This is a genomic window from Synechococcus sp. PCC 7335, from assembly GCF_000155595.1.
Lineage (GTDB): Bacteria > Cyanobacteriota > Cyanobacteriia > Phormidesmidales > Phormidesmidaceae > Phormidesmis.
The window spans coordinates 2,202,312-2,259,982 of sequence record NZ_DS989904.1 but is presented as its reverse complement, the minus strand read 5'-3'; the positions used below and the strand labels follow the sequence as shown (position 1 = coordinate 2,259,982).

Genomic DNA, 57,671 nt, shown 5'->3' with positions numbered 1-57,671 from the left:
TGGAATAGACGGTTCTATCATAGGCGGAGTATCATTACAACCTGAAGCGAAATTTCCTAGACCCGCAACAATAGCAGAGATACCTAAAGAACCTGATATGCGTCTTCCGTTTGGAGAGGATAACAAAGTACCGAGTCTTCTAGGTCCGAAATATTTGTTCTGCTTAAGAGTTGATATCCCTTTTACACTTATTGCAGTAGAGGCAGCACCACCAAGAAGAGATGTTCCCGCCGCAACAGCGGTACTTGATGGGTCGATAAAATCGCCTACCTCCTGTCCGATAGCTCCACCTATGCCAGAGATTGCAGAAGTAGCTAGCTTTCCTGTTATTCCGCTAGCGGCTCTTCCTAGCCCTTTCGCTATAGTTCCGCCTAATGGTCCAGCAACGCCACCAATCGCTCCTCCAATTGCGCCGCCAAGTGCCGCCCCTGCGAGCTGCCTTCCAGTTGGGATCTCTCCACAATAAAAAGAACTAGCAGCACTGAATATAGTGTTGAATACTGCACCAGATATTGCACCACCAATAATTAACGGAATAATTTCGCCAGAGGGATCTATCAACGTGTTTGGAATGTTGAAAGCATACCTGTAGAGATTAGGGTCGCCACTAGCAAAGCCAAGGGGATCTGTAGAGTTGAACCTACCATCCTTATTGTCATAGAATCTAGCTCGCATGAAGTCGAGTCCGTTGGCTTCCTCCGAGACGCCCCACTGACCGACAAACTCAAACGAATTTTCTACAGTTTCTATTTCAAATAGTTCACTACCAAAAGGTGTGTAGGTGTAACTATTAAGCTGGGTTCCTGTAGAGTCAGTCAAACCAGCAGTAGACCCGATTGCATTGAAATCATAAAAAGCATCTGTTGTTCCATCGTCTCGATTAACTAACCCAATTCCATGACTGTATTGAGCGACTAAACCTCCATCGATATATTCCGCTACCACATCTCCTAAGCCAAAGGGATCAATAAGGTACTCTGTGCGGATACCGTCATAAGTTGCTGCTGTACGATTCCCTAAAGCATCGTATTCATGTAGCGTTTCACTACCATCATCTTCAACAACTCGGACTAAGCGATTCTCGTTGTTGTACTCATATATCCAACTACTATCACCATCAGCTTTGAAGATTAGGTTCCCGTCCGCATCGTAGTCATAAACTGTTGCGCCAGTGCTCTCGTACTGATTTAGCTCATTGGCTACGTAGTTTGTTACCTCTCCATTAACGACTGTCTGAGTTCGATTTCCCGCAGCGTCGTAGGCGTAGCTTAGATCTTGGTCTGGAATATCAGGATTAGTAGAAGCAAAAACTGCTCCTGTGAGCTGACCTATTGCATCATAGCTATACGACCATTCTCCATCTAGTGTCGCAACACCAGTTTGCTGTCCTAATGCGTCATAGCTATACACATAGCTAGAGTTAACCGAATCGTTAGGAGCATAGTTAAAGATACTGGTGACCTGCCCTGCTGAATCATAGGTGTAAGTCGTGTAGGTGCCGTTTCCATTATCTTCTCTAGCTAAACGACCCACCTCATCGTAAGCATAGGAAACTATCAAATCATCATTTTCATCGGTTAGTTCTGCTAATCTTCCTGCCTCATCGTAGCCATAGTTCACCTGATTACCATCGGCTTCGGTCATGCTAGTCCGCCGTCCGCCTGCATCGTAGGTATAAGCTAGTGATCGTCCGTTCGCGTATGTAATTTTAGTCAGTCTGTCAGCCGAGTCATACTCTAATTCTGTAGTTCCTTTTTCATCTTCAGCCGAAACTAAGTTTCCTCTGTCATCGTATGCATACGCTAAGAAAGTGCCATCAGCGTTATCCTGCCGTAAGAGCTGACCGCGAGAGTTATACGTATATTCAATCGTCTGTCCTCTCCGGTTCACGGATCGAGTGACGTTGCCGTCGTCGTCATAGCCAAAGCTCTCAAAACTGCTATCGGCGTAGCCGATGCTAGTCAAATTACCCGACTCATCATAAGCATAGGAGATGGCATTTCCTCTAGCATCGGTTACGCTGGAGAGCGAATTGAAACTAGGCTCATAGATAAACTCTGTCCGCTGGCCCAACGGATCTATCTGAGTGATCAGATTTCCCTTATCGTCATAGACAAAACCAAGGTCACTACCTTCAGGTGCGTCAATACCAACAACGTTACCCGCTGTGTCATAGTTCAGTCTCAGCGTACGGCCCAAAGCATCGGTAAGCTGACTTACCTGGCCCCTATCGTTCAAGAATAGTTGCGTTTCAGCGCCGCTTGCATCTGTAACAGTGACCTCACCGTTCTCCCCATAGTCATAGGTGATAGACTCCTCACCTTCGTCAATACTTTCTCTAACTAGCCTGCCACGGTCGTCATACTCAAAATTAACTTGTGTTCCATTCCCATCGGTAACTGAGGTGACTGCAAAATCGTTGTTGTATGTATAGCTAGTTGTTCCTTCCGGGGCAGTAACACTAGCCAAAAGCTCTCCATCATACGTGTATGTAGTTGTCCTACCTAGAGAATCCGTTGCTTGCGTGATGAAGCTATCGGAATTACGGACGAAGGTAGTACTATCTCCATTCGACGCGACAAGCTCTGTCAGTTCGCCACTGTTATATTCTGCAACAATACGATTCCCGTTAGTATCCTCAAGGAAATCTAGTTGTCCATCAGCAGTGAACTGAGTAGTTGTCCCGCTCTGTTCCGTCAGCAACAACCCATCATCAGTTCTGACCAGAGAACCAAAGTCGCCAGCAGTAGAAGCGTATGTTCCATCCGATTGAAGGGTAAAAGATCGTCTAGCACCTGCGTTGATGACAGAAACATTTCCCTCCGCATCGGTTTCAGCCTGATTATCACCAATGAAAAATCGGCCTCTTCCAAAAGACCCTAAGCTATTACGTAAGGCCAACGCTTGATAATCACTAGCCTGCTGAAATTCAAAGCCCACCAATCGACCAGCATCAGCAACATACTCGCCTTGTTCAGACAGATAGCTAGCATTTTGTGCTAAGAGTGTCTCATAGTCTTTCGCTGTCGTACCTACAGATATGACAAAGTTATCATACGTTGCATCCCAAGCCTCGTCAGTCAGATAGTCAGGCTTAAGCGTCTCTCTCAGTCCGTCCCAATCAATAACTTCTTCAGGATCAACTGTGCTAGCAGAAAAATCAATCCGCTGACCAGCATCTGCCGTAGACTGAAACTCGACAACAAAGCTATTACTCGCTCCCGCAGGCAGCACACCCGCTAACCCTTCGTCATTAATTCCTAGGAACTGAATCGAGTCTTCAGAAAACTCTGTTCCACCAATAGGTACAAGCTTCGCACCAGTAGCCGACAGTTCGAGCAGAGGAGCTGTCAGGTCTGTATCACCTCTGTTCGTGTAAGTCACCGTAACAAAATCAGTTCCGCCTGCTCCAATTCTGCTAGGAGAGCTAATTGTTACTTCTAAGGGCCCAGAAGGTGGTTCAACCTCGGTATTACCAAAGTCAACGCTTTCGACAGTCTCACCCTCCGATAGATCTATCGTATAGAAATCAGGGCTTGCGACGCTTTCCGGCAATCCTCGAACGTTGACTACGTCAAAACCAGGAGATTCTCCCCTATTGTCAAGGCCCACGATCTTCACTGCTCGGACAGGCTCGATAAAGTCGATGTCTGAGAGGTCAAAGCTAGAAGTTCTGCCCCCATCGCCTACACCTAGTGAGACAAAATCTTCCAAATTTGAACTGACGAAGATTTCTGCTTGGTCTCCCGCTGCACCGCTCTCTAAGACAAAGATGTCATCTCCTGGCCCGTCTACAACCGCCTCATCTGTAAAACCAACAGTTACAAAAGAACCCCTAGGCAGAGAAAGCGCATCCGAGTCGTCACTACCTAAGACAACATCTGCACTTACTGGAACAACGACTTGACCATCTGTATCAATTCCGTATGGGCCTGCCTGTGGCCCTTCTCCGCTGTCGAAGTACTCTAGAAGAGCATCAGCGAAGCCATCTCCTGTGGGCCGATCACTACCGATAGGAAACGTCTGAGAGAACCCTTGAGGTACAACTTCTCTAACTACATAACTACCTGCTTCCAGATTTTCAAATCTGTAGCTACCTGTGTTGTCATCTGTTAGTTCTACAGATTCCTCATCGTCTAGAGCACCATTATTATTTGCGTCTATATAAACCTGTACGTTTCCTAACCCAGGTTCTCCGATAGAGGACCCATCACCATCTAGGTCGTTCCACACCTTACCAGCAATGCTTCCACTAGATGAAGGGCTGACATCGACTGTAACTGTTGCACTATCAGTCAGTTCACCGTCGCTGATCTCATAGATAAAAGTATCCCTACCACTAAATCCGGTGTTGGGCGTATAGGTGACTGTGTCATCAGAATTGAGGGTGACGCTGCCGTTACGACCCTCTGTTACGATTTCAACTCTTAACTCATCTCCGTCAGCATCGCTGTCATTGTCTAGTACATCGATTAAAACTGCTACACCTTCACTGGTAGTGGAGTCGTCGTCTCCGGCGCTAGGAGCCCGGTTTTGGTCGTCATTGAGAATGGTTATTGTTGCATCCCTTTCACTGATAGTCGATGTTCCAGGTGAGGTACCGTTGCTCAAACTAACTTCAATAGTTTCGTCGCTTTCAATATCGGTGTCGCCTGTAACATCGAGAGTGATGCTTTTTGTGGTTTCGCCCGCAGCGAAGTTGATAGTCCCAGTAATATTATTAGCACCGCTGGTTCCACCAATATTGCTGTAGTCTGACCCGTTGGCTGCCGTACCACTAATGGCATAGTCTACAGAGCTGACTTCTTGTGTCGCTCCAGAGCGAGTAACGGTAAAGACAACTTGCTGAGCGCTGCTATTACCTTCGACTAGGCTGGTAGGAGCACCAGATAAGGCGTAATCAAGATTGGGAACGTCTTCAGGCGCCCCTGAGCCAAAAATAGTATTAGTGGTGTAAATAGTTGACTCGCCTGGGTTGAGTACATATTTGTTTCGCAAAGCCAGGGTAATGTCGTAGCCAGCTCCAGCTTCTACAAACTGGTCAGCGTCGGGACCATCACCCGTAACAGTATCGTCCAGCTCTGTTCCCGTGATGATGCGTGATTGCAATCCAGGAAAAGCATCAACCTCAAAGCGGCCTGAACCACTGGCGTCACCACCTTCGCTCGTAATGCCAAAAAAGGTCGTCGAGGTATCCGGCTGACCCGCCTGATCTGTTTCAAATAAAATCTCCTGAGTACCATTGACTAGCCGACCACCACCATCGACTAGGCTGCCGTCAAATAATAAATCGCCATCTATGTAGCGAATCAACTCAAAGGAAATCGCTGTAGAACCAGAGTTGGTAATCTCGTAAGTCTGCGTAAGTAGGCTGCCGCTTCGATTACCGCCTTGAAACGTTTCGCTAACGACCTGATCTAGATCAAAATTGAGGTCGCCGAAGCTAAAACTACTTTCAGCCGTTGTTCCATCGCTACTAACGAAACTAACATCGCCTAGGTTCCCAGAGCTGCCAATACCTGAACTAGAGAGAAAGGTGCGACCCCCTGAATCTCCAATCCGAATAGCTACTGCTGATTCAAAGGTTGTTCCTGCCTCGTCGATGGTACCAATCGGATCGTATGTGGCATTCCCACCCGGTCCGAGAGATCCAAAAGCACCGTAAGAATCAAGTAGTACAGTAAGGCCGCCATCGCCACCGGAGGTAGAAAGCGTTGCTGTTGCCATCTGGTTGTCTCCTAATCTACAACTTATTAACTCAAGTAAATTTTTGTCATAAGAATCTCGCAATGCACGCTCATGAGATACGCTCCGAAATCAACTTATTTTGATATGTTTGCCAGCGTAGCTGAGTATGCTCAGTCCTACGTGTACGTAGAACTCAGAAGTTTGGATGCACTCTGAATTGGAAAAATATACTCATATAGAGAACCGCTAACGTGGTCGCCTTTGGCATCGTTAGGCGGCACGTTCGCAGATATTCATTCACCCACAGATTATCTAGCACCGACGATCAAAACCGATACTATATGCACGAAAAATGCAGGGATCTTTAAGAGATCTTTATTTATTGAAGAGATATCTACATTCGTTGAATGTTTACACACTAAGTGATACTCAAAGCTTCCTAGTTCGGCACTTCAGCCGTCTTCGGACTCTTAGGTAGCGCTGCGCCACAGCGACGACAGTATTGAGCATCTTCCTCGTGACCGAGCAGCCCGCAGTTAGTGCAGGTAATTCGGAGCGAGTTTTGCACTTTAGTGAACTGTTGAATGAAGTTGCCAACTTGAGTGGGGATCAGAGCAATGCCCGTCATGATCATCATGATGGTTAGTCCTCGGCCCAGCTCTGATGTGGGGGTGATATCACCGAAGCCAACGGTGGTCATCGTCACTACCGCAAAGTAAACCGCATCTAAGAAGGTGGCAAAGTTATCACTATTCGCCTTGTGTTCTGCCTGATAAATCGCCCCGGAATAGATAAAGATGATCGAAAATAGGGTGAACAAAATCTTGCCAAAGATCAAACCTTCGTAGCCGCTGATTCGGTTAAATAACGTCCTCTTCTCGAAAAAGCGAGCCAGCCGAAGGATTCGTAGCCATCGAATCAGTCGGAGAAAGCGGAAATCCAATGCACTTAGCAAGAATGGCAGAATAGAAACCAGGTCGATCAGGCCATACAGACTGAAGAAGAAACGGATGGGCTTTTCGGCAGACCACAGCCGCAGTAGATATTCAAGGGTGAACAGCGCCAGGATGACCTGATCGGTAATTTTGACAGCACGCTGGACAGTCGTAGGCAGAGAATAGGTTTGAATAGCGAAGAGGGCAGCAGATAAGAGAATCAAGAAGGCGATCGAGCCATTCACCGCCAGACTTGTCACCGACTCTTTGCCGTCGATGATCTGTCTTGTTTGCTCTCGTAGCTGGCTTACCTGCTCTCGTAAAGTCATGTAGCGAGCCTATCCGATTTTTTTCGCAGGCGATAAAATTACTAAGTTCACCAACATAGAAGCTTGCGCGGCACCCGAGCAAATCTACATGGCATTCATCCAAACATCTGACACGCTGACTACACAGTTTTCATCGCTATCAAATCTATCAGCAGCGGCTAAAGTTACGACCAACAGCGCTCCGGATGACTCTATTCAGCCGATTAAGCTTCCGCCACTTTCGATCCAGCGTCCCCTATTAATGGTAGGCCACGGTACCCGCAATCCTAAGGGCCGTCAAGACCTGGTTGACTTTGCCAGTATCTATCATCAGCTAGATCCATCGCGTCCGGTCATCCCCTGCTTTCTAGAACTTACCGAGCCTAATATCCAGGTGGGCGTAGACCAGTGTGTCGAACAAGGCTATACCGATATTTCCGTCTTGCCCATTTTGTTGTTCGCTGCTCGGCATAACAAATTCGATGTCACCAATGAGCTAGACCGCGCGAAGAAACGCCACCCAAACTTGACCTTTCACTACGGTCGTCACTTTGGCATCACCCCGGCCATCTTAGATCTATGGAAGGCTCGCCTCGCTCTACTAGATACTCCTGAAAACAATCCCAATCGCATCACCCGCGAAGAGACGACCTTGCTCTTCATCGGTCGAGGCTCTAGCGATCCTGACGCTAATGGCGACGTCTACAAACTTGCTCGCATGGTTTGGGAAGGTAGCGGCTATCACACCGTAGAAACCTGTTTCATCGGCATCACCCACCCTAGACTAGAAGAAGGGTTTCGGCGATCGCACTTCTACCAGCCTAAGCGCATCATCGTATTGCCCTACTTTATGTTTACCGGCGTGCTGATGGAAAAAATTGGGGCGATCGCTGCCCAGCAGCAGCGCCTTACTCCCCAGGTCGAAATTGTCACCCTGCCCGAAATGGGCATTCATCCACTGCTCTTGCAAGTTTTGCGCGATAGAGAGATTGAAACCCAACTCGGACAAGTTGCTATGAACTGCGAAGCCTGCAAGTTTCGTCTGGCCGCCAAAGGTGACACCGACCACGGCCATCACCACGGCCATCACGACCACGGCCATCACCATCACCCCAATCAGTCCAGCCCGGACCCCTACGCCCAGCCCGAGAAATACCATCAGCGCATCTGGCAAGTTCCCTAACCCTATTCCACTTCCCTATGACCTCATTTAGCGTTGGCGATCGCGTTCGCCTCCATACCCGTCCCCCCTATCTCAAAAGCGCCGAGACCATGCCAATGCTTCGCCCCCCCGATCTCGTCGAGATTGGGGAGGAAGGTACAATTTTGAGTCGAAAACCTGGCGGCTATCTAGGCGTTCGTTTCACAGGCGGCAAGTTCCTCATCGATGCCCAGTACATAGAGCACGTCCAGAAGCACGTCGAGTCACCGGCAAACGCTTCCACTGATTCTGAATCAGCAGCAGAGAAATAGCTTTGTCTCGGGCAGAAATAGCTTTTTCAAAAAACTTGCGATAGCGTTCAGTCCGTATGCTACATTTAGAACCCGTGCGGGGATGACAAAATACTGCTGCAAACACCTCACAGCAGTTACCCAGCCGTAAATGGGGGTCGCTAGCTCAGTGGTAGAGCATTCGGCTTTTAACCGACTGGTCCTGGGTTCGAATCCCAGGCGACCCATTTTTTACTGTTATAGCTTGCCTTTATAGCTTTAGTCTTAGCTTTAGTCTTTGTAGCTTGTTGTTCATACCTGTTTGCTTTTCACAAGGTATAGCGCAAAACATTGCCAGGCATACGCACTCTACAAAACGTAGAAATTACTTTGACCAGAAGAAAATCTATCCTAGTTAGGAAACGCTGTGTAGCCTTTGACCTTGCAACGTTTTTTTGATTCATGAGCCTACCCGCTCAAACTCAACCCAACGCTCTTGGCAAAACAAATCGTCAGAGGTTTATGTTTTGACTTACTATTAAATTGATAAGAACCTACACCTATCGCAACTTTAGGTAACACTTTAGATAAAGCAGGTGGGTTGACCATCTCGCAGACAAAATTAGGAGGATATGGAATGGCGCTGGTACCAATGCGGCTGCTGCTCGATCATGCGGCTGAAAACAGTTACGGAATTCCTGCATTCAACGTAAACAACTTAGAGCAGATCCTGGCAATTATGCAGGCTGCTGACGAAACAGATAGCCCAGTTATCTTGCAAGCTTCACGGGGCGCACGGAAGTACGCAGGCGAAAATTTCTTGCGCCACCTCGTAATGGCAGCGGTTGAGACTTATCCTCATATCCCTGTCGTTATGCACCAAGACCACGGTAACGGCCCAGCGACTTGCTACTCAGCAATCCGCAATGGCTTTACTAGCGTCATGATGGACGGATCGCTCAAAGAAGATGCCAAAACACCTGCAAGCTTTGATTACAACGTTAATGTCACTCGCGAAGTCGTTAAGGTAGCTCATGCTATCGGTGCGAGCGTAGAAGGTGAGCTAGGCTGTCTAGGTTCACTCGAAACCGGTCAAGGCGAAGCAGAAGACGGCCACGGCTTCGAAGGTAAGCTCGACAAGGATCAGCTATTGACTGACCCTGAAGAAGCGGCTCAATTTGTAGAAGCGACTCAGGTAGACGCGCTAGCAGTTGCTATCGGTACTAGCCACGGTGCCTACAAGTTTACTCGTAAGCCGACTGGCGAAATCCTAGCGATTGATAGGATTGCTGAGATTCACAAGCGGCTGCCAAATACTCACTTGGTCATGCATGGCTCTTCTTCTGTTCCTCAGAAGTGGCTAGAGATGATCAACGCTCATGGCGGTGCTATTCCTGAAACTTACGGCGTCCCTGTCGAAGAAATTCAGAAAGGCATCAAGAACGGCGTTCGCAAAGTGAATATCGACACCGACAACCGTTTGGCAATTACAGCAGCTATTCGCGAAGCGGCTGAAGCGGATCCAAAGAACTTCGATCCTCGTCACTTCCTCAAGCCTTCTATTAAGTACATGAAGCAGGTTTGTACTGATCGTTACGAAGCATTCGGCACTGCTGGTAATGCTTCTAAGATCAAGCAGGTCGGCGTTGAAGTCTTTGCAGCTAAGTATGAAGCTGGTGAACTAGACGCAAAAGTCAAGACTGCTGCTGCTGTGTAGTCAGCCGGGTAAACTGGTCAGTTAATGACCTATTAGCTGAATACGGAATACCTGTTAGCTAAACTAGAAAACGCCTCAAAGCCTTGTGTTTTGTAGGCGTTTTTTTCTTATCGTTTAAGCAGTTTAGCTAGCGCATACTCCCGTCTCGTAGAAACTACTGGGTGCCAAACATGCGATCGCCTGCGTCTCCTAGCCCTGGCACAATGTAGCCATGTTCATCTAGCTTATCGTCAATAGCAGCGGTGAAGATAGGCACATCAGGGTGCTCTTTGTAGAAGTTGGCGATGCCCTCGGGAGAGGCCAGCAAACAGACGAATTTGATGGACTGCGGCTGGGTTTCTTTGAGGCGATAGACGGCTGCGATCGCCGTATTTCCAGTGGCAATCATTGGATCCACAATCAGCATCTGGCGCTCTTGAACATCGTGAGGGACTTTGAAGTAATACTCTACGGGCACCAGCGTTCTAGGATCCCGGTAGAGGCCAATGTGGCCAACCCTAGCCGATGGTATTAGCTGGAGCATGCCGTCTAAGATACCTTGCCCCGCTCGCATAATTGAGATCAAGACCAGCTTTCTCCCGGTTAGCATCGGAGCATCCATCGTAGAAAAGGGGGTTTCAATAGAGACGCTCTCTAGGGGTAGATCGCGAGTAACTTCATAGGCTAGCAACATGCTGATCTCTTGCAGGAGTTCTCGAAACTTCGCGGTGCTAGTATCCTTTTGCCGCATGAGCGTCAACTTATGCTGAATCAGAGGATGCTCGATGAGGGTGGCTTGGGTGTTCATGAGGGCTGTACGCCGATGTTTAACAAGAAGACTGTTTAGCTAGAAAGCTAGCTGGCTAGAAAACTGACTAGAAGACTGGCTGGCTAGAGGACTAGCTAGAAGAGACAATTCAGCTAGAAGACGGTGCCATCGCTTTGAATTGTAATTGGGGGCGCCCCCATGGGTCTGAGCTGCTTGGCAATTTGTCGTCCGGCGGCCCAGGTACCGCCTTCTAGCACCTTGATTAAAGGTAGCTCTTCAGGGGATTTACCCAACAATCGTTGAACGCGATCACCAATTAAATCTAGCAAGACAATAGTGAGCGCTCGCCATTCTACGACCACGGGCGAGCCGGGTGCGTGCGATGTATCGGTGACGCCTGAATGCTTCGGTAAGAGGAGTCCCATATCAAGGCAAAGTCCGCCGTTGCGATATTCTGCGAGTCCAGTGAGGGCCTTTAGGTTAGTCACGGTTACACCTGCGGTTGCTAGCGGTTCGACCAGCGAATAGGTTAGCCACTGGGAAAGCTTGTGAAAGGGGACTAAGTTAGTGCCTAATGATGTGTCAGGAAGTTGGGGATGGGGCCAAACGTCGCCCAGGTTTGTTTGGGCGATCGCAATTCGACCCGGCCAGATTGCGCCAAAGCTAGTTAATACTTCGCTCAATAGTGCACCCGCATCTAGCTCAATTTTCTGTTCTTGGTCTTGATCTTCCACAGCGTGAGCTACTTGACGACCCAAGATGCAACGATCCAACAGATCACTCGGTCTAGCTAAAGCCGGGTTGGACAGATCGCTGAGGTTTTCTAAGGTTTCTCCCAATTTTTGCAAGAGGTTTAAACGACCAGAAAGGCCAATCAGCGGATTATCTTGGCTCACTTGAAAAGCTTGAGCAAGCTTCGCTTGGGTAAGGTTTTGCAGACCAGCCGCGTCGACCTGATAGGGCGCAGCCGAATCAGATGAAAAAAGACCTTGTTCAAAAGCGCAAAGACTAGCGACGGCAAGGCCCTCTGAGCGCTGCAAGGGCTGCTGAGCATCTCTTAGGTTAACTAAATCGTGAAAGCGCCACTGACTGCCGGCTCCAGCATCTAACAAAACGCTAACAACGGCCAGATCAATTTGCGATCGCGCTATTTGAAAGGAACCCGTCAATGAGTCAGATGGTGGTGTCTGCTTCTCCAGCGCCTGGTTTAGTCTCGCTAGACGAGGAACACCACCGACGTCGAAGTGCCGCCACCGGCTGTGAAAAGGAACATCGAAATCAGGATAGTTTTTTTGAGTGGTGGATACAACATAAGCGGCCACTTCGTCTAGCTTGTCTAGATTGCAGGCAAAATGCTCTAGCTGATCGCTCTGACATAGCTTAAATAACTGCTGGGCGCGCTCGCGAATTGCCTGTGGGGTCTGCAAGTAAGCGATCGCCGCCTGTTCTACACTCTGTTCTTGAGTTCGGCTGACGGTTTTTTCTACAATCGTCATGGTGTTTCCCCCGCACCGTCCTCGTATTGCCGACCGATAGTCTGGCTCAGTTTAGTCTCATCGGGCACTGCACCTTCAGTGAAATAGCCTGCCGCCATCTTCGCATTCATTTCAACCTGGGCATCTGCTGGAATTAGATCTTCAGGTATGGAAATGCGCTCAACAATCTCAATGCCCGACTGAACGATGGCATCGTACTTGAGATTACTCATAGAAACAAACCGATCGATTCGGGTCATGCCCAACCAATGCATGACATCGGGCATCAGCTCTTGGAATCGCATGTCTTGAACGCCGGCAACGCATTCAGTGCGCGTAAAGTAGGTATCAGCGCGATCGCCCCCTTCCTGACGTTTGCGCGCGTTGTACACCAAGAACTTAGTCACTTCCCCTAGCGCTCTTCCTTCTTTGCGCGCATAGATAATTACCCCTGCACCGCCTGCTTGCGCGGTTGATACAGCAACCTCGATGCCATGAACCAGATAAGGACGACAGGTACAAATATCAGAGCCAAACACATCAGAGCCGTTACACTCATCATGAATGCGTACAGCCAGCGGACGATCTGGAGCTGTAATCGCGTCAATATCACCTAAAATATAGACCGTAAGTCCACCAATAGGCGGTAAGAACACTTGCAGGTCGGGCCTAGTGACCAGTTCAGGAAACATGCCGCCAGTTTGTTCAAACAAGGTTCGTCGTAAGTCACTTTCTTCCACACCAAACCGCTGAGCAATGCCTGGCAGATACCAAACCGGCTCGATCGCAGCTTTAGTCACCACGAGTTCACCTTTTTGGTTCATGATTTTGCCATCGATCTGCACTCGCCCACTTGCTACCGCTTCTTGTAACTCAGGAATGTTGATGTGAGCTTTCGTGATTGCAATGGAGGGGCGGATGTCATAGCCTTTTTCCCTGAGTTCTGCAAACAGATTGTTATCAAGCGTTCCAAACGGGTCGAGGGAAACAATCTTGTTCGGCATGCCCCAGCTAGGGTGAGGACCGATAGAGACAGTAGGTGATGTGTTAGTAAGATCAGCGCGATGATCATGGTCTAAGGTGCCACTAGCGATCGCTAGCGCTCGATATATCGCATAGCCACCTGAATGGGTGCCGATAGCGTTGCGATGGCTGCGATTTCCTAGCGTGGCAATGATCGGCCCCCGCTCATTGGGATTAGGATGGCCCCAATTAATCGACAGTGGCTGCGCTTTTAAGTTCCCAGTATGAGAAGTTAAAACGATGTGTTTGTGACTAGGTTTATGACTAAACTGGCGGCTAGGTGGCTGCATAGATATCGTCGTAGAAAATGATTGTCACCGAATCCCCAAAGTAGCGCATTTCAGGCAACACGGATTGTAATTAAGACGTCAATCTAGTCGTGTGCCATGAAAGTGTTTAACTATTCTTTAATACCCGCTCAGCCTATTATCATTCGCTCCCTTAGGACCCTTGACATGATTAAGAAGTAACAAGCGATCTGACCATCGCGTCAAAGGTTCACCTAATGAAACAAATTTTACTCACGACAACAATTTCTCTAACAGCTACGTTCGGCTCAATACTAAGCGCAACCGCACCAGCCGCTCTGGCCCTCAAAGACACTCAATCTATAGCAACTCAACCGCTAGCAGCTCAAAAAACAGCTTCTGAAACCCCCTACGAAGCAACAGATCCTAAATACCAAACAGGAAATCAAAAGACCAAGGTCGAAGAGGTAAGTCAAAGCAAAGGACATCGCAGGTTTAGACGTCGAAGTTTCAGGCGTCGGGGGTTTGGTCGCCGAGGCTTTGGACGGCGGGGCTTCCGTCGTCGGGGGTTTGGTCGCCGGGGCTTCGGCCATCGACATTAGATAAAGCGGATTGCAACTAAGCGCGAATCACCACTGGGCTCAAGCAGAGATAGAACAGCTTACTTATCGCTTTGGATTGGCCGCTTTGAATTACGACACCACCTTCCTCTTCACTTTCCCTATGCCTACGGCTACATCTCTATGGCGCTCAACATGTCGTACCCAGCACGGGTACGCGACACGCAATACCCAACAAGCAGTGATCGATATAATGAGCAGCATGTGCGTAACTAACTCCCTAATGCTATGGCAAATGCTGTGGATAAACTAGATGTTCGGCCTACCCAGGCGAAGGTAGAAAGTCCTTCATACGATGAGTCAGCTTTGGTGAGAGACTCATCCCCCGAAGAGTCTTTTCAGTGGACACAGCAGTGGTATCCACTTGCAGTCGCTGACTATCTAGACCCGCAGCGGCCTCATGCTATGCAGCTTTTGGGCAAGGACGTTGTGCTCTGGCGTGATGGAACGGGCACCTGGCGCTGCTTTGAAAATGCCTGTCCTCATCGCCTGGCGCCTTTGTCAGAAGGGCGGATAGAAGCCGATGGCAGACTATTATGCGCGTATCATGCTTGGCGCTTTGATGGGTCAGGAAAGTGCGATCGCATTCCTCAATCTAAAGACCTAAAAACCGAAGCCAAATATTGTAACGATCCCCGCTCAGCGGTAGCCGCCTATCCTACCCAAGAACGCCAAGGACTGATCTGGGTGTGGGGAGACTCCAGCGCGGCGGCGCAACAAGCTAGCCAGCAGCGGGCTCCTCGCACGGTGCCTGAACTAGATAGCGATTCGAATAGAGTAGTTAGAGCCAGTTGGAACTTTCGCGACTTAGCTTATGGTTGGGATTTCTTCATGGAGAATGTGTCTGACCCAGCCCATGTGCCCGTATCTCATCATGGCTTGGTAGGCGATCGCTATACTGGCCCCAAGTTTTATGACATGCCGCAGCTTCGAGAAGTCACAACCCAAGGTGGCTTTGCCTATAGCGTCACGCCGACGCCGGACACCATCTCTACGGTTACTCACGATTTCCAGCCGCCTTGTCTGATGCGGATCTCAACTGAGTTCGAAGGTAGTGCCCAGCTGATTTTAGTTTTGTACGCGACTCCAACTTTGCCCGGCCAGTGCCGACATATCGGTCAGCAAATTCTAGTGAAAGATAGCACGGGTAAAACGCCGAAAGGATTAGCGTTCTTTGGGCTGCCAATGCCAACCTGGCTCAGCCATATCCTAGCCTCGCTATTTTTACATCAGGATATGGTGTTCTTGCACTATCAAGAACAGATAGTCGCCCAGCGAGAATCCCAACGAAAATCTTGGATTCGAGAGGTTTATACGCCTAATCCGCAGGACAAGATGGTGATTGCCTTTCGGCAGTGGCTAGCAAAACGAGCGGGCGGCGGAGTGCCTTGGCCAGCATCATCTACGTTGCCCCCTGTTGATGTCAACAAGGAGCGAGTCTTTGATGTATGGCATACCCACACGAAGAACTGCCAGGTGTGTCAAACAGCGCGCTCTCGAATAGGCTGGGTGCGTCGGATAGCCTATGGGGCAGCTATCTTCTTATTTGGAATAGCGCTGATGGTAGATGCAAGGACAACTGCACTCCAGGCCGCTCTAGATCCAACAGTAGCAAGCAGATGGCCGATGCCGCCTACAGAATTTTGGATTGCTCTGGTTCTAGCTGGATTACTGATGGCGCTGGGCTATGGGCTTCAGCGACTACAGCGACTGTTCTACAGATATGAGTTCGAGCACTTCAAGAATAATTAGTAAGAATAATTAGTGCCCATTTGAGTTAGGGAACGTATCAAGACACATAGCTTAAAACACATAGCCAACAACTCACTTTCTACTAAATTGAACTGTTGCAGTAGAAGGTCTATGGAGCTGAGTAGCTTGCGACTCTAACAGTTAACTCACCGTCACTGGGGTTGCGAACGAAGACAAAGGCACCTTCGGCTTCTTCGTCTCGAGAGAGAAAGTCTATAGTCTGCTCACCCCATTCAACAATCTCGTTATCGATGCGAAGTTCAGCAATGATTTGGACTGTAGCAGCAGTTGTGCCACCGAGGTTGGTAACAGTGAAAGGAACGTAGTAGCTAGCTTGGCGCTGTTCGGTGCTGCGAGTAGATATTTCTAAAATAGAGGGAGACTGGGTGCGATCACTCACCCACAGATAGCCCACACAGCTAACAATGATGAGCAGAATAGCTAGAGCTAAAAAGAAGCTAACCTGTTCAGTCAAAGATTGAGAGTCTGGCTGGCGCGAGCCTGATTTGTCTGAGTCTAACTGGCTCATACGACTAGTCTCCCGGCGGCACCGCCGATAGTGGCAGGCAGACCCAAAATCAATATTTGTTTGAAAGCGAGATCGACTGAGGCACTGATATCAATTTTCCCAAAAAAGCCTAGCATTAGCGCTGCTGCGCTCAGCGAAAGCAAATAAGAAAAGACGGTCTCGCTCACTGGCTTTTGAAAAAGGCCAGACTGGAGACGACGTTGTTCTTGTCGGGTGAAATTGGCCTGAAAAACAATGCCGTAAGACAGTAAAAGTGAGACAAAAACCATAAGCATCAGCCAAGGTCCATCGATAGCAGCCACCAGCACAGTTACTTCATCGGTTGGGGCAATGCTAAAGGCTACGATCAGCGCGCCGAGTAAGGTTGCACCAATGTCTGAAATGGTTTCGTTTAGGTTATCTTCAGGAAAAAGACGATCCATTTCACTAAGTTCTGATTGGGGAGATTCTGATTGAGCAGCAGGGGATGAGTCTGACTCTTTTGAGCTGTCGGCATTCCGTAAGAATTGATTAGCAAGCGCAACGCCAAAAGAAAAAGGAACACTCTCAAAAACAATCTGACCAATGGTTTCACTTAAGCGAGTATCGAAGGTGATTTGGCGGAAGATAACTAGCATTGACAGCGCACAAACAATGCCAAGGGCGAGTGCTTCTATCGCATCCTCAATTGCTTCTCTTTCAGTTGTTACCTGCGATTTACGAAAGCCACCCGTCCGGCTCAATAGATAAGTGCCCAACAGCGTTGTTAGCAGCACACCTGCTAGCTGAGGAGGCGATACCGATGAGCCAATCCACCAAACCTCCATCGTATAGAGCAGAGGAATACCAAATAGAAAGCCACCGCAGAGCCCACGTACCAAATCGTTGAGTTCGCCTCTAAGGGAACTTCCATGCCTTTGCTTTCTTCGGCGTTTTGACGATGCCATTCATCTTCGAATTGAACTATCCAAAGATCTTCTCATATTAGTGACGAAGAACACATTTTACCGGCAAGATATCTCTCTGTGTAGGGAAGCCCGACACTGGCTATCAAAATGGAAGATGGATATAGAAGGCAGCGAAAAAGATCAAACCCCGCGGCCAGTATAAAAAGTGAGCGGCCAGTGGGGTAAAAGCGAATAGTCAAGAGAAATTTTCACTGCCGCTTCATGCGCCTGCTTCACAGTGCCATACGGCCGCTTCAAAGTACTATTCCATCTCACAACAATCTAGCAGTGGCTGTTCGGACAGGTGCTCTAGATTTACGGATTTCAGTAAACTTTGCCAATCTCTCAAGATCTCAAGATCTGTTGCATTTTCTCTGTATCGTTCACCTAGTAATGTCAACGTTTCTTGCCAAAGGCCATTCTGTGCATAGAACATCGCTTGTTCTCTAGGAGAAGCAACCATTAGGGCCTCAGCACTATCAGTAGATAAGGGAGATTGCCGCGCTATCCGGCCTTCTACGAAATTAGGAGTATGTTGACAATAAGCTAAAAAGAACCAATGGTAGGTCGTATCTGGCTGAAGTGCTGGAGCAGAGTCAGGTAGAGTAATTTGAATGATGCCATGATTGTTACTCTCGAAAACATTAGTGGAGTTCTCGTTAGAAGTCTCCTTAGATAGAAGGTTTCGATAAAGTGTATTGTTGTCTTCATCTAGCAAAACAAACTCTAGTACCGTTGTTTCTAACGAATAGGGAACATAGAACCAGAACGATGGACGCGCCTGCGTGGTCAGACTAAAGATATCGTTCGCTGCCCTTATTTCCGTGGCCTCTTTATCTGTTGCACTTGCCCGTGAAAGTTCTGTCTCTGTCTCCATGTCAACTAGGCTACCTGTATCAAAAGAAGGAACCAGCGCGGTAAGCGGCAATTGACCTGCAATATGGCAACTACCTCTATTCGCTCCCCCTTCACGCCTACCGCCAGGGCGTCCTCGACTGGGGGGAGTAGGCATCGTGAATTCGATTGGCACGGGAGGTAGCTGTGCGAAAGCGCCCGCTGTAAAATGACGCCGAGCCCCAGTTGAGTCTCTAGCTGAGTACGGCCCAGTGATACCCATTGGTAGCAGAGCAAATATGCTCAGTAGCGAAAAAATCATCTGAGGGGCTTTCATGACGAGATCTCTATAGACTTAGGTAGACGATCAGAATAAAAAGATCGATTGAGGCTCAAAGATGGGTGGCCAAGTGCGAGTGTGGTTGTAGCCACAGCGACAGGGGCGATCGCAGCAGGTACCCAGGGCGCCCAGATAGCCGCTCTTGAAAATAGCAACCAGCAAAGGCCGAATAGTGCTAGCTCGCTGACTAGCAACCCCAATGCCAGCTTAGCAAGAAAGTGATTCCGGCTATTGCGAAGGGCAACAATTAGCAAGCTACCAATACCTGCCCAAGCCAAGATCCAAAGAAAGTCGAGCCAGCGGTTCCACGTTGTCAGAGTAGGGCGACCGTCCAAAACAGCGCTCAGCATCTGGCTAGTCATCTGGGCCTGCATAAAGACGCCTTTCGTTTCTCCAACGGCCGGGCTATAGGGCGTCAGCCACTGATCGTCGTTAAATCCGTTAGCGGTGGTGCCGATGATGATAATGCGATCGCGAATAGCCGCAGGTGCCACTGCTCCCGACAGGATTTCACTAAGGGTAATTTGCTCTGCGATCGCTTCTGGTCTTGGTAAACTGCGATAGTTCAGCAGCATCTGCCAGCCTTGAGCAGGACTCTTTACATATCCGCCTTCACTGCCTTCAAAGGGTCGGATTGAAACATCACCCATCCGCAGCACATCATCTTCGCCAAACTCAATCTCAATGCCCTCTTTGAGCAGATAGTCAAACGCCAGTAGTGTGGAAAGACCATACCTAGCGGTGCAAGGAGACACCGGATCGGGATCGAGCGATACTAGCTGCTTTCTGACCGCACCATCTGGGTCAGTCAGATAATCACTAAATCCTATTCGTTGCGTACCTGCCATCTCTGGCGGCGCCGGGATTCCCTCACTATCTGCCTGCTGATCTCGACTTTTGCAAACGCCAAAGAAATTGTTCTGCTCACTTAGGCGGGTTGCCAGCTCAGGTAAGTTTCTCCGGGCTGGATAGTCGCGATAGATATCCAATCCGATCGTGCGGGGCTGCATCTCCTGCAAGATTGTCAGCAGCCGCAATAGGTCTCCATCAGCTAGCGATCCCCGCCTATCCTCTGGATCTTGCGCGGCCACGTCGGCGTCCGTCACGGTAATCACCACTAAACGCGGATCGGGGCTTTCCATAGGCCGCAGCCGCATCAGTTGGTCAAACGCTCGTAGCTCCTCTGTCTGTAGCAGCCCCACAGAGCGAACTAGCAGCACCGCCGCCGTTGCCAATAGATAGGCTGCCCCTAAGAACCAACGATTAGATAGGCGATCGCGAGGGAGCGGGTGGTAGGCGATCGCCTCAATCGGCCTAGACGCTGACGCGAGCAAGCTTGACCAAGTAGGTGGCGCTTCGGCTGGATTTTGATAAAGAGTTGGCAGCCAGGAAGCGCAGGGAAAGTCGGACTCTAAGACCTGAAGTCTTTCTCTAGCATCGCGAACAGAAAGGGCTAGCGATTCGCCTTGGGAAAAGGCCTTTAGAAAGGCTCTTAAGAAATTGTGGGCAACTAGGTCTGGAACTGGCTCTCGCATTACCAGGACTTGTGAAATCTGAAATTCAGCTAGCGCGTAGGCCAAACCTAATCCGTCACAGGAATTAAAGATGGCGATTCTAAGTCCTTGAGCGACTGCTTTTTTCAGCGGGTTTCTAAGAGAAGAAAGAATAAGCGGTGTGGACTCGCTGATGTATAGCTCACCATCGGTGGGAGAAGCCAGATTCGTTAGTTGCGCTTCGTCCGAAGATACCTCAATAGAGTCCTTGAGAGATTTAGTAGCGCTGTGACCTGCGAAGAATAAGATATCCCAGCCTTCGGGTTCCCATAGACGCTCGCTCAAGGTTTCAAGATCGGGGGCAACTAGAAAGTGAACTTCGGCGTTGGGTAGGCGGTTGAGCAACTCTTGATCAGTTTTGAGATCAATGCCTTGGCTGGGTCCGATGATGGCGAGGATACGAATCTTGCTACGAGGGCAACGGTTAAGGGTAGGACTTTTTTCGTAGGTAGCGGCGCTGAGGGTGATTTCTAGCTTGGGATAGCGATCGCACACTTCCCACAGATGCCAAGGCAGTCGCTGCACGATACCTGGGTTGGTCTGCAAGATCAGCCGAATCACATCTGTGGCGTTGAGGTGCTCTAGCAGCTTGTTGTGAACATGACGGAATGAATCGGCTCGCAGCCACTGATTGAACTCTACACATAGCTGATTAGCGAGTTCATCGCAGTCTTCAATTAGCGAAACGTTGGTCTTATAAGCGATGGAATCAGGTTCTAGGCGACTAGGTCCTCCTAAGTTTCGATATGCTAGCTGCCACTTTTGATAGAGCGATCGCAGGTGAGGCGCGGCAGGCAGTCTACCTGAAATATCTACAGACGGCATTGCGCCCTCGTCACCGATTAGCAGAGTGACTGAAAACCCTGACGATAGGCTACCTTCATTCAGTTTTAGGGTGACCCTTTTGTCCATTAGCACGACCTTAGCAACGAGCTTGAACGCATAAATCTAGCAGCCGAGCTCTAAGTAAATGGAAGCTGAATAGATGAACTTACAAGGAGTGCTCGATCTACCTATCGGCGCAAAACTCAAAAGTTCTGCAACTCTTTTACTTTCGATTAGATTAACCATCAATCTTCAGTCATTTTCATCTCTAAGTATCTGTTTTTCACATGTCTTTTTCTATACATGACTGTACGCAGACTGCAGTCAGACGCTTAACTCGAGCGGCGAACTGTAGCGTTGGCAACAAGGTAGCGCGTTATCTATTGCTAGGTAGCTTCTGTTTAATCAACTTCTTTAAATATTTGTTTTGTTTAGATATTTGTTGGAGTGATCGCAGAAAACTACGGCGATCGACTGATAAATTGAAAACAATCGTTGAAAGACTTCATAGAGATGGATACGTCAGTCTCTATGAAGTCTCTGTACCTCTAGAAATCTATACCCCTATATTTCGTTCCTGAAAGAGCAAGAACCATGAACCTGATACCCCTGATTCTACGCCGCGTACTAGCAGTAATTCTAATCTTCATCCTCTTACTTGCAGATAGCTCCTCGGCATACGCAGGAAGGGTAAGAAGAGGAGGGACAGGAGGGACAGTTTCTTGTATTCAAGATCCGACATGCGGCTCTTTACTGATAAATGGTACTGAAACTATCAGTCAAAGGACACTAAGAATTCAAGAACCACAGTTGGCACGGCCTAATTTAGTAGAAGGAATTGAAGGTGCTTCAGTTAATCCAGACGATATTGTTGAGCTAGTCACCAGTGCGGTTATGGTATGGGAAAGTGCTTTTGATAGCTCAACAATTCCCCCATTTGAGATCACTGTGGATTGGGCTGACTTTGACGCTGACAACCAAACCCCCATTAACAGTATTCTCGCGGGTAGCCTAGTAGGTGGTATTAAGACTATCGGCGAAAACGACTTTCAAGCGCTAAGAGAGCTAGGTCGAACGCCCTCGACAGAATTTCCAGCGGTAGAAGACGAAGCACTAGCTGTGCATATATGCGGCTCATTGAGTAAGCCTGATCCTAGTGTCTGTAGCGAAGCTGACCGCACGCAATCGACCATATTGTTTAACAGTAATCTATTAAGTGTTCATCAAGTTGATGAGACTAGTCAATCAAAAAACGTTCCTGTGAAGCTATTCTTGGATTCCGATCCGCTCAACTCTGCTGTGTTTGGTCCTATCGAAGAGATATCGACCTCATCACCTAGAGTAAAGCGTAGCCCAAAATTGCTTGAAGAGTTACCCGAAGCCTACGTAATTGATTTATTCACAGTTGCGCTACACGAAGTGGGTCATGCGATGGGCTATTCTCAAGCAAACGAACGAATTGAGAACGTGCTGGCATCTCATATTGGCAAAACGGATATGCCAGATGTACTAAGCCCCTATGCGCCATTTGCTACGCGCAAGTGTCCTTCTGTTCAGGAAGTGAAAGCGCTTGCTGAAGTTGGCTCCTATGCGGTCGGCGCGCAGCCTTATCAGATATTGTCTGATAATCCTTGCTTAGTCGCTGGCGTGAATCTACCTTCTAAACCTAACGAAAATGAGTCGCGTCTCAACACAGTTTGGCAATCCATTATCAAAGCAATTCCAATTTTCTCTACCAATATCTAATACGTTAATTTGACAGAATCTGTAGATTTACAGTCAGTTTTTCACCAAATTGATGATTGGTAGGGTTTAAGCAACAGCTCTATCAGGTCATTTTCACTTTGTATAGTAGAGACATAGCTATGCTACCTCGTCAGTTTTTCTTGAGTGATGTTAGTCAACTAGCACAATATCTTAGTAGATATTATCTCTTGCCGCACTTTGCTTTCGTAGTAGCTTCAGTACTGTCCTTTGGTTTAGGTACAACTAATGCGATTGCTCAGGTCACTGAAGATGACAATATGTCTGAGAATACTACCGTGTTAGAGATCCGCGGCAATACCGGTGAGATCGAGACCTACCAGATCCAAGGTGGTACGCAGAGAGGCGAAGTGTTATTCCACAGCTTTAAGAGCTTCTCAATAAATAGGAACCAAACGGCTGAGTTTATGTCTAGCGGCGATATTAGCACTATCTTTAGCCGAGTCATAGGAGAAGCACCTTCAAACATCAATGGAACGATCAGCGCAGACGCAGTTGATATCTTTTTTATTAATCCAAACGGGATAACCTTTGGACCAACGGCTGCTATCAACATAGGCGGCTCTGTGGTGTTCAGTACTGCTGAGTCGCTTATCTTTGCAGAAGATGATAGTGAGTTTAGTAGCGTTAATCCTCAAGATGCACCTATGTTGACGGTGAGTCAGCCATTTGGACTGTTTTTAGGAGAGACGTCTGGAGAGATTATTCTCAATGGTGCGGAGCTTGATGATTTTAACGCTGATGAAACTGTTTTACTGGTCGGAAATGGGATTACGTTCGTAAATGGAGGTGGCGTTTTTGTAGAGTCTGGCCAGATCGAGTTATTGAGTCTAGCACCTGGCAGCAGAGTCGATATCTTACCCAAGAGGAATTATTTGGAGTCTTCCTTAGCTATGGAAGATATGAGTTTTTCAGATTTAAAGCTGAGCAACATCAGTTTGAAAGAGAGTTTTGTTGATGCAAGCGGGGAAGATAGCAGCACAGGCAACCCAGGGGGAGACATCCTCTTAAGGGGTAGTCAGATCAACATAGTAGACAGTGATATATGGAGCTTCAACTCAGGGGCTGCAGGAGGCGAAAGTATCTCGATCTTCGCATCGGGGGATCTCAACGTAGATAGTGCTGCAGAAATCTTGACAGAAACTTTTGGGATAGGGGAAGGCGGCGACGTCTTATTAGAGGCAAGGCAATTGAAAATCAAAGGCGGCTCAGATGTCTCTACTACAGCTCGAGGAAATGGACCAGGCGGAAATTTGATTATCAATGTGCCAAACGGAATGGTGGAGGTTTCTGGTATCACTGTGCTGGAAACAGATATTGGTCCTGTCAATAGAAGCAGCCGTCTGATTTCAAGGACAGAAGGAAAACAGTCTGCTGGAGAGATTTGGATTAATACACAGAACCTTTTAGTACAAGAAGGTGGACAAATTGATGCCGGACCCAGCGGTAGCGGTGATAGTCAGGGGATTCGGATTGAGGCGACTGAATCGGTTGAGGTGAGTGAAGTGATCAATGGTCTATATGGAATGATACCAAGCTCTATCAATACTGCTAGCAATGGTGATAGTACTGGAAACGCAGGCCCGCTTCGTATTGATACAAACCGCCTTGAAATCACAGACGGTGGTCAAGTCTTTACCACTACAAGTGGGGCAGGAAACGGAGGAAGTTTGATAGTTGACGCAGAAGAAGTTATTTTATCTGGTCGGGGGACTTCTGGTGAGAGATCCGGACTGTATGCTAGGACAAGAGGACCCGGAGATTCTGGACAATTGAACATAACAACTGGAGCGCTAGAAGTTCGAAATGGAGCGCGACTAACAGTGAGTACTCTTGATCCTGCAGAGGGAGATCTACTAGATGATGATTTCGGTAGAGTCAGAGAAGCTGTTATCAAGGCTGATAGTATCGTGCTTGATAATGGCGAAATTACAGCAGAATCTCGTTCGGGTGATGGTGGCAACCTAAATCTAGAGGTGCAAGATTCCATCCTATTGCAGAACGGCAGTCTGATTTCAGCCACGGCAGGAACGGCAGGCTTGAGTGGCGATGGCGGCAACGTTAATATTTCAGCACCGACAGGAATTATCATTGCGGTTCCCAATGAGGATAGTGACATTCTTGCTAATGCAAGCGAGGGAACAGGGGGCAATATCGATATCACTGCTCTAAGCATCATAGGGTTGGAAGTAAGGGATCTCGATCCCCAAAACGCCAGAGGCAATGGCACTAACGATATCGTCGCTAGCTCTGAAACTGGGACTAGTGGCGAAATAATCATCAACAACCTTGAGATTGACCCGGCAGAGGGCACTGTCGAACTACCCGCGCAGACGGTTACACTTGGGCAAGTCGCCCAACGCTGCCCTGCCGATAGCGAAGGGAACAACGCCTTTATCGTCACCGGACAGGGCGGCGCAACGCCTAGCCCCAGAGATGTTATTCGTAATCAGAATCTCGCATTTAGTGGTGCTGAGAATCAATCTGAAGACGAAGCGGTGATGCCTATAGTAGAAGCAGATGGATGGCATCGCGACCAAAACGGTACGGTTGTCTTTGTCGCACAAGCGCCGCTAGCAATGAATACACACGATGCTGCTTATCATTCCTGCATTAATCAAGGTGTTGCTCAAAATGCTAGTTAGGAGACACATCATAGGAGTACAAATCAAAAATAGAGAACAGAGCCGGAAGAACAATGAAGCGATCGCAATATCCAATCGGAAATAAAACACTGACGCTAATAGTTTGTTTTTGGTTATCTTTGGTGCTGAGCGCTACATATTCTCTGTCAGTACAGGCTTCAATGCCTACTGTGACACAAACACCTTTAGCTGCTTCCGACGTTGAATTTCAATCCCAGATCTCCCAGGTGCAGGAACTTCAATCACTCGGCTTCTATCGCCGCGCGCTGCTTCAGCTAAGTGATATCGACTTGTTAGAGCAACCGGACTCTCTTATCAAAGTACACGGACTCCATCTGCTCTCAGATCTTCAGCGCATAGTTGGCGATTTGACTGCGGCTCAGACGACAATTGAAAGCGCGATCGCCACCGCCCAAACCCTAGACGTCATAGAAATTGCACCGATGCTGCTGAGCCTTGGCCATATTGCAGCCGCTTCTGGAGAAACAGAACAAGCACTTGAGCAGTACGAAGAAGTCAGCGCGATCGCCTCTACACCTCAGCTAAAACTGCGATCACATCTCAGCCAGCTCCCTCTGCTGACAGAAACTAACTACTCACAAATTGCAACCCTTTATACAGACATCCAAACCCTCATAGAACGCCTTCCTGTCGATAAGACCACAGTAAATGCCAGGCTCGAACTCGCACGTTACTACCTAGAAAGCCCTATCGGAAATGACATCGCTACGCCGCAGGTGATCGCTCAAAACCTAGCCACCGCCCGAAATCAAGCTCAAACCCTATCAGATAGCTATGCCGAATCTTACGCGCTCGGCTATTTAGGTGAACTGTACCTCAAACAACAGCAGCTATCTGAAGCGGATGATGTTTTGCGTCAGGCCCTAGAAATTGCAGAAGCATTGCGCTCTTCCGAGCTTACCTACCAGTGGCAATGGGCACTTGGTAGAGTGCATGTTCAGCAAAATCGAACAGCGCTAGCGCTAAGTGACTACGAGAACGCAGTAGATAGTCTGAAGACACTCAGAGGAAATCTGATCGCGATCGCACCCGATCTAAGATTCGACTTCACAGAACGAGTAGAGCCTGTCTACCGAGAATGGGTCGCTCTGCTGTTGAGCAGTCAGTCCGCTAAAAAGTCTGCCGAAGAACCCGCCAAAGACCTTACTAACTTACAAAAAGCCCAGGGCGCGATCGAATCACTACAGCTCGCCGAACTCGAAAACTACTTTGCTGAGCCTTGTGTTCCGCTTAGCCAAGACATCAGCCAGATTATTGAGAATACGACCTCGCCTACCGCCGTTCTCTATCCCATCATTCTGAGTAATCGCCTTGAAATTCTGCTAAAGCTACCCGATCAGTCCCTACAGCAATACACCGTTGCGATCACCCAGCCAGCCCTTGAAGAATTACTCAACCAGTTTCAAATCGACCTACGCCTACCTTTTACATCCAATACGCTACGCACACTCTCAGCCCAGCTCTATGACTTACTTATCCGACCTGCGCAACCTGCCCTCGAGCAAAGCAACATCGATACCCTTGTCTTTGTTCTAGATGGCTCTTTGCGAAACGTTCCGATGTCTGCGCTTTACGACGGGCAACAATACCTAGTCGAAAACTATAGCATTGCCCTAGCGCCTGGTCTTCAGCTTGTAGCCCCTCAGCCTTTAGCTAATAGAAATTTAACAACGCTAGTTGCCGGACTAAGTGAAGCTCGCCACGGCTTCTCTAATCTCCCTTTTGTCAAAGCAGAAATCTCTCAAGTCCAACAGACAACGAGCAGTCGCGTCCTTTTAGACGAAGACTTTACCGAAGCCCAACTCACAACATTGCTCAGCAACGCTGACTACCAAGTAGTCCACCTAGCCACCCACGGACAGTTCAGCTCTGACGCCGAAGATACCTTTATTCTCGCTTGGGACAAGCCGATCCAAGTCGATGATTTTAATACCCTTTTGCGCCAGAGCGATCAGACAAACGAAAGTGCGATAGAACTCCTTATCCTTAGCGCCTGTGATACGGCTTTGGGCGATCGCCGTGCGGCCCTAGGAATAGCAGGTGTCGCCGTCCAGGCCGGAGCCCGCAGCACCCTAGCCACCCTTTGGAACCTAGATGACGAAACGGGCGCACTCTTCTCCAATTATTTCTATCAAGCGTTACAACAACCTGACACTTCAAAAGCGCAAGCACTTAGGCTCGCTCAGCTACAAATACTTAAAGGAGAAGATGCTAATAGTCAGCTCTATCAGCATCCCCGTTTTTGGGCACCGTATATTTTGCTAGGAAACTGGCTATAGTGCTCTAGCAGAAATCTACAGAAAGAATCTGCAAAAAGAGCCTATTAGAGTGACTTCACGGCAGCTAGCACTTCTGCTGGTTCGGCGCGCTGAGTATAGTCTGCATTAGCGTAGGCATAGCGAATAGTCGCAGATGTATCAATGACGTAAGTTGCTGGAACAGGCAGCTCGTAGGTGTCATCACCATTGCTTGCAGGAATATCGATGCCTAGCCCCTTGTAGAGCGGACGTAGCTCAGATGCTAACGTGAAGACCAGCCCATATTTTTGAGCAACAACGTTACCCACATCACTCAATACTGGAAAGGCAAGATCATGCTTTTCTTTCACGCTCAAAGAATTATCGGGCAGCTCAGGAGAAATCGCAATTACTTGAGCATCAGCTTGTCGAAACTCCGGTAGTAATCGCTGAAAAGCCCGCAGCTCTAGATTACAGTAAGGGCACCATTGGCCTCTATAAAAGTTGATCACGACCGGGCCATTCTTCAGCAGTTCACTAAGTTTTACCTGGGTGCCTGTTGGATCGGGTAGTTCAAAATCAGGGGCCTGGTCGCCCACTTTTAGGCTGCTGTCTACGATGCCAGACTCAGCAAGTTCCGACGTCGTTTTTACCATCACGTTGACAGCTGCTGACGGTAGCTGCTGCTCAATATCGTCACGTCGATCCTTAAGCTGAGCTGAGAGTGATTGAGTAGTCATTGTGTTTTCCTCTAGTCTGTGTACTTAACTGTAGAGAGCACAGCTGAGAAAGAGATTAGAGCCAACAAAGGATTAGCAGTGATCCCTAAACTGAACGCCTAAACTGAACGCCTAAACTGAACGCCTAAACTGAACGTTAGAGAGCAAGAGATACTTTTCTACTGAGACTCTCCTACTTGCTACCGCCTGTACTAAGCACCTGCTGTCCAAAGGGGCAAAGGTCTAGAATGACACAGCGATCGCACGTCGGATTTCGATAGTGACAGCAGTGCTGACCATGCAGCATTAATACTTCGTGATTGTCGTACACCTGTTGGGCACTCCAATCTTCTGGCAGCTGCGCTTCGAGAATGGCGTGCGAGGGACCAACTGTAACCTTCTTTGGAATTAACTCTGTTCTTACAGCTACCCGATGATGATGACTATCTACAGGAAGTGCTCTACGTCGCAACGTGCTAAAGGCCAAAACCGCAGCGCTGGTCTTAGGTCCTACGCCAGTCAAGGTTTCTAGCCACGCTCTAGCTTCTGCAACCGGAATATCTGCGAGAAAATCGATTGAAAGTGTTCCTCTTTCTTTCGTGATTTGTTGAAGAATCTGCTGAATGCGAGGTGCTTTCTGTTCTGGCCAGGTGCAGGGAGCGATCGCCGCTTGCACTGCCTCTGTCTTGGCATCACGAACTAATTTCCAATCTGGAAATGCTGCCCTTAGCTGTTTGAAAGCTCGACCGGAATCTTTATTTTTAGTCCGATGAGAGAGTAAGGAAGAAACTAACTCACTTAACGGATCGAGATTGTGGAAATAGGCGATCGGACAGCCATATTCGACACAAAGCTTCTGATGGATTGCGATCACTTTATGGGTATTATTTTCGCTTTGATCCGGGCCTTGGTTTGGGCTTTGGTCTGGGCTTTGATCTGGAGTCAGACTAAGTTGCAAAGGACGGTATAGAGTAAACGCGACTGCCTGACACAGTAGTAAACTGCGTGATTAGCTGCGTCTATCCACAGACTATCGTTGCTTAATTTTATTTATTCTTAAGCTGATCTATAGATCTACCGCTTTAGGGTGATGCCCTATCAAAAGGAATATGTCAATATCTCTAAGTAGGTAAATACAAACTAAATATTTTATGAACAGTAAGTCTAGCTCTTCAAACTTAGTCAGCAGATACTTGAAGGGAATTGGCCGGTTCCCTTTGCTGACTCATGAGCAAGAAATTACTCTTGGGAAAACTGTACAGCAGCTAATGAAGCTTGAGGCAATTCGAGACGACCTGACTGAGACAATGGACAGAGAGCCTACTTTGGCAGAATGGGCCGAGGCAACTAATCTCTCTCCAGAAGCGCTGAAAAAGACTGTCGAGATTGGTCAGCAAGCCAAAGATAAGATGATGCGCTCAAATTTGCGCTTGGTAGTGTCGATTGCCAAAAAGTATCGAGGTAGCAAGCTCGATATGATGGATTTAATTCAAGAAGGCAGTCTGGGTCTATGTCGCGGCGTTGAGAAGTTCGATCCGCTAAAGGGCTATCGATTTTCAACGTATGCGTACTGGTGGATTCGTCAGGCAATTACCCGGGCGATCGCTGATACAGGCAGAACCATTCGTCTACCTATCCACATCAATGAAAAGCTATCCAAGATTCGCAAGGCTCAGCGCGAAGTTTCTTTAGAACTGGGCCGTCCGGCTACGGTTTCTGAAGTTGCTGAGAAAGTATCCTTACCTGCTGAAAAAGTAAGAGAGCTTCAAAGACAAAGTAGATTGCCACTCTCGCTAAATATGCGAATTGGGAGTGAACAAAATACAGAGCTAGGCGCACTGTTAGAATCAGATAGCCAGTCACCAGAAGAATATGCGACCCAAAACCTACTGAAAAGGGATATTGGCCAACTACTTGCCAGGCTGACAGAACGCCAGAAAGATGTCATCAGCATGCGCTTTGGTCTAGACGATGGAAAGAAGAAAACGCTAGCGCAAATCGGTCACGATTTAGACATTAGCAGAGAGCGCGTACGTCAAATTGAACGTAAGGCTCTAAGAACCCTACGCCATACAGGTCGTGGTTTGAAAGAATACACAATGGCAAGTTAGAAGCTCGTCACCCAAGAGCCGTTAGGAGCGCCGTTCAAAAGCACAGTCGAGGCGCAGCCGAGACCCCAATCGAAAACATAGGAGTGTTGAAAAAGTAAGTTGCTCCTGAGATAGAGGCATTAAGAAAAATTTTCTAGAATAATGAGCGGATTGCTTTTTTGCTGCCGCTCATTTTTTGTGAATAAACTTTCTGTTCTAACACTAACTCGAAACCGTTCAAACCATCTCAAGAATCTGTTAGAGGGGCTTGCTCGCTCTAGCCGCCTGCCGAATGAATGCGTTGTGGTTCATATGAATGAACCGGCAGATCCTTTAGGCGACTGGCCCTTTGACTGTCATCACCATCGTTACGATAGTGGGGAGGTTGCTCTACCGCTAGCACTTGCTCGCAATTTTGCCGCGCAAATAGCGACAGGCGATTTGTTGCTGTTTTTAGATGTTGACTGTATTCCTAGCGTGGCTTTGGTAGAAGCTTACGAACAAGCCTGTAACCGAATGCCGGAAGCGATCATGATGGGCGCTGTTCAATATTTACAGAAAGTTGTAGAAATTGATTGGGAAAATCCAGTCATAGAGTCTTTCTTGCATTCTCAAAGCGCACCTAATGCTAGACGCGATATCTCTAACCTAAGTAGTTTATCTTTAGAAACGAACTATGGCCTGTTTTGGTCGCTCTCGTTTGCCCTATTTCGTCCATTGTTCAATCGGATAGGAGGCTTTAGTGACTGCTACCCAGGATATGGCGCAGAAGATACTGATTTTGCCTGGAAAGCGAGAGCACAAGACGTGCCGTTGGTTTGGGTGCCAGAAGCAATGGCCTATCACCAGTATCATCACAGCACGACCCCACCTTGGCATAATTTTGACAGCATTGTTCATAATGCCCAGGTCTTCTACCAGCGTTGGCAAGAGTGGCCGATGAGCGGCTGGCTAAAAGTGTTTGCCGACGAAGGCTATATCAAATGGTCAATAGCAGAAGATAAGCTTGAAGTGCTGCGTTCACCCTCTGGATAGTCTGACACTGCACTGTCTAAGCCACTTTAATCTGAGCCTTCTCGGCTAGACTAGCGGTCTCCAAGCAGCTTTCTGTCGATGAATATCTAGCGTCTGGATGTTTCGCGTCTGGATATCTAACACACTGTCTGGTGACATCAGCAATATGTTGTGCGGCGCGTTTGGGAGCATCTGCAGATTGCAAAGACTGCCAGCGATTAGGAGAAAGCGCAATCACCTGTTGCCATAGGCTGGGCCACTCATCTGGCTTGGGCCACTGCTTGGAAACAATGCTCAAGTCCATAGAACCCAGCACCGCTGCTTTGCATACTTGCTCGTCAAAGTATCTTTGAGCTGGGATGCAGATAGAAGGCACACCCGCCGCACCAATTTCCATCGTAGCGTTATGTCCAGCATTAGCCACCACTAAATCGGCATGGCACAGATACGGCCACACGTCTTGAACCAGACCGGGCGAGTGAACAAAAGGAGAGTGAATAGAATGAGCACCGAGAAAATGCCACTGCCACTGTGGGGTAGATTCAGCGGCTATGACAATGTCTTGCGCGGTGATCTGTGTGCCCCCAAATCCTGTCATCACTAGAATGTTTGGTTTCTCTGTAGAATAGCCAGGCGGCGCCGCCCTAGCTTTCTTCCTACCTGAAAATCGACTGAACCCGCCGCTATAGAAAGTCTTTTCTTTAATCCACTGGGGGCAATCTGATTGTTCTAATTTTTCAGAAAACGGCGCTAATAAAGAACAGGCCCAGTCGTATGCCAGGGTGTGTCCTTTATCCCAGCGCCGACCATGCTGTCTGCTATAGATTACTGGGATCCCACACATTCTAGCTAGAATAGAGGCCTCTAGCCCCACATCTGAAACGACTAGATCTGGCTGCCAAATGCTTAAGAAAGAGACCATCGCCACCGTGAACGGCGTATTGTCTCCGTGATTAACGAGAAAGTCATGATATTCGTGAGCAGTTTGTTGCTGAACGAATGGATTGGACGATTGAGGGCCATAGCTAGGCACACTCACCCGTTCTATCGGACGATCTAATACGGCAACTTGGGGTGGGCCATCCATGCCGATAGCCGCAAGTTCAAAGTCTGCAGGAAGGTGAGATGCGATCGCCTCAAATCGCCGACAGTGCCCAGCCCCTTGTAAGTTCAGATAAAAAGCAACTCTCATACGACTAACTAGCAATGCCTACCAGAAACTGCATCTGCTCAACTGTATGCTGATGGTGGCTGCTCTGATCTAGCCTTCGCTGATTGGCGACTAACCGACGATACCGCTTCTCATAGTTCTCTATCATCGAATCGATATGACAAAAAGTCGTCGCCCGTTTGCGACAGTCTTGATGCGACAGCTTTGCCGCTGCCGACACCGCATTTGCCAAGGCTGCGGCTGTTCTCTCTTCCACCATTACCCCACAAAGAGGCGTCAAAATTTCTTCAGCCGCCCCGCTACGGAAGGTGGCTACTGGTGTGCCTGAAGCCAATGCTTCAGCATAGACAAACCCATAGGGCTCTTCCCACATTGGCGTATTCACAAAAACACTTGCTCGCAAGAGCGCCTGCTTAATCTGTGCGTGGGTTAGATGACCCAGATAGGTTACCTGAGTAGCTTCAGTCTGTGTGGCTGCTAATAGGGGAGCAATCTCCTTGTTAAAATAATCTTTGTTACCGATAGGTCCCGCAATTTCAATGTTGTATCCCGCTCTGATTACGGCCTGTATAGCTAGATGAGGTGCTTTTTCTGGAACAAACCGACCATACCAAAGCGCCTGTCGTGCCCGCCTTGTAGACGACACGGGCCAGCCCTCGACATCAATGCCATTATAGACAACATCAGAATCAATCAGCGGTTCCCACGCTTTGGCTAAGCTGTTGGAAACAGAGACAGCTAATAGTCTACCAAGCGTATTTCTAGCTGAAGCATATCGAACAGCCTCTGCTAACTCTTTGTATACAGGGGTATGGAGCACAGTCAGCATTGGCATCGGTAAATCAGCAGCGCTCAATAGCAAAAACGGGTGGAGAGCATTATTGTGTACGACGTCAAACGGATGCTGACAAAGATGTCTGATTACGCTGGCGTAGGCCGACATGTTGCAGGACTGACGGCTCAAAATTGTTTGGGCATTTGGGTTATTCACAAACGCACTTTCAATACAAGGGCTAAGACCTAGTGTCGAGTCCGAATCACCGCTTGCGAATAGCGTAACATCATGACCTCTTTCAATTAACTTCTTGGCAAGCCACCATGTATGAGATTCCATTCCCCCTGCAAAAGGCTCGGCTATGGGGTGGTGCAGCAGTCCAATAATGGCAATCTTCATCAGTGCCCTTCAATATAGCTAGAAAATACGATTGGGAGAGTCGACAAGCAGGCGTAAGTAGACCATGTCGAAAACTTACACTCGTATTCGCTCGGTTGTTTATTTTGTTTATAGCGTTAGAGCCATAGTTTCAAAGGCCCTATGGCATTTTGTTTTACTAAAGGTTTGATTAGAAACAGATTTATAGAGAACTGCTTAGCAGTTTTTATGACTAGCTTCCACTGAAGCTAGATAGAAGATAAAGGATTCGTTAAAAAATCACTATCTATCTTTGGGAAAAACTTTTGTCTATCGGTGGGTATAGCTGATACTAATTGCAACGAAGCTGATAGGAAATAAGCCTGTCTGAAACAAAACTATCTATAGAAATGATCCACTCAGAGCTGACCTACTCACCCAGCTTTCCTCGCCAGCGTAAGCTGTTTTCATTGAGCCAAGTGACAGATTTAGAGTCAGTCAGCATCTGTTGGGCGATCGCAATTGCTCGTACTAGCTGTTCTTCGTTCAGTTGTTTATAAGCAGGCAGCTTTCGAGACAAAGAGTCATACCAGCATCCCTCAAACAAATTGTCTAAAACAATTCTGGCAAAACAATGATTGAAACGTACGGGCATAGAAACCTGTTTTGCCCTATTGGGTAGCTGCTCATTGATCAAAGATAAATAGTGTTCTCTTAAGTTATCGATTGTGTTATCCATACTTGGCAATGGTGAATTACGAATTGCTTGTTGTATCCATGGCAGTGATTAACTGCACCAGTCCATTCACCATGCGATCGCGCTCTAACGGCAAAATCTCGCTGCCATGTAGTACATTTTGAATTAGCAGGTAGTGAACAATTGAACCTACAAAAATCCGCGCAGTCACCATTGGGTCACTAAGCTGGAGCTGCGTTTGGGCAGCTAAATACCGAGCGAAATTCTCAATAATAGGCTTTTCAACTTCTCGTACAAACCGCTGTGCCAAGGTAGGAAAGCGCTCTGACTCACCGATGATCAGCCGCATCAAGTTCATCAGCGCCTGATCGCGGCTAAAGTCGTCCGTCACAAACATAGCCAGCTGTCGCAAAACTTGATCAGGCGGATAGTGGACTGCGGTCGCATCTAATAGCCTCTGACGCATCTGTTGATTACGCTCAGTAAGCTTTTGTACCAGGGCAAAAAATAGGCCTTCTTTGTCTTGAAAATATTTATACAGCGTCGGTTTTGAAACTTTGGCAGCTTTAGCAATTCGGTCCATGCTAGAAGCGGCATAGCCCTGTGTTGAAAATACAGACAATGCGCCACTCAAAATCACCGTTGCTTTATCAGGATTGTGACCAGACGTTCCGTTAGACAAATCAATCGGCTCAGATTCGATATTAGATTCGACAGAAAGAGGGTTTCGGGATTGGGCCGAAGAAGTCACTCAATAGCTCCATAAGACATATTCCTAGGATGCCAGACGCAACACATATTTTGATTTTAAACTAGAAAAAAGCTTTTACTTTACTAAACGGTTTAGTATTATATAAACATAACGTCACCCTAGAGTTGTGCAAACAACGTCGTCATTATGAGTTTTGACAGGTTGAATCCAGTTAGATTGCAGTTGGGCTTATGGAAGCAGCGGGCTGACCTCACAGATAGCGCTTCACTGCGGTGGCGCTTGTTACTGGGGCTACTGCTATTGGGCACAGGTGGCCTGGCTGGGTGGCAAGTTTGGCAAGCATCGATCCAGCCGAAAGAATCTGAATCGACGATAGTTGTTCCTCAAATTTCTACGGTGACTGCATTAGGCGCTCTAGAGCCAGCCGGAGAACTGATTAGCATCACGCCACCAACGTCTGTGCAGGAAAGCCGAATTGGAGATCTGCGGGTGAGTGAGGGCGATCGCATTGAGGCCGGCCAAATAATTGCCGTACTAGATAATCGTGATCGCCTAGAGGCGGCTCTTCGCAAAGCTGAACAGCAAGTTGAAATCGCTCGTGCGAAACAATCCCAAATTGAAGCTGGGGCTAAATCAGGAGAGGTCCAGGCCCAGCTTGCCGAAATTGCTCGCATCGAGGCTAGCCAAGTTGGAGATATAGCTGCACAGCGAGCGACGATTGCCCGTATAGAAGCAGAGGTCAACAACGCCCGCGCTGACTTTGAGCGCTATTACTCCCTCTATCAGCGTGGCGGTATTTCTGCCTCAGAAAGAGACACTAGACGTTTAACCCTAACGACTGCCGAGCAGAGATTGGCCGAGGCGATCGCTGTGCTATCTCGCATTCAGACGACTAGTCAGCAGCAGCTCTCTCAAGCTAGGTCAACTCTCAATAGAATTGAGGACGTGCGGCCTGTAGACGTATCTGCGGCCAGAGCTGAAGTGCAAGCGGCGATCGCAGCAGTTGCCGAAGCCCAGGCCAACTTGGATCAGGCATACGTTAAGTCGCCTGTAGCTGGTCAGATCATCGAAGTCCATGCACGCCCTGGTGAGACCGTTAGTAGCGACGGCATTGCCACCATCGGTCAGAATCAGCAGATGATGGCGATTGCTGAGGTCTATCAAGACGACATCCGCAAAGTTGAGATTGGTCAGTCGGCAGTCGTGACCTCTCCGGTCATCACCGTGCCTTTGCAAGGCACTGTCGAACAGATTGGCTTTCAAGTAGAACGTCAGGAAGTAGTGAACGAAGATCCGGCAGCGAATATCGATGCCAAAGTTGTTGAAGTTCATGTGCAGCTAAACGAGACAGCTAGTGAAAAAGTTGCCAGTCTTTCGAATTTGCAGGTAACCGTCACGATTCAAACCGAATAGTTTCTTGTTTTTTACCGCTTTGTCTCCCCTCAAAAAGGTCACTATGCTCAGTGCATTTAATCCAGCTAAATTATTGCAGGCGCTTCAAAATCGCACGCCGCTAGGATTCAAGCAGCTAAAGCACGATCGATTAAGGCTGTTGACTGCGATCGCCGGTATCACCTTTGCCGATGTCTTGATCTTCATGCAGCTCGGATTTTCAGACGCGCTCTATAAGACCAATACTCAATTTCCTAGGCAGATACAGGCAGACTTAGTCGTTATTAGCAGTGAAGCAGAGAATTTCGGCAGGCTGCGTACATTCTCTAGGAGAAGGCTTTATCAGGCGCTAGATGTGCCCGGTGTCGCCAACGCTGACGCACTGTACATTGCCACAAAAGAGTGGAAAAATCCGCAGACAAGAGAGAAAAAATCTATGCTCTTAATCGGGCAAAACCCGGCTCGACCCGCTTTCAATCTGCCAGAAGTGAATGAGAATCTAGAAGCGATTAAGCTACCCAATCGTGTGCTCTTTGACCGGGCGGCTAGGGGAGAGTATCAGGAAGCGATCGCCCAAGTTGACGCTGGCGAACTAGTTACCACAGAAGTTGGCTTGCAAACGGTAACTGTAGTAGACCTATTCGAAGTCGGCGCTTCTTTTGCCAGCGATGGCGCCCTTATCACTAGCGATCAAAATTTTCTCAGACTGTTTCCCAGCAAAGAAGCGGGTGTCGTAAGTATGGGCCTAATCCAGCTAGAAGACGGTGCTGACATAGAGCAGGTAAGGACAGAACTTTCAGCCTATCTAGCAGACGATGTGCAGGTATTTACCCAAGCGGGATATGTTGAATTTGAAGTTAATGATATTAAAAGCGATTCTCCGATTGGCTTTGTCTTTGGGCTAGGTTCGGCGATGGGATTCATCGTAGGCGTGGTGATTGTCTATCAGGTGCTTTCTACAGATGTGAACAGCCATCTGGCAGAATATGCCACGTTCAAAGCGATGGGCTATCGCAACAGCTATCTGCTAGGCGTTGTATTTGAGGAAGCTTTGATTTTATCTCTGCTAGGCTTTGTCCCAAGCTTGTTTGTCGCACTAGGAGCCTATCAGCTAACGGCTAGGGCGACTGCGCTAGCCATTTCGATGCCCGTAAGCCGAGCCGTAGTTGTGTTTATGCTAACGCTGTTGATGTGTAATGTTTCAGGTGCGATCGCCACTCGCCGTCTCCAATCCGCCGATCCTGCTGATATCTTCTAATTCTTGTCGCATTAGTCTTTATTAGCCGATCTCTATCAGCCAGTCCCTATCAGCCAGTCCCTATCAGCCAGTTTTCTTTAACTACAAGATTATGGAAGCTTCGACCGCCATCTCTGTCCAGCACCTGGATCATTTCTTTGGTTCAGGGCGACTTCGCAAGCAAGCTTTATTCGATATTAACCTAGAAATTCCAACAGGTGAAATCGTGATCATGACCGGGCCATCTGGCTCAGGAAAGACAACGCTGCTGACCCTAATCGGGGGACTGCGATCCGCTCAATCTGGCAGCTTGAACGTGGTCGGACATGAAATTACAGACGCCAGCGAGAGCGAACTAGTGCTGGCCAGAAGAGACAATGGCTATATCTTTCAGGCGCACAACCTACACCAAAGTCTAACCGCAGTAGAAAATGTACAAATGGGCCTAGAAGTACAGGGGCGGATGGCAAAAGCGGAGCGCTACCAAAAAGCAACAGAAATTCTAGAGAAAGTAGGTTTAGGCGATCGCACCACTTACTACCCAGCCGATCTATCGGGCGGCCAAAAGCAGAGAGTTGCGATCGCCCGTGCCCTGGTCAGCCAACCCAAGATTGTCCTCGCCGACGAACCCACCGCCGCCCTCGACAAGCAATCAGGCCGAGATGTCGTTGAAATCATGCACGATCTAGCCAAACAGCAGGGCTGCACTATCTTACTAGTCACCCACGACAACCGCATTCTCGACATTGCTGATCGCATTATTTACATGGAAGACGGTCGCCTAGCTACTCAGCCAGAATTTGCAGAAGCCGAATAAGATGGAAAAACCAAATACTCAGTTATGATGTATGGCAATCGCCAGTTTTTGCATCTTTTGGCCTCTTTCCACCCTTTGCTTAAAGCCCTAAGGTGATATCTCAGTAGGCTATAGATCTTACAGCGACTTGCGAAGAAACCTTTCACCTAGTTTAGATAGATCAAACCGCTGTTGCTCTGCTTTCCAATGCTGTTCTTGTAAGATCAGCGCGCCGAGGTGGAGGACAGAGAGAAAAATAGCTGCGATCGCCAATACATAGCTATGTAACGCATACATGTGCTGCAACGTGACGCTGTTGATACCGCTGCCACCAGAGAGTACCTCCCGTAGCGCCCCGCCTACAAACGGAATAGAACCCACAATGCTCAGTTCGATCTTGAAGCGCCAAAAGCTAGTTTGATCCCAGCTCAGCACAATCGCCGTCCAGCTTAAACCCATGGCAGCCAGCGTCAAACAAATACCACTAATCCATCCGGTGAACCAACTGCACAGAAACTCGCGACCTAGAAACATGACAACGAGCTGTACTAAAGAGACAACAATCAGGCCGTTACCCGCTACATGATGCAGGCTCAAAATGACTGCGCCGCTAGAGATGTCGTGTGCGATCGCACTCAGTGACTCATGCGCCTGCATCGCGGCAGGTTGATAGTAAAACGCAATCAGGATGCCCGTGGTTGCCGCCGTTCCGCAGAGTGTCAAAGCCGCGACTGCGAGCAAAGTTGCCGTGCGCTGAAGGATATAGCGGTAGTCAATAGCAGCGAGACTCTCTAGGGTTTTCCGACACCGCTTAAAGAAGACGACCACAGCGACATAACTCACAAAGTAAAATAGCCGCCAGCGAAAAATTATCGCAGCTTGCCAGTTCGGATAACGAACTGATAAAACCGAGCGCGAACCGACAATATCTCTCAGCCAACCCTGGTAGTCTTGCCATACTTCTGGGAAACGACTCGCTAGTTCACTCACTCGCCTTGCTAAGTTCATATCGTCTGCAATCATTTCATACCCCCTCTGGTGCTGGCATCCAGTGCGCCACACTCTCTAACAACTGCTGCTTAGCCGCTAGCGCCTGTTCGCCTATCCCAGTAATTCGATAGTACTTTCGTCGTGCGCCCGTATGCTCCTCAGGAGATTCATCCCCCCACTCAGCTGTCACAAATCCCTTCTGCTCTAACTTTTTCAGGTTGGGATAGAGCGAATTAAAGCTAATCTGCTTACCGCCACTCTTCTCAACTGCCGTCATGATTTCTAACCCATAACGTTTGCGAAATCGAAGCGCCGCTAATATCACCTCTTGATTAGGGGTCAGATGTAACTCTGGTGCATTCATACCTACGCCTTTTGATGCCTTGGCCGATTAGTCCCGAACGATATATCAAATTATAGTCATATATCCATAAAATAGATATACGCATTCAAAAGGTTAGTAGGGCTCTTTGTGAAGGACTGTGACCTTTGCTAGTGCAGCAGGTTATAGGCGGACTGCGGTGAGCGCGCTTGTGTCTAGCTTCTCTGTAGTATCGAAGAAGTTGAGCAGTCGCTGTTTGATCGCCTCTACGCCGCCTTTGGTGTTTGATTCTATATTGAGTGGTAATACAGGATCGTGTAGCGAAAGGCGTAGCAAGAACCAGCCTTGCTCTTTTGTACAGGTCACTCGAATGCCTTCGTAGTTGTTTGGAACGATGTGCCAGCCGGGTTGCGCTTCTACGAAGGACTGTAGGCGTTTGATTACCTTTTCGCCATGCGATTTGAAGTCTTCTGTCAATATCTTAAGCCGATATTCTTGGCTTTCAGCAGGTTCTTTGAGGTTCGAGATCAAATCGGTGATGACTTTGTTTGACTGACGGGCGATCGCCAACTCCACTAACAGCTTACTTACCAGGTAGGCACCATCATCTAAGAAATAATTCTCTCTCATCGCCCCGTGCCCAGAAGTCTCAATCGCTAGCCAAGATTCTTCTCCCTCACCGTTTAACCGCACAGCTTCGTTAATTACATTCTTATAACCGCGTTTGAATCGATGATGCACCCCGCCCAGCTCGGCAATGAATTGAGCTAACCCGTCAGAAGTGATCGAGTCGGTCACAATTGTAGAGCCCGGATGCTCTCGCAGGACCACTGCAGAAATCAGCGCAATCAGCTTGTTCCTATTCAGCTCATTTCCCTGCGGATCGACGGCGGCCGAGCGATCTACGTCGGTATCAAAAATAATGCCGAAGTCAGCTTTATTGTCCAGCACAGAACTTCGAATAGCAGACATCGCGGCTTCGTTCTCTGGATTAGGAATGTGATTTGGGAAGTTGCCATCGGGCTCTAGAAACTGACTGCCGCTAGTATCCGCGCCCAAGGGTACTAACACTTTACTGGCATAGAAGCCACCTGCCCCATTGCCAGCATCTACAACAATATGTAGTCCCTCAAGAGGCTGATCATAATTCTCCGAATGGTTTACAGATTGGCGAATCTGTTGAACTAGTCCATCTGCATAAACCGAGATAAAATCTCTTGCTTCGAGTTTCCCTTTCTTTGAGGTCTCTAAAAAGCTATTTTCTTCAGCAAGGGTAAGAATAGCTGTAATATCAGGCTTGTTCAAACCGCCATCAGCAGTAAAAAATTTAAACCCATTGCGGTTGAACGGTAGGTGGCTAGCAGTGAGCATAATTGCGCCATCGCAGCGATAACCGTCAGTAACGGTACTCATGAACATAGCTGGAGTAGAAGCGATCGCAAAATCAAGCACCTTCGTACCTAGACTCATCATCCCTGTGGCTAGTCCATCTTTGAGCGTCGGACCAGAAAGGCGGCTGTCACGCCCTACCGACACTATCAGCTCAGTTGTTGCCTTCTCTAGCTTTTCGGCTAGCCAGCTTACAAAAGCCTGCCCTAGTCGATAGGCCACCTCTGGCGTCAGATTCACGGATTCACCCGCTACCCCTGCTAGCGCCACGCCTCGAATATCCGATCCATTTTGCAGCCGTTGCCACTCACGAGATAATTGCTGTATAGCCATGATAATCGCTCTTTCTATCAGCTAAACGATAGCAGACGACTCTCTAACTTCAACTTCACTGCAAAAAGGTTTAATCGAGAAAGGGCCGATCGACAGAGGTTGATTGCCTGTTATTGAGATGGTTCAGGATAAAACTGAGTTTGGTTTGTCTATCCCCTAGAAAGCTACTCAAATCCTAAGAAAGTTACCTGCTTGTCAGAGCTAGCATCATAGCGCTTTGCAGTTGTTTCGATGCGCTGAAGCTGTCCTATTGCCCGACTACATGGAAACCCATATTTAGCCTGGACGCGATCGCTCGCAATTGTTAGTGCCTCGCGTGATCGCGCCACAAAATCTGACACAGTGTAGCACTCCCCAGATTCAAAATACTTTTTGACAACTAGAGAAGGAGAATAGCAGGTTTCTTGCTTACCGTCAGGCCATTGAATTTTGAAGTTAATTTCAGGCATAAGCGCGAAGTAGAAGAAAAAGAAAGCCTAAAGGTCACATAGCTCGAAATACAGCTCAAGATGCATTTCAGCTGAGCGCCGCCAGCTATAGCGATCTAGAATACCAAAGGCTTGCTGACTTAGCTGATTGGCCACATCAGGCTGAGTGATTTCAAGCATAGCGTGGGTGATCGCATTTATATTCGTTGGATCTACTAGCACGGCCGATGACGCTGACAAAAACTCAGTAAACGGAGCCTGATTAGAGACCAAGACAGGCAGACCAGATGCGATCGCTTCTAAAACAACTAGCCCCCATCCCTCTTTCACAGAAGGAAACACAAACGCATCTGCTAGCCGATATAGCTGAGCTAGCACCTGATCGGATACGATTCCTGGCAAGATTAGTCCATCGGTTACTCCATAACAACTGGCCAAGGCCATAAACTGATCTCGGTAATCCTGATAGTCGAATAAGGTCGCTCCACCAACAATCAATAGTTTTGCAGTTGGCTTAGCAGCACGTACCGCTACGAACCCCCTGAGTAGATTAATTGAGTTCTTTCTAGGTTCAATACCGCCTACCGTCATATAGAGAGGTCCGTCGCCAGTCGAGCCCTCTTGCTTATCAGCTAGAATACAACGTACCTCCTTTAGCACCGATTCATCTTCTTCATAAGTCAGGAACTGTCTGCCAACACCATTTACAACCCGGTGCGCCCTGATGCCATACTTCGTTTTCAACACCTGTTGCCATTGCTTGCTCACACACAAGCAGCGATCGCTATGAACAATTGATTTCTGCTGGCAATCTATTAGATATGGACTTTTGAAGTCTTCAATATGATGTACCGTCCGCACGAACCGAGAAAGGAATCCTCTTTCTTTTAAGGTGACAAGCGCATTGGCACTTAAACAGTCTTGCGCGTGATAAACATCGTAGGTTTGTCCCCCTTGCTCAAAATACTGTTCAAAAAAGCTTACAAACTCTCCTATTCTTTGCTTCACCAGCATGCAAGTATCCCCCTCACAGGCGGACGCAGGCACTGCAAAAGTCTGAAAACTAGTCTCCCGATGAAAGCCATCTCCCGCTTTATCTAGCGCAAAGACACAAGGATGATGGCCTAGTTCTAACAGTGCTTGGGCAAGCTCAAGCGTATGAACCACACTGCCTCGCGGCTTAGTTGAATAGGTCAAAAGTGCAATCTTGAGCATAGTTTTATTGAGCTGCGACCGTTCGTCTTTTGACTTTCTTTTAACCTTCACAAACGCACAATACACACTCCAAGCGGCCTTTGGTGCAGGTGAGTTCGAAAACGAAAGTCCTTTAGCAGGCACGCCGAACTCTCCAAACTGCCCTCCTCAAAATCGTTTCTATTAGATAGCGTTCCTTGGATGCATACTCATAAAGGCTACGCCAGTGCCTGTTGCTCTATAACGGTTTTAGCTAATGAGCATGCCCTAAGCAACTCTACGAAGTCAACAAGAAATCTAGACAACACTAACAAAGTCAGTACTAGAGAGCGCGGTCATGAAATCAATGACCTCTATCAACACCTCATCTTCAAAGCTGATTTGGGTAGTCGTACCCACGGTAGCAAAAGATAGCGCCTCAAAAGAAAGCGCTTGGGTAAGACCAAACACATCCTGTCCCTGGGTGAAATCGTAGAGGCTGTCTGTCCCTTCTCCAGGTGCTAGCACAAAAGTATCTCTACCTTGTCCCCCGTAGAGACCGTCATTACCGCGACCTCCCCACAGCAGGTCATCGCCATTATCGCCCCAGATAAGATCATCATCCTCATCGCCATAGAGTTTGTCATTACCACCTTTGCCGCCAATGCGATCGCGGCCTGCCCCGCCATAGATGATATCGTCTCCAGTCGCTCCATTCTGAACAGAGCGGTTATTGCGATCGCCTCGCAAGATATCATCACCAAACTCACCAAAGATGACATCATCGCCACCGCCCCCCGCGACAACGTCGTCACCGCCCCCCGCGAACATCACGTCGTCTGTTCTTTCGCCCAAAAGCGTATTTGCCGTCTCATCCCCTACGATATGGCCATCAAACACCAAGTCCAGCTCTGGAATCGGCGCTAGATAATCGTTATAAATCCAGCGATCAAAAAATGACTCTAACTGCATGCCGCTCACCGACTCGGCAATGTCCACTAAGTCTTCAGTGATAACATTGCCGCCCTGGTAGGTATCGTAATAGGTCCTAACAATATCGAACCAAGTCTGATCACCCACCTCTATACGTAAGTCATGAAGTGCCAAAGCGCCCCATTCATACACACCTGGATTAAACAGATCGTCAGCCTGCGGCTCACCAGGGGGGGTAAAAAACTCGAAAAACTCTTCTACAAATCCATAAGTGTCAACCACCCATTCGTCCAACGCCTCAGCACTGCGACTATTTTCAAACCATAGCCCCTCCGAGTAGGTAGCAAATCCCTCATTTAGCCAGATATCGCTCCAGTCTGCTAGCGCAACATCGTTACCCAGCCATTGGTGGGCTGCCTCATGAGCAATGGTTCCTTCTAGGGAAGATCGGCCCAGATTGTTGGTGCCAAAAATCGAAAGCGTTTGGGTTTCTAGCGCAGTGCCCGTATTGGTATCCATCACCACAGCCCCATAGACCTCAAACGGGTAGGGGCCGAAGATATCGCTAAAAAAGTCCACCATTTCCGGCTGCAGATCGAACAAATCGAGCTGGTCATCTGGTAGCCCTTCAGCAAAATAATTGCGAATGGGAACGCCTGTCTTCGATACACTCGTTTCGATGTTAAAGCCGCTGGTAATGTTCAGCGTAGTGAGATAGCTTGCCATCGGATCTCTAGCTTCAAACACATAGGTCTTAGTGTTACCATCATCAGTCGTTTGCTCTAAAACTCCGTTCGCAGAAACTTCAAACGCTTCGGGCACAGTCACTTGAAATGTGTAGGCGGCCTTGTCCAGCGGATGGTCATTCACTGGGTAGTAATTAGCAGCTCCATCTGGCTCACTTAAGACAAAGCTGCCACCGTCGAAGATCACCCAGCCAGTTGGGACGGGAATTGCCACCGAGGTGATTGGTTTAGGAGACCCGCTGTAGGTCACTACGGCTGTAAATTCTGCACCTTCAACAAGAGGGTCTGAAGGTGTGATAGTCAACTCTTGTCCTGTCCGGGTGAAGTCAGCAGGTTCGCCATCAACAAAGATACTATCGATGTCAAAGCCGATGAAGTCTAAGTTAAAACTGCTAAGAGATTGAATAGCAGTCGCTGTAATAGTCGTCGTGCCCACGAGCGTACTTGTGAGCACATCTGAAATATCAAGCGCGACGTCATACTTCTGGACATCATAGCCACCGTTGCCGAAGTTAGGATAAAGGGAATCTCCTAGCCCTGGAGCACCAGGAACAGGCATAGCATTAGCGGTAGACGCTTCGAAGGACGTACTTGAAATTTTCATGTTGGCGCTAAATAGATAAGGGGGCTATTCCAAAAGGCTAAAGGCATCAGCCAAACCTCTCGATAGAGAATCGTTACCTAAAATCAAAAAACCGTCTCGCTTAGCTCAGATCAGAAGCAAAGCAGCGAAACGGTCGAAGATTTGGGGGTCAAGACACTAGAGTGGAGTATATCGGCACCTAAAGCTGTTTTTTTGTCTTCAGATACACCGTTCTACAGCTAGTTCAACAATCTACACAATTGCAACAATCTATCCATGCTTATCGATAACGAAATTGATACCTTCGACACCCAAATCACCCAACAGAAAACGTAGCCGTCTCCATCTCTTATCTCATAAAACTGTTGCCTCATAAAACTGTGAAGCGGAAGACAATGACTATCGCCAGCCTGATTAGGCTAGGCCATCGCTCAAGAGGACAATCAATAAAATCCTACTATGTTCCAAACTACCCGCCGCCGTCTCGCTCTTTGGTACGCTGCTGTCACCGCCATTGTTCTCTTACTATTTTCCATTGGCGTCTACACCTATGTTCGCAATACTTTAATCGATCGCGTTGATGATACGCTCAACCATGTTGTTGAAGTCGTTGAGCGATCGCTGATTATCAGCAACGATGGCAGAGTCAATATCGAAGCGAGCTTTCGTAACAGTGAAGAAGCTAGCGAGGATGATCGCATCGATCTCGAATGGTTTGGCCCCGAAGGGAATTTACAATGGACGACCTTCTCCAAATCACCCGAAGTTCCGCTCCACGTCAATCCTGATGGCGAAACCATTATCCCACCCCAAGGCCTGGCCATCCGACAAATCACCCAGCGTATAAACGCAGATTCACATCTGCTTGGCTACCTGCGGGTCAGTCATCCTTGGTTTGAAGTCTCCAAACCCAGTCGCCAACTAATTGTTGATCTTGGCTTTGGGATCGCTGTAATGATTACTACCGTGGCCGGCATCGGTTGGTTTCTCTCCGGCCTAGCGATGGCGCCTATTCGCACCTCTTACCAGCAGCTAAAACAATTCACTGCCGATGCCTCTCACGAACTACGCAATCCAATTGCCGTTATCCAAACGAACGTTCAAGTCGCTCTAGCCGATCCAGATGAACAGTTTCAGCGCGCTCAGCTAGAAGTAATCGAACGACTCACCCGTAGGCTAGGCAGACTAGTCGACGATTTGTTGTTTATCGCTCGCCAAGAGAGCGGTCTGATTCCTATGCGCCGAGAAGCGGTTGAGCTAGTGAGCATCATTGAAGATGTTGTGGAAGAGCAGCAGGCGATCGCCCGTGAAAAAGATCTCACCCTCACCTACGCTCATCCAAAGAACAGAATCCAGACTAAAGGTGATCGCGATCAGCTCACTCGTCTGTTTACCAACCTAATTGCCAACGCCATTCAATACACCCCTGCGGGTAAAATCACCATCGATCTTAGTGCCGGTACACAGCAGGCAACTATCACGATTACCGATACCGGAATTGGCATTCCTACTCAAGATCTTAGCCATATCTTTGATCGCTTCTATAGAGTTGATCCTGCTCGAAGCCGGAGCGCCGGAGGGTCAGGATTAGGACTAGCGATCGCTAAGATCATCGTCGAGAATCATCACGGTCAACTCACACTCACTAGCCAGTCGGACCCCGTCAAGTCTAACCAGGGCACTATCGCAACTGTCCTACTCCCAGTCAAGACCTTACCTTTTAAGAAAGCAGAAGCGCTCAGGACTTAAACCATATCCTTTAAGTTCTCTCGTAGTTAAGGCGATTTAAACCATTAACGACTCAGCTATCAACTTCGCAAGCCGTTCTCGAATCACATAACGTTATCTGCTAAGTGCATACTCGCTAAGTGCATACTCACTGAGAAAGGTACTAGCAAATTGCTATGGGTTCAACTAATCAGCAACTAAACTCACATCCGGCACAAACGTCTTTGAAACCGGCATGCCTAATTCACCCATCAGCTGCGCTTGAGATTGATTAAAAGAATATAGAACGCCACCCGCGTTCCCGACCCGAATCATCATCGATTCATTCGCTGTCCAAGAGCGCTTTTCGCCCTGCTCCAAGATTGCCTCAAACTTAGTCTTACCATCTGCTACGACCCATACCCAAGACTGCTCTGTTAGCACTAGATCTACTTCAATCGGTTTAGACGGCTGCTGCTTTGGTACTTCAACCACAGGCTGTGCTACAGGCGTAGCTTTTTGTAGTGTGAGCTGCTCAATTTCGGCTGGATCTAAAATCGGCTGAGCCGTCATGTCTGGAGCATTCTGTTGTAGCAGACTAGACAAAGCACTCACTGCCCCTATAATCAACACCACATAAGTAGCATATAGATGCAAAGGGCTGAGCCGCGCTGAAGAACTTCGCCAGGAAGAACGCGGAGGACTCACAGCCGGACGAGTGAAAAATCGATCTGCGATCGCATCACCATCTAATCCCAGTGCATCACCGTATCGACTCAACAGCGCCCGGATATAGATTGGCTCAGGTAGCTCAGCCATATTGCCTTGCTCTATTGCCAATAGTAACGGCTTACGGATTCGCGTTAGGTTCACAATCGCATCCAACGTCAAGCCCTTTTGCAAACGTACCTGCTTAAGCGAACTACCTAGTGATCGTAGAGTCTCTTGCTGTAGTTGTTGAGCAGTCGGTTCCTTAATACTAGTCTTCTGCTTCATAGTTTATTTGCTTCATAGGGCTAGTAGAAGATGTGGTAGATAGATAGCAATGGATAGCTTAAAGAACAATGAGCAGTAGCTGAGCAGCGATGGAAAATTAGAGGCAAAAGAACTTTCTAAAGAACGCTAGGCGCGACATTGGCTGAGTTTAGTTAGCTATTCTAGTCTAGCTATTAGGGATCAACAACAGCTTCTCGCTTTAACAAAGCAATCTCTTTCTCGGTAAGTGAACGGTAGCGACCGCAAGCGAGATTTCCCAAGGATAATGAGCCAATTTTTGTTCTGTGCAACGCCGTCACAGGATGGCCCAGCATTTCAGCAACTCTTCTAATCTGCCGATTGCGTCCTTCCTTCAAATCGATCTGCAATAGAGTACCATCAGCTGAGTGAGACTTCAGCAAGCTGACCCTGGCTGGCAATGTTTTGCGGCCATCTATGATTACGCCTTCGCGCCACTGGCGCAGCGTATCTTGTGAAGGTATCCCTCTAACTTTTACCTGATAAACCTTGGACATTTGATGTCTAGGGTGAGTGAGCAAATAGGTAAAGTCACCATCGTTTGTGAGTATCAATGCCCCCGTTGAATCTGCATCTAGTCGACCGACCGGATGAATACCCTCTCTACGTTGAAAGGCGCTATCCAATAGGTCTAAGACAGTCTTTCGCTGGCGGGGATCATGGCAAGTAGAGACCACACCTCTAGGCTTATGAAGGAGAAAATAAGCAGCCTGAGGAGGACCCCCTATCTCTACACCATCTACACAAATTTGGTCATGGCTAACATCTGCTCGCTGACCAAGCTCAGCGACTTCACCATTGACTGTAACTCTACCACTTAGGATCAACTTTTCGGCTCTACGCCTAGAGGCAATTCCTCGATGGGATAAGAGTTTTTGTAACCTCTCGGCCATAAATTACAAATCAACATTGCGTTTGGTTTGTTTTTCCGTAGAAAAGCCTTATCCAAAAACAACGATTACTGTCTACAACCTTATCTAAGCAGCTATCTATCGATATCAACAAGGGGTGATAGCCTCAACCGCCAGATCTAGTCTCTTTCTTCTACCTTAGAGTTTACCAATCGCTTAGCTGGTAGCCATACGCTTAGCCATCCCCCTCCGGTCTGTGGATGATTTTGAGCAAGAACCTGGCCTTGATGTGCGCTCACAATTTGCCTAACAATCGCTAGCCCCAAACCGGTACCACTACTTGTAAAGTCAGTCATCTCTATCGTCTGGGATTCGTCTAACTCACTTTCAGCTTCATGGCTTGCCAAACTCTCTTTTCGGCTACGCGCGGGATCGGCTCTATAAAACCGCTCAAATACATAGGGCAAATCTTTTTCAGCCAGTCCACTCCCGGCATCGATAACTTCGATCAAAATACCTGACTCAGTAAATCCTGATACGGCAGAACCGTTAGTCAAGCTCAACCTAACCTGAATAGTCTGAGCAGTGGGACTGTACTTCACCGCATTGCTGAATAGATTGAACAAAACACGATGCATCAAATTAGGATTGATATGGGCAACGAGTTCTTCAGGTCCTTCGTAGGTTATGTCTAGCTGCTTGAGTTTCGCCAAAGGTTCCACGCTTTGCCAAGCTGAATAAATCAAAGGGACTAGATCCGTATCTACTTCATCTTCTAGTTGAGTTCGGCGCTGCTCAAGGCTACTTATCTTCAAAACGTCATCAACTAGCTTACTTAGCCGAATCACTTCTTTAAGCAGCCGCCCCACCCAGCTGGCCAGGCTATCATCTACTCTTGACTGCAACGTCTCAGCAACTAGTCGGATAGAAGTCAGTGGCGTTTTCAGCTCATGGGCTACATCAGAGATCCAGCGATCACGTTGCTGTGCCAGCATCACAGTCTCTTGCTGGTTCTCTAAGAACACACCGACATGACCACCCTCCAAAGGTAGGCCATAGCCCTTAAGGGGATAAGCAGGGCGCTCTAGATAGTTGAAGGGATCAGTTGAAATTGAGTTAAAAGTCCACATAAGCTCACAGACTGATTGGGCCTGACGAGTTCGATCAATTAGCTGATCTAGCTCATAAGAACGGACGATTGCCAACAGTAGCTTAGGCTGGCCATAATCGCTTTGTTCAATATCCAAAAATTCTTGCGCACGGCGGTTACACCACAGCAAACGATTTTCTTCATCTACTTGTAGGTAGCCAACTGGCGCCCTTTGTAGCAGATACCGAAACGATTGTGTCTGCGTAGTCAGTAAATCTATTTGGGCTTTTTGTTCTTCAATAGCGCTCGCTAGCTGAGTGTCATATCTCAAAGTCGGTAGGGGCTGACGATCTTCTAAGCGACCAATTAAGCGCCTTAGCCTAGTATCATAGCGGCGCCGCAAAACGACCACTAAGACCATTCCAACAGCCAATCCTAGACAAAACCCCAGCAGCATATACACCCAATTTCTGACTGCCAAGGCACATGATACAGCAACAAAAAAGCGTAGCCCTTTAAAAAAAGCTGCGCCTTATCTACTAATCATCTTCATAGGTCACTAACGTCATCAGTATTCCTAGAAGAAGATCGCCTAGCAAGCCGCAGCTTCACCAGACAACCTTTTTCTAGACACCATCAAACACTAGCGAACGACCGCACCACGGTACTTGAGTACATCCTCAGAATGACAGGCAGGAACACCGAATGCACGGCGAACATGATAGGTAGCACCACGGTAGTGACCGATTTCTCGAGTGTCGGCAACACGAACAGTGGATTTGTGAGCGTCGTACTTAACACCACGATATGAGAGTTGCATGGTAATCGCCTCCAAAGGGATTGTATGGGTTTGAGAGGCGCGTTCCTTCGGAGCTATAGGCTCCTACTTCCGTCTTTCTCTAGCCTAAGGCCACTTGGCTTCTGCCTAGCTCGACTAATGCTGCACAGCTTTGCTTAAGCATATGAATGTCAGATGAGACTGGGCATTTAGGACTAAGTGCTTAGACTTAGAAGCACTCAGACTTAGAAAGATGAACGGTGCTTGTTTCTGTATACAAATATACAGTTTTTCTTCGGGAAGCGTCAATCTTCCACAAGAGATACTTCAATATTCTTTATATCGCCTGACTGAGCAGTGTCGATTGCAGTGCTGAGACTGGGGCCTGATAAAAGTACTGTCGGCGAAAGCCCTCTTCCTGCACCGCAGCCAGGAATCGGCCCAAGGCCGTAAGCCGGTCAGTCTCACTATTCACGGATTTGAATTTCTCGTCGAAGCTCAGCCGAATATCGATTGCTGAAGCACTGACTGCAAACCCTGTTTTGGCCAGTGCTATCAGTCCAAGTTCTAAAGTGCGATCGCAAATCCCTAATCTTTCAGCCAACCGCTCTCTAGTGACCGGTTGCTCCGTCCGGCTCAAAAACTTTGCTAGCCCCAGCAGCGTCGTCCATGTGTCAACCGGATTATTTTCTGTTGGGAAAGCGTATGCTAGCGCTAGTGATTTATGGCTTTGCTGAGCCTGATGCTGCCATAGCTGAAAATCTGTCCAGAGCGTTGGACAGCGATCGATTTTTAGACTCTCTTCCGTGTCGTTGCTTGTCGCCCCGCTCCCAGCATTACTGTCAGGGGTACTGGCAGCCAAGTCATTCTGAGTCGACATCGCCGCTGTTCGATGATCTATCAGCCAGCTTTCCGGTCTATCGACAGCGCCTTGTCGTGCTAAGGAATTAAGACGTTTAGCCTCGGCAGTAGATGAAGCCACCTGTGCTGGACGAATATCAATTAACCGTACTTCATACCGGCGGCTCTTCGGATGGCTATTGTAGTCTAGCTCTGCCACGACATCCCACCGGCCCGGTGGTACATCTTCTTTATAGTGGCCCCACCACAGCCCGGGGAACTTTGAGCTGCTTTTGTGATTGCCACTTTCGTCACATAGCTCAAAGCTGGTCTTGATATAGCCAACTTTTCCTCCAGTGCGATCCTTCAGCTTTTGATGCCAAACATTTTCAAACCAGCAGTTCTGAATCAGCAGCTTTGGCACTGGGTTTCCCATGCCACAGGGCTCTAGCAGCTTCAGCTCTTGAAATAAGTCTTGACCTAGCTCGGCGACTGTCACGCTAAGGTCAACCTGTACTACTGGTGAACTCAGCTCTGCGCCCATTTTTTGACGGTATTGCTGATTGATCGCTGCCTGAAACATGGGCAAGTCTTTAGCAGGTAAACTCAGCCCAGCAGCATAGGGATGCCCGCCAAATCCAGTCAGCAAATGGGCCTGAGAACTGACGAGGTCGTAGAGATCAATCTGATTAACCGAACGCGCCGAACCCCGCACAAGCACATCATCGCCATCGTCAGCTGGGGTATCTTGGGTCAGCAAAATAGTCGGCCTGCCATATTGCTGCGCGACTTGAGCTGCGACTAGACCTAGCACACCTACTGGCCACTGCGGATCACATAGTACAATCACACCTGTCGTTGAGAGATCACGAGTTTCGAGCTGGTGGGTAGCCTGCTTTAGCACGTCGTTCTGCAGCGCCTTTCGACGAGTATTCGCCAGCTCTGTCTTTTCAGCCAAATCTTGACAGCGATCGCTATCTTGGCTGGTCAGTAACTCTACACAGAAGCTAGCTTCTCCATAGATCCGACTGACGGCGTTGATCCGCGGTCCAATTCCAAACGAAATGTCTGTGGGGCGATCGCCCGCCCGCCGACACAGCTTCAATAGCTGTGCCACGCCTGGCCTGATCGGATAGGCGCTCTTCAAGTGAGTTTGCAGCTGTTCGATCCCAACTTGCGCCAGGTACCGGCAGTCTCCTGTCAGCTCTACTAAATCAGCAATCAAACCAATCGCAACCAAATCAGTCAGCTCACTTAACGGTCTAGTCGGTACATCAGGTAGCCTTTCATATAGCGCTTCTACCAGCTTGTAAGCCATTGCCACCCCAGAAAGGTTAGCCATTGGATGATCAGAAGGCAGCGCCCGAGGATTCACAATCGCCACCACGTTGGGTCGAACAGCAGGTAGCGTATGGTGATCGCTCACGATCACCTCGAGCCCTAACGAGTGCGCATAGTCAATCTCATCCGGGTTGGTGCTGCCAGTGTCGCAAGTCACTATCAACGTCACATCTTGAGCGGCCAATTGGTCAATTCCCACTATCGACAAACCATGAGATTCTTTTAGCCGGTTGGGAATAAAATACGTGAGCTGTCCTGGTTCATCGAAAAACTGTTTTAGCCCATCCCAGAGTACGGCTGTTGAAGTAATCCCATCCGCGTCAAAATCACCCCAAATAGCCACTTTTTCAACGCGATCGCGTGCCAGCATCAACCGCGCTACCGCCTTGGTCATCTCCTCTCCAAAAGCAAATGGACTCGCGGGAGTATAGGCAGATGGCCAACAGAATCCTCGCAGCGCCTCAGCCGTGCGGATTCCTCGCGCCCATAGCAGCCTTGCTCCCTTCTCTGGCCGAGTCAGTCCTGTAATCTGTGCAACCGTTTCAATCCAGTCGGGCGCGAGTGTTCCTGTATCAGCTATCCGCCAATCCACTGTAGAGCTGTCTATCACAGGCATCTCTTCTTAGGCACCATTTTGCCACCCACTACTTTTTAGCAAAGCTAGCACTTTCGTCCACCTCTATGAGCCTACCTCTATAGGCCTATCTATCTGGCATCTACCTGTCTAGCTAGGCGGTAGGTTGAGTAGAGTAAAAATGCCTGCTCTAAACATTTTCCTGCTTGAAACATTTTTTTCAAGAAGCCCCCATCTAGCCCCAACCCCTTAGATACAATAGGCCCATTCAACACCGATTCAATCTTGAGAATGCCTCTATGAAGCTAGGTGACTGGATCAGTCTGCTGTGCCTTATAGCAGCGGGCTACATCCTGTGGCAAATTAGGCCGCTGCTACTGCTTTCATTCGCCGCAGTTGTAATAGCGATCGCACTCAACAGCATCACCCAAAAGATCAAAACCACCCTGAAGATCACCCGCCGCGCCGCCATCCCTATTACCTTAGTGATCGCAGCCATCGTTGCCTTGGTCTTTGTCGTTGGTATTGTTCCCCCCTTTATTGAGCAGTTTAGGCTGTTGGCCGTTCTACTGGTGCGATTCTCTCAAACCCTGCCAGCTCGCATTCTAGACTTGCAGGCCAATATGCCAGAGCGTATTCGGCTACCTGAGCTGAGTGAGTTTCTTGCCTGGTTAACTGCCCCTGACTCAGCCGCTATTGATGTCTTCGGCAACTTCTTTTCTATCTTCAACTCCTCACTCCAGATACTGCTTCAGACCCTATTCGTCTCAGTTCTATCGCTGATGATACTAGCAAACCCAGCCGCCTATCTTCAGGTAGTGCTGCTAGTTTTTCCCGCTTTCTATCGGCCAAGAGCTGAAGAGATCTTCTATAAATGCGAACTCGTGTTAGGCAACTGGCTAGGCGGTATCTTGATCAGTTCCCTATTCGTCTTCAGTATCAGCTTCATTGGACTACTTGTACTAAAGATAGATCTGGCCTTTGCCCATGCCCTAATTGCAGGCATACTCAACTTCATTCCTAACCTAGGGCCCACCCTTAGCATGGTCTTTCCGGTGGTTGTCGCACTCATTTCAAACGATCCCTGGAAGGTCGTTGCTGTGATCGCGCTCTATATCATCATTCAGCAGATCGAATCCTACTGGCTCACGCCTACAATCATGGCTCACCAGGTTTCAATGCTGCCTGCGTTCACCCTGATCGCTCAAATCTTTTTTGCTAGCGTTTTTGGCGTGCTAGGGCTGCTACTAGCGCTGCCACTGACCGTCGTTGTCAAAACCTGGATTCACGAAGTGCTGATTATCGACTTTCTCAACAACTGGCAGATTGCACCGCCAGTCCTAGAATCTAAAACAACTCACGCTGCTCAATCTCCTGACGCCCTGAAAAGTCGTTCGACGGGAATGCTGTAGATAATCTTTCTGTCTAGGCTGCCACCTGAACTGCGACGAAGGGGCTGATTCGACGAAATATCCTTTGTCGATTTGCCAGATGCCGAAGAGGCCCAATCGATACGGACCTGATTGAACACACCATCAAATCAACTGTGCCGTTATCAGTATCTAGGCAGGAAGACATAGATCGGCTACGGGCGATCGCCCAGTCCCGTTTCGTCAGTGTCAAATAGCTAATGTCAGATTATCGACATCAAATTGGCGACGGCTAGAACACGAAGGACAACTAAAGTAGAAAGACTACCTTGGACCCGTTTCCATGAACCGTTCCCTCAAGAGTCCTTCTCCAATTGGACTGCTGCTACTTTCTATCTTGTCTGTTCAATTTGGCTCTGCCCTAGCGAAATCTCTGTTTGACGATCTCGGCCCTTGGGGGGTCGTCTTCTTGCGGGTTGGGTTCGCCGCATTAATTCTCTTCGCGGTTGGCCGACCTCGGTTTGATACAACAGTTCGTCAAAATTTCAGCGCCATCTTGACCTATGGAATCGTACTGACGCTAATGAACTCGCTGTTCTATGCCTCAATCGACCGAATTCCTCTAGGAATTGCGATTTCCCTAGAATTTACCGGGCCATTAGGGCTGGCTGTACTCAAGTCCCAACAGTGGCTAGATGGCCTTTGGGCAGTGCTAGCTTTGATTGGTATTGTTCTATTAACTCCAATTACAGGAGCAGATTTGGATCCACTGGGTATGGTCTTTGCCCTATCAGCAGGGTTCTGCTGGGCCCTTTACATCGTGCTGGCTGTCAAAGTAGGTCGTATTTTTCCTGGCATAGAGGGGCTGACTTGGGGATTGTTAGTAGGTACTGTAATGCTGCTACCTATAGGAGTGATCACGACTGGCAGCGCTTTGCTCAATCCTCGTTTGTTGGGGCTAGGCGCTGGTGTGGCCCTGCTTTCTAGTATGCTGCCTTATTCACTAGAAATGATGGCGCTGCGATCGCTCCCTATCAAAGTATTTGGTGTCATGCTCAGCTTAGAACCAATAGCGGGCGTTGTAGCTGGCTTCTTGATCTTAGGCGAGAGACTATCAGCGCGATCGCTCATTGCCTGTCTGCTGGTTTCAATCGCCGCCGGAGGAGCAGCTCAGTTCCAAAGTCCACCGCCCACACCGCCGCTTCCGCCTGCTCAGTAAATCAGACGTATCGGCCATCGTTCATCTAAACTCCATGATCAATCCGCGATTAGATCAAGCCATACTTGAAGCTGTAAACCCTGCTTGCATATCGCGCGAGATCACCTTTTGGCCATAGAAACCAACTGGATGAAAGCAAAGGTCTCGACAGGCCATCCGCCTCTTAAACAACGAAAACCTTAGAAAGCATTCTAAACTCGGCTAGAGCGTTAAATTTTGTAGGGTAGTTACTCACTTTTTCACTTCACTTTCTACAGTTGAGTGAGATCAACCATACTGACTCCAGGCGAGGAAGCTTATGAATATCACCCCACCCCCCATTTCCCCTCGTCAGATGAACATGCTGCGAGTTGTTTTGTCGATGGCGTGGTCTGATAGCACGCTAGAGCAAAAGGAAGTAGAAGTGATGCTCACCCGTTTTAGCCAGCTATTTGCTACCGACCCAAAGCAGCAAGACTATTTACAAACTCAGCTTAAAGACTACTTTGTTCAGGATATTCCTCTCGAAGAGACCATCGCCAAGCTCACCACCGCTGAAGAAAAAGAACTCGCTCTTCGGCTCTCCTACGAAGTCATCTATGCTAGCGCTCGCACTCCAAGCGAAGCCTATGTGAATGAAGAAGAAAGCGAAGCCTACAAAAAGCTTGTCGAGCTGCTAGATCTACCTGACTCTGTCGTCAAAAGAGCGGAAGCAGCAGCTAGTAAAGCGCGTGACCAAAGTGGTAAGAACGTCATCGATATGCTTGCTTTCAGGCTTCGAGAACAGTTAACTACATAAGCGTACAGGAATTACTCTACATAGGACGTTTGGTGTATTAGCTCATCTCTAACATCCGCTTAATTGGTGCTAACGCATCCGCTTGAATTTCCAGTGGAATTGTCACTTCGGGGGTTTTACTCTTCATCGCGAGGTATAGCTTCTCTAACGTATTTAGCCGCATATACGGACACTCATTGCAGGCGCAGTTTGCCTCAGGAGGCGCTGGAATGAAATGCTTTCTAGGCATTCGCTTTTCCATTTGGTGAATAATTCCAGGCTCAGTCGCTACGATGAACCGCCCGTTCTCACTCTGCTGGACATAGCTTAGCAGGGCTGTCGTAGAGCCAATAAAATTAGCATGTCTTAGTACCGTTTGCTCGCACTCAGGATGGGCAATAATCTCAGCATCAGGGTGCGTCATCTTCAGCTGCAGCATTTTCTTTTCGGAGAAGGTCTCATGCACGATGCAGCTTCCCTGCCAAAGCACCATATCGCGGCCCGTCTGCTTCATCACATATCGGCCCAAGTTGCGATCTGGCGCAAAGATAATCTTCTGCTCAGCAGGCAGTTGATTCACGAGCTTCACCGCATTAGAGCTGGTACAGATAAGTCACTCATCGCCTTAATCTCTGCGGAGCATTGATGTACGAA

General features: G+C 48.3%; 43 protein-coding genes, 1 tRNA gene, 1 pseudogene and 1 riboswitch (1 of these 46 only partly in view). Of the genes and pseudogenes, 18 read left to right on the top strand and 27 right to left on the bottom strand.

Annotated features, from left to right (window positions below; translation table 11 throughout):
- A protein-coding gene (locus S7335_RS09770) for an Ig-like domain-containing protein (protein WP_006454775.1) crosses the window boundary here: on the bottom strand, positions 1-5,727 show its 5' portion. 1,557 nt of this gene lie to the left of the window's left edge; 5,727 of the gene's 7,284 nt are visible here — the first part of the coding sequence; it begins with the start codon at positions 5,725-5,727; its stop codon lies off the left edge, out of view.
- 400 nt (positions 5,728-6,127) lie between these two features.
- Positions 6,128-6,952 (bottom strand): ion transporter, encoded by an 825-nt coding sequence (locus tag S7335_RS09765; protein ID WP_006455992.1) that lies wholly within the window; start codon positions 6,950-6,952, stop codon positions 6,128-6,130.
- A gap of 88 nt (positions 6,953-7,040) precedes the next feature.
- On the opposite strand from S7335_RS09765, the gene S7335_RS09760 reads away from it, so the two are divergent.
- From S7335_RS09760 to fba, 4 genes are all read left to right on the top strand, one after another.
- Positions 7,041-8,114 (top strand): sirohydrochlorin chelatase, encoded by a 1,074-nt coding sequence (locus S7335_RS09760; RefSeq protein WP_006455612.1) that lies wholly within the window; start codon positions 7,041-7,043, stop codon positions 8,112-8,114.
- A 17-nt stretch (positions 8,115-8,131) separates the two neighbouring features.
- Positions 8,132-8,404, top strand: coding sequence for a regulatory protein SipA (gene sipA, locus S7335_RS09755; RefSeq protein WP_006454796.1), 273 nt, complete (start codon positions 8,132-8,134; stop codon positions 8,402-8,404).
- Between the two features lie 134 nt (positions 8,405-8,538).
- Positions 8,539-8,610, top strand: a tRNA-Lys gene (locus tag S7335_RS09750).
- Between the two features lie 389 nt (positions 8,611-8,999).
- The gene (gene fba / locus S7335_RS09745; protein ID WP_006457186.1) at positions 9,000-10,079 is read left to right on the top strand and encodes a class II fructose-bisphosphate aldolase; all 1,080 of its coding nucleotides are present in this window, start codon (positions 9,000-9,002) and stop codon (positions 10,077-10,079) included.
- 154 nt (positions 10,080-10,233) lie between these two features.
- Here fba and upp read toward each other — a convergent pair whose 3' ends face one another.
- The 3 genes from upp to S7335_RS09730 all read right to left on the bottom strand — a co-directional run bounded on the left by upp (position 10,234) and on the right by S7335_RS09730 (position 13,615).
- Positions 10,234-10,866 (bottom strand): uracil phosphoribosyltransferase, encoded by a 633-nt coding sequence (upp, locus tag S7335_RS09740; protein ID WP_006454333.1) that lies wholly within the window; start codon positions 10,864-10,866, stop codon positions 10,234-10,236.
- A 113-nt stretch (positions 10,867-10,979) separates the two neighbouring features.
- Positions 10,980-12,323: a URC4/urg3 family protein gene (locus tag S7335_RS09735; RefSeq protein ID WP_006456009.1), complete on the bottom strand. Its 1,344-nt coding sequence runs from the start codon at positions 12,321-12,323 to the stop codon at positions 10,980-10,982.
- Entirely contained in the window at positions 12,320-13,615 is a 1,296-nt protein-coding gene (locus S7335_RS09730) for a GTP cyclohydrolase II (protein ID WP_006456447.1), read from the bottom strand. The genes S7335_RS09735 and S7335_RS09730 overlap by 4 nt, the downstream gene beginning before the upstream one ends.
- Positions 13,616-13,830: 215 nt before the next feature.
- Here S7335_RS09730 and S7335_RS09725 point away from each other — a divergent pair, with 215 nt between their 5' ends.
- Complete coding sequence (locus S7335_RS09725; RefSeq protein ID WP_006453622.1) at positions 13,831-14,175, top strand: hypothetical protein; 345 nt, start codon at positions 13,831-13,833, stop codon at positions 14,173-14,175.
- 246 nt (positions 14,176-14,421) lie between these two features.
- Positions 14,422-15,945 carry a Rieske 2Fe-2S domain-containing protein gene (locus tag S7335_RS09720; RefSeq protein ID WP_083785062.1) on the top strand — a complete coding sequence of 508 codons (1,524 nt, stop codon included), beginning with the start codon at positions 14,422-14,424 and terminating at the stop codon, positions 15,943-15,945.
- Between the two features lie 109 nt (positions 15,946-16,054).
- On the opposite strand, the gene S7335_RS09715 is transcribed toward S7335_RS09720, so the two are convergent.
- The 4 genes from S7335_RS09715 to S7335_RS09700 form a co-directional block, all read right to left on the bottom strand.
- Positions 16,055-16,474 (bottom strand): TIGR02588 family protein, encoded by a 420-nt coding sequence (locus S7335_RS09715; protein ID WP_006453424.1) that lies wholly within the window; start codon positions 16,472-16,474, stop codon positions 16,055-16,057.
- On the bottom strand, positions 16,471-17,400 hold the full coding sequence (locus tag S7335_RS09710; RefSeq protein ID WP_006457535.1) for a TIGR02587 family membrane protein: 930 nt from the start codon (positions 17,398-17,400) through the stop codon (positions 16,471-16,473). Before S7335_RS09710 ends, S7335_RS09715 begins: the two co-directional genes overlap by 4 nt.
- A 262-nt stretch (positions 17,401-17,662) precedes the next feature.
- On the bottom strand, positions 17,663-18,571 hold the full coding sequence (locus tag S7335_RS09705) for a DUF928 domain-containing protein (RefSeq protein ID WP_006455422.1): 909 nt from the start codon (positions 18,569-18,571) through the stop codon (positions 17,663-17,665).
- Complete coding sequence (locus tag S7335_RS09700) at positions 18,568-21,039, bottom strand: CHASE2 domain-containing protein (RefSeq protein WP_006454754.1); 2,472 nt, start codon at positions 21,037-21,039, stop codon at positions 18,568-18,570. Before S7335_RS09700 ends, S7335_RS09705 begins: the two co-directional genes overlap by 4 nt.
- A 507-nt stretch (positions 21,040-21,546) precedes the next feature.
- On the opposite strand from S7335_RS09700, the gene S7335_RS09695 reads away from it, so the two are divergent.
- From S7335_RS09695 to S7335_RS09685, 3 genes are all read left to right on the top strand, one after another.
- Positions 21,547-22,698, top strand: a complete 1,152-nt coding sequence (locus S7335_RS09695; RefSeq protein ID WP_038016012.1) for a hypothetical protein — start codon at positions 21,547-21,549, stop codon at positions 22,696-22,698.
- A 119-nt stretch (positions 22,699-22,817) separates the two neighbouring features.
- On the top strand, positions 22,818-25,361 hold the full coding sequence (locus S7335_RS09690) for a filamentous hemagglutinin N-terminal domain-containing protein (RefSeq protein WP_006457593.1): 2,544 nt from the start codon (positions 22,818-22,820) through the stop codon (positions 25,359-25,361).
- A gap of 161 nt (positions 25,362-25,522) precedes the next feature.
- Positions 25,523-27,661: a CHAT domain-containing protein gene (locus tag S7335_RS09685; protein ID WP_198011364.1), complete on the top strand. Its 2,139-nt coding sequence runs from the start codon at positions 25,523-25,525 to the stop codon at positions 27,659-27,661.
- Positions 27,662-27,705: 44 nt separating this feature from the next.
- Here S7335_RS09685 and S7335_RS09680 read toward each other — a convergent pair whose 3' ends face one another.
- Both S7335_RS09680 and nth read right to left on the bottom strand, forming a co-directional pair.
- A complete protein-coding gene (locus S7335_RS09680) occupies positions 27,706-28,359 on the bottom strand; it encodes a peroxiredoxin-like family protein (RefSeq protein ID WP_006456798.1) in 654 nt (217 codons plus the stop codon).
- A gap of 172 nt (positions 28,360-28,531) precedes the next feature.
- Positions 28,532-29,296, bottom strand: coding sequence for an endonuclease III (gene nth, locus S7335_RS09675; RefSeq protein ID WP_006456987.1), 765 nt, complete (start codon positions 29,294-29,296; stop codon positions 28,532-28,534).
- Positions 29,297-29,489: 193 nt separating this feature from the next.
- On the opposite strand from nth, the gene S7335_RS09670 reads away from it, so the two are divergent.
- Positions 29,490-30,449 (top strand): RpoD/SigA family RNA polymerase sigma factor, encoded by a 960-nt coding sequence (locus S7335_RS09670; protein ID WP_006456260.1) that lies wholly within the window; start codon positions 29,490-29,492, stop codon positions 30,447-30,449.
- Between the two features lie 177 nt (positions 30,450-30,626).
- The gene (locus tag S7335_RS09665; protein ID WP_038017805.1) at positions 30,627-31,463 is read left to right on the top strand and encodes a glycosyltransferase family 2 protein; all 837 of its coding nucleotides are present in this window, start codon (positions 30,627-30,629) and stop codon (positions 31,461-31,463) included.
- A gap of 16 nt (positions 31,464-31,479) precedes the next feature.
- Here the strand turns inward: S7335_RS09665 and S7335_RS09660 are convergent, their stop codons facing one another.
- From S7335_RS09660 to S7335_RS09645, 4 genes are all read right to left on the bottom strand, one after another.
- Positions 31,480-32,634, bottom strand: a complete 1,155-nt coding sequence (locus S7335_RS09660; RefSeq protein ID WP_006456851.1) for a glycosyltransferase — start codon at positions 32,632-32,634, stop codon at positions 31,480-31,482.
- A gap of 4 nt (positions 32,635-32,638) precedes the next feature.
- A complete protein-coding gene (locus S7335_RS09655; protein WP_006453965.1) occupies positions 32,639-33,787 on the bottom strand; it encodes a glycosyltransferase in 1,149 nt (382 codons plus the stop codon).
- A gap of 388 nt (positions 33,788-34,175) precedes the next feature.
- The gene (locus S7335_RS09650) at positions 34,176-34,484 is read right to left on the bottom strand and encodes a hypothetical protein (RefSeq protein ID WP_006456787.1); all 309 of its coding nucleotides are present in this window, start codon (positions 34,482-34,484) and stop codon (positions 34,176-34,178) included.
- 16 nt (positions 34,485-34,500) lie between these two features.
- A complete protein-coding gene (locus S7335_RS09645) occupies positions 34,501-35,193 on the bottom strand; it encodes a TetR/AcrR family transcriptional regulator (protein ID WP_006453806.1) in 693 nt (230 codons plus the stop codon).
- 147 nt (positions 35,194-35,340) lie between these two features.
- On the opposite strand from S7335_RS09645, the gene S7335_RS09640 reads away from it, so the two are divergent.
- The 3 genes from S7335_RS09640 to S7335_RS09630 all read left to right on the top strand — a co-directional run bounded on the left by S7335_RS09640 (position 35,341) and on the right by S7335_RS09630 (position 38,600).
- Positions 35,341-36,567: an HlyD family efflux transporter periplasmic adaptor subunit gene (locus S7335_RS09640; RefSeq protein WP_038016009.1), complete on the top strand. Its 1,227-nt coding sequence runs from the start codon at positions 35,341-35,343 to the stop codon at positions 36,565-36,567.
- Positions 36,568-36,610: 43 nt separating this feature from the next.
- Complete coding sequence (gene devC, locus S7335_RS09635; RefSeq protein WP_006454259.1) at positions 36,611-37,804, top strand: ABC transporter permease DevC; 1,194 nt, start codon at positions 36,611-36,613, stop codon at positions 37,802-37,804.
- 91 nt (positions 37,805-37,895) lie between these two features.
- Positions 37,896-38,600 carry a DevA family ABC transporter ATP-binding protein gene (locus S7335_RS09630; protein ID WP_006453430.1) on the top strand — a complete coding sequence of 235 codons (705 nt, stop codon included), beginning with the start codon at positions 37,896-37,898 and terminating at the stop codon, positions 38,598-38,600.
- 117 nt (positions 38,601-38,717) lie between these two features.
- On the opposite strand, the gene S7335_RS09625 is transcribed toward S7335_RS09630, so the two are convergent.
- From S7335_RS09625 to S7335_RS09600, 6 genes are all read right to left on the bottom strand, one after another.
- A complete protein-coding gene (locus S7335_RS09625; protein WP_006454810.1) occupies positions 38,718-39,602 on the bottom strand; it encodes a cytochrome b N-terminal domain-containing protein in 885 nt (294 codons plus the stop codon).
- A gap of 1 nt (position 39,603) precedes the next feature.
- Positions 39,604-39,933, bottom strand: a complete 330-nt coding sequence (locus S7335_RS09620) for a PadR family transcriptional regulator (RefSeq protein WP_006456068.1) — start codon at positions 39,931-39,933, stop codon at positions 39,604-39,606.
- 141 nt (positions 39,934-40,074) lie between these two features.
- Entirely contained in the window at positions 40,075-41,613 is a 1,539-nt protein-coding gene (locus S7335_RS09615; protein ID WP_006453438.1) for a phosphomannomutase/phosphoglucomutase, read from the bottom strand.
- A 164-nt stretch (positions 41,614-41,777) separates the two neighbouring features.
- A complete protein-coding gene (locus S7335_RS09610) occupies positions 41,778-42,062 on the bottom strand; it encodes an MSMEG_0570 family nitrogen starvation response protein (RefSeq protein ID WP_006453455.1) in 285 nt (94 codons plus the stop codon).
- A gap of 27 nt (positions 42,063-42,089) precedes the next feature.
- A complete protein-coding gene (locus S7335_RS09605) occupies positions 42,090-43,379 on the bottom strand; it encodes an MSMEG_0565 family glycosyltransferase (RefSeq protein ID WP_006455936.1) in 1,290 nt (429 codons plus the stop codon).
- A gap of 153 nt (positions 43,380-43,532) precedes the next feature.
- Complete coding sequence (locus S7335_RS09600) at positions 43,533-45,497, bottom strand: M1 family aminopeptidase (RefSeq protein ID WP_006455142.1); 1,965 nt, start codon at positions 45,495-45,497, stop codon at positions 43,533-43,535.
- A 438-nt stretch (positions 45,498-45,935) separates the two neighbouring features.
- On the opposite strand from S7335_RS09600, the gene S7335_RS09595 reads away from it, so the two are divergent.
- The gene (locus S7335_RS09595; protein WP_006453876.1) at positions 45,936-47,225 is read left to right on the top strand and encodes a cell wall metabolism sensor histidine kinase WalK; all 1,290 of its coding nucleotides are present in this window, start codon (positions 45,936-45,938) and stop codon (positions 47,223-47,225) included.
- Positions 47,226-47,390: 165 nt separating this feature from the next.
- Here the strand turns inward: S7335_RS09595 and S7335_RS09590 are convergent, their stop codons facing one another.
- The 5 genes from S7335_RS09590 to recJ form a co-directional block, all read right to left on the bottom strand.
- Entirely contained in the window at positions 47,391-48,179 is a 789-nt protein-coding gene (locus S7335_RS09590) for a RodZ domain-containing protein (protein ID WP_006456268.1), read from the bottom strand.
- A 173-nt stretch (positions 48,180-48,352) separates the two neighbouring features.
- Positions 48,353-49,090, bottom strand: a complete 738-nt coding sequence (locus tag S7335_RS09585) for a pseudouridine synthase (RefSeq protein ID WP_038016002.1) — start codon at positions 49,088-49,090, stop codon at positions 48,353-48,355.
- Between the two features lie 137 nt (positions 49,091-49,227).
- A complete protein-coding gene (locus S7335_RS09580; protein ID WP_227499976.1) occupies positions 49,228-50,619 on the bottom strand; it encodes a PAS domain-containing sensor histidine kinase in 1,392 nt (463 codons plus the stop codon).
- A gap of 162 nt (positions 50,620-50,781) precedes the next feature.
- Positions 50,782-50,958, bottom strand: coding sequence for a DUF4278 domain-containing protein (locus S7335_RS26755; protein ID WP_083785061.1), 177 nt, complete (start codon positions 50,956-50,958; stop codon positions 50,782-50,784).
- A gap of 36 nt (positions 50,959-50,994) precedes the next feature.
- Positions 50,995-51,178, bottom strand: a riboswitch (Glutamine riboswitch).
- A 75-nt stretch (positions 51,179-51,253) separates the two neighbouring features.
- Entirely contained in the window at positions 51,254-53,713 is a 2,460-nt protein-coding gene (gene recJ / locus S7335_RS09575; protein WP_038015999.1) for a single-stranded-DNA-specific exonuclease RecJ, read from the bottom strand.
- 257 nt (positions 53,714-53,970) lie between these two features.
- On the opposite strand from recJ, the gene S7335_RS09570 reads away from it, so the two are divergent.
- The 3 genes from S7335_RS09570 to S7335_RS09560 all read left to right on the top strand — a co-directional run bounded on the left by S7335_RS09570 (position 53,971) and on the right by S7335_RS09560 (position 57,038).
- Positions 53,971-55,083 carry an AI-2E family transporter gene (locus S7335_RS09570; protein ID WP_006456668.1) on the top strand — a complete coding sequence of 371 codons (1,113 nt, stop codon included), beginning with the start codon at positions 53,971-53,973 and terminating at the stop codon, positions 55,081-55,083.
- Between the two features lie 301 nt (positions 55,084-55,384).
- Positions 55,385-56,260 carry a DMT family transporter gene (locus S7335_RS09565; protein WP_006453467.1) on the top strand — a complete coding sequence of 292 codons (876 nt, stop codon included), beginning with the start codon at positions 55,385-55,387 and terminating at the stop codon, positions 56,258-56,260.
- Between the two features lie 298 nt (positions 56,261-56,558).
- Positions 56,559-57,038, top strand: a complete 480-nt coding sequence (locus tag S7335_RS09560) for a TerB family tellurite resistance protein (protein ID WP_006455926.1) — start codon at positions 56,559-56,561, stop codon at positions 57,036-57,038.
- A gap of 37 nt (positions 57,039-57,075) precedes the next feature.
- On the opposite strand, the pseudogene S7335_RS09555 reads toward S7335_RS09560, so the two are convergent.
- A pseudogene (locus tag S7335_RS09555) lies at positions 57,076-57,671 on the bottom strand (quinolinate synthase NadA); the annotation flags it as partial.

Bases quoted from the DNA above. Each gene is read 5' to 3' on its own strand.
- S7335_RS09700 (WP_006454754.1), bottom strand. From the start codon at position 21,039: ATGGACAAAAGGGTCACCCTAAAACTGAATGAAGGTAGCCTATCGTCA.
- S7335_RS09585 (WP_038016002.1), bottom strand. From the start codon at position 49,090: ATGGCCGAGAGGTTACAAAAACTCTTATCCCATCGAGGAATTGCCTCT.
- S7335_RS09630 (WP_006453430.1), top strand. From the start codon at position 37,896: ATGGAAGCTTCGACCGCCATCTCTGTCCAGCACCTGGATCATTTCTTT.
- S7335_RS09600 (WP_006455142.1), bottom strand. From the start codon at position 45,497: ATGAAAATTTCAAGTACGTCCTTCGAAGCGTCTACCGCTAATGCTATG.
- S7335_RS09650 (WP_006456787.1), bottom strand. From the start codon at position 34,484: ATGGATAACACAATCGATAACTTAAGAGAACACTATTTATCTTTGATC.
- S7335_RS09610 (WP_006453455.1), bottom strand. From the start codon at position 42,062: ATGCCTGAAATTAACTTCAAAATTCAATGGCCTGACGGTAAGCAAGAA.
- recJ (WP_038015999.1), bottom strand. From the start codon at position 53,713: ATGCCTGTGATAGACAGCTCTACAGTGGATTGGCGGATAGCTGATACA.
- sipA (WP_006454796.1), top strand. From the start codon at position 8,132: ATGACCTCATTTAGCGTTGGCGATCGCGTTCGCCTCCATACCCGTCCC.
- S7335_RS09590 (WP_006456268.1), bottom strand. From the start codon at position 48,179: ATGAAGCAGAAGACTAGTATTAAGGAACCGACTGCTCAACAACTACAG.
- S7335_RS09615 (WP_006453438.1), bottom strand. From the start codon at position 41,613: ATGGCTATACAGCAATTATCTCGTGAGTGGCAACGGCTGCAAAATGGA.
- S7335_RS09715 (WP_006453424.1), bottom strand. From the start codon at position 16,474: ATGAGCCAGTTAGACTCAGACAAATCAGGCTCGCGCCAGCCAGACTCT.
- S7335_RS09655 (WP_006453965.1), bottom strand. From the start codon at position 33,787: ATGAAGATTGCCATTATTGGACTGCTGCACCACCCCATAGCCGAGCCT.
- S7335_RS09595 (WP_006453876.1), top strand. From the start codon at position 45,936: ATGTTCCAAACTACCCGCCGCCGTCTCGCTCTTTGGTACGCTGCTGTC.
- S7335_RS09685 (WP_198011364.1), top strand. From the start codon at position 25,523: ATGCCTACTGTGACACAAACACCTTTAGCTGCTTCCGACGTTGAATTT.
- S7335_RS09730 (WP_006456447.1), bottom strand. From the start codon at position 13,615: ATGCAGCCACCTAGCCGCCAGTTTAGTCATAAACCTAGTCACAAACAC.
- S7335_RS09695 (WP_038016012.1), top strand. From the start codon at position 21,547: ATGAACCTGATACCCCTGATTCTACGCCGCGTACTAGCAGTAATTCTA.
- S7335_RS09680 (WP_006456798.1), bottom strand. From the start codon at position 28,359: ATGACTACTCAATCACTCTCAGCTCAGCTTAAGGATCGACGTGACGAT.
- S7335_RS09690 (WP_006457593.1), top strand. From the start codon at position 22,818: ATGCTACCTCGTCAGTTTTTCTTGAGTGATGTTAGTCAACTAGCACAA.
- S7335_RS09710 (WP_006457535.1), bottom strand. From the start codon at position 17,400: ATGGCATCGTCAAAACGCCGAAGAAAGCAAAGGCATGGAAGTTCCCTT.
- upp (WP_006454333.1), bottom strand. From the start codon at position 10,866: ATGAACACCCAAGCCACCCTCATCGAGCATCCTCTGATTCAGCATAAG.
- S7335_RS09720 (WP_083785062.1), top strand. From the start codon at position 14,422: ATGGCAAATGCTGTGGATAAACTAGATGTTCGGCCTACCCAGGCGAAG.
- S7335_RS09735 (WP_006456009.1), bottom strand. From the start codon at position 12,323: ATGACGATTGTAGAAAAAACCGTCAGCCGAACTCAAGAACAGAGTGTA.
- S7335_RS26755 (WP_083785061.1), bottom strand. From the start codon at position 50,958: ATGCAACTCTCATATCGTGGTGTTAAGTACGACGCTCACAAATCCACT.
- S7335_RS09760 (WP_006455612.1), top strand. From the start codon at position 7,041: ATGGCATTCATCCAAACATCTGACACGCTGACTACACAGTTTTCATCG.
- S7335_RS09660 (WP_006456851.1), bottom strand. From the start codon at position 32,634: ATGAGAGTTGCTTTTTATCTGAACTTACAAGGGGCTGGGCACTGTCGG.
- devC (WP_006454259.1), top strand. From the start codon at position 36,611: ATGCTCAGTGCATTTAATCCAGCTAAATTATTGCAGGCGCTTCAAAAT.
- S7335_RS09765 (WP_006455992.1), bottom strand. From the start codon at position 6,952: ATGACTTTACGAGAGCAGGTAAGCCAGCTACGAGAGCAAACAAGACAG.
- S7335_RS09725 (WP_006453622.1), top strand. From the start codon at position 13,831: ATGAAACAAATTTTACTCACGACAACAATTTCTCTAACAGCTACGTTC.
- fba (WP_006457186.1), top strand. From the start codon at position 9,000: ATGGCGCTGGTACCAATGCGGCTGCTGCTCGATCATGCGGCTGAAAAC.
- S7335_RS09570 (WP_006456668.1), top strand. From the start codon at position 53,971: ATGAAGCTAGGTGACTGGATCAGTCTGCTGTGCCTTATAGCAGCGGGC.
- S7335_RS09565 (WP_006453467.1), top strand. From the start codon at position 55,385: ATGAACCGTTCCCTCAAGAGTCCTTCTCCAATTGGACTGCTGCTACTT.
- S7335_RS09625 (WP_006454810.1), bottom strand. From the start codon at position 39,602: ATGATTGCAGACGATATGAACTTAGCAAGGCGAGTGAGTGAACTAGCG.
- S7335_RS09705 (WP_006455422.1), bottom strand. From the start codon at position 18,571: ATGAAAGCCCCTCAGATGATTTTTTCGCTACTGAGCATATTTGCTCTG.
- S7335_RS09640 (WP_038016009.1), top strand. From the start codon at position 35,341: ATGAGTTTTGACAGGTTGAATCCAGTTAGATTGCAGTTGGGCTTATGG.
- S7335_RS09620 (WP_006456068.1), bottom strand. From the start codon at position 39,933: ATGAATGCACCAGAGTTACATCTGACCCCTAATCAAGAGGTGATATTA.
- S7335_RS09560 (WP_006455926.1), top strand. From the start codon at position 56,559: ATGAATATCACCCCACCCCCCATTTCCCCTCGTCAGATGAACATGCTG.
- S7335_RS09670 (WP_006456260.1), top strand. From the start codon at position 29,490: ATGAACAGTAAGTCTAGCTCTTCAAACTTAGTCAGCAGATACTTGAAG.